Here is a 56600-nt window from a genome sequence, read left to right on the forward strand (position 1 = left end):
GCGACGACCTGCGCCTGCTGGCCGCCACCATCGAGTTCCTGCACACCGCCACCCTGCTGCACGACGACGTGGTCGACATGTCCGGTATGCGCCGTGGCCGCTCTACCGCCAATGCCCTGTGGGGCAACGCGCCAAGCGTACTGGTGGGCGACTTCCTTTATTCGCGCTCGTTCGAAATGATGGTCGAACTGGGCTCGATGCCGGTCATGCAGATCCTGTCCAAGGCCACCCGGGTGATTGCCGAAGGTGAAGTGCTGCAACTGTCGCGTGTACGCGACGCCAGCACCACCGAGGAAGTCTACATGGAGGTCATTCGCGGCAAGACGGCGATGCTGTTCGAAGCCTCTACCCACAGCGCTGCGGCGCTGGCCCAGGCCACCGACGAGCAGCGCGAAGCCCTGCGGACCTTTGGCGACCATCTGGGCGTGGCCTTCCAGCTGGTCGACGACCTGCTGGACTACAAGGGTGACTCGCAGACCCTGGGCAAGAACGTCGGTGACGACCTGGCCGAGGGCAAGCCTACCCTGCCGCTGATCTACACCATGCGCGAAGGCTCTGCCGAGCAGGCTGCACTGGTACGCCAGGCGATCCAGAAGGGTGGCCTGGAGGATCTGGAGCAGATTCGCGTTGCGGTCGAGGAATCGGGCGCACTGAAGTACACCGCCGAGCTGGCGCGCGATTACGTGAAACGCGCCATCGCCTGCCTCGAAGTGCTGCCTGCCAGTGAATACCGGGATGCGCTGGTTGAGCTGAGTGAGTTTGCGGTCGCGCGTACGCACTGACAGACCGAGTCGCATTCATTCGCGGGCAAGCCCGCTCCTACACCATCTGTGGGAGCAGGCTTGCCCGCGATGCTTTTGTCCGGACATAATCCCTTCCGGGAAAATACCTTTTACAATGTGGGCTTTTAACCGCCCGTCTGTTTGTTTGAGGAACCGAAGTGAGCACTCTGCCACCCTGCCCAAAATGCAACTCCGAATACACCTACGAGGATGGCACTCAGCTGATCTGCCCTGAATGCGCCCACGAGTGGTCGGCCAGCGGCGATGCCGAGGCGGCCAGCGACGAGGTGGTGAAAAAGGATTCGGTCGGCAACATCCTGCAGGACGGTGACACCGTTACCGTGATCAAGGACCTCAAGGTCAAAGGTTCGTCGCTGGTAGTCAAGGTCGGCACCAAGGTCAAGAACATCCGCCTGTGCGATGGCGACCACGACATCGACTGCAAAATCGACGGCATCGGGGCCATGAAACTGAAGTCCGAGTTCGTCCGCAAAGTCTGATCACAGAAAAATCCGGCAATTGGCGCTTGCCATTCTAGTAATAAGAATTATTCTCATTGGAACTGCTATCCAAGGAGAATCGCCATGACTTATCTGATCGACGCCTGGCTGGAACGCCCTCACCCCTACCTGCGCATTCTTCATCGGGAAACCGGCGAAGTGTGCGCGGTCCTTGAAGAAGCAGCCCTCGACGAACTGCGTGACCAGGGTGACCTGGACATGAGCGGGCTGAATTCGAGTGAGCCGGGGGTGCTCAAGGAACTGGTACGGAATCTGTTCCTGTTCTGCTATTCGCGGGCATTGCGCCCTGGGGGGACAGACTGGAATTGAGGCCGGCAGGGCCGGCCTCTTCGCGGGTGACCCCTACCCCTACAGGGAGGAGCGGGTTTACTCGCGAACGGGCCGCAAAGCGGCCCCAACGACCTTACAGAACGTCGAGCAGCTCGACGTCGAACACCAGTACGCTGTGCGGCGGGATGCTGCCAACGCCTTGGGCGCCGTAAGCCAGCTCGCTTGGCACGTACAGGCGCCATTTGCTGCCAGCGTTCATCAGCTGCAGGGCTTCGGTCCAGCCAGCGATCACGCCGCCTACCGGGAACTCAGCCGGCTGGCCACGCTCGTAGGAGCTGTCGAACACGGTGCCGTCGATCAGGGTGCCGTGGTAGTGGGTACGCACGTTGTCTTCGCGAGACGGCTTGGCGCCTTCGCCGGCGGTCAGCACTTCGAACTGCAGGCCCGAAGCCAGCGTGGTGATGCCTTCACGCTTGGCGTTCTCGACCAGGAATTCCTTGCCAGCGGCAGCGGCGGCTTCGGCCTTGGCTGCAGCTTCGGCTTGCATCACCTCGCGGATGACCTTGAAGCTGGCCGACAGGTCGGCTTCGCTGACGCGGCTGTCGGCACCGTTGAAGGCATCGGTCAGGCCGGCCAGGATGGCTTCCAGGCTGACGCCAGGTGGCGGGTTGTCGCGCAGCTGGCCGCCCAGCTGACGGCCGATACCGTAGCTGACGCGAGTTTCATCGGTAGACAGGTTGAGTTCGGACATTGTCGTGCTCCACTGCAGGGCGCAGTGCAGCCGCGCCCTTGATAAAAAGGGCGAGCAGCCTAGCACACTGGGGCGCTGCGAGCAGCTACCAGGCCGAACGCTGGGAAATCGGCACCTTCAGGTCTTCTTCCGGATGCGTCCCCATACCACACATTTCATCCTGCACCGACCAGTGCACCAGGTTCATCGAGACCATGGGGATGGTTTGCAGCAACTTGCGCGCATCTTCCACCGAGTGCACGCGCAAGCGTTCACCGCGGGTATCGGACAGGGGGTGAGGATGGCCTTTGACCCGGGCCTCGAGCAGGTAGTCACCGCCTTCGATGGCGATCAGGTTCAGTTCGTCGACATGGCCAGCCCTGGCCTCGGTATTGAGCTGATGCAGGTTCATGAGAGCACCTCGCGATGGGAACCACGCATGAGAGCTCATTTTTTGTACAGGAAGGGAGAATGCGCAAGGCATGACTGACGCCACTCGTCAGTTGAGCCTCGATCTCTGTGGGAGCGGGCGTGCCCGCGAAGCAGGCCACGCGGTGGCTGGCACCGGCTTTGCCGGTGTTCGCGGGCATGCCCGCTCCCACAGGAGTTGCAGTGAGGCCTGGCGGGACTCAGTGCTTGGTCAGCTTGTCCAGGTAGCCCATGCAAAACGCCGAGACCACGAAGGTCATGTGGATGATCACATACCACATCAGGTAATCGGTGGAGATGTTCTGCGCATCCATGAACACCCGCAGCAGGTGAATGGACGAAATCGCCACGATCGACGCGGCAACCTTCATCTTCAGCGACGAGGAGTCCATCTTGCCCAGCCAGTTGAGCTTTTCCTTACTCTCATCGATGTCCAGTTGCGAGACGAAGTTCTCGTAGCCGGAAATCATCACCATCACCAGCAAGCCACCGACCAGCGACATGTCGATCAGAGACAGGATCACCAGGATCAGGTCAGCTTCGCTCAGCGCGAAGACATTGGGCAGGACGTGGACCACTTCCTGGAAAAATTTCAGCGCCAGAGCCAGCAGGCCGAGGGACAAGCCGAAGTAGATCGGTGCGAGCAGCCAGCGCGAGGCATACATCGCGTTTTCGAGGATACGTTCCATGAAGTTCAGGACTCATCAGGTGACTAAAAAAGCGACGGCGAGTATAGCCAGCCACCTGTTACAGCAAAAGCCCGGGGCCGCTTTGCGGCCCCGACATTCTTCAGGTCTCAGGATGAAACTGGTAATCCCCAAGGTTCCGGCACCGCTCGCCATTGATCCGCCGCAACTGCGCCTGCAAATGCAGACACCAGATCTGCGGGTCTTCGGCCACCTGATAACCATGCGTGGTCAGGCTGTCGACAATGGCATTGAGCACCGATTCGGCCACCAGCGGCCCGTGAAACGGCCCCTGTGCCTTGATCGCGGAGGGTTGTTCACCGGCCATGCCGGCGGCGAACAGCAGGGTCCACATGCCGTTATCCCCGGCCAGTGGACGAATGCTGCATTCGATACGAGTCACCAGGCCCAGGCACTGGCGTGTGAGGCTGAGGTTGCGCATGGCCGCGTCCCCTCCAAAGAGCCTTGTTCAGCCTGAGTATCAGGCTGTTTCCATCCTGAACCTGATTCTGTCCTTAAGTTCCAGCATAGAGGAATCGTTCAGAAAGATGAAAAACTGGCGCTGAACGGTAGCACATCGCCGCTAGCGCCAGTTTATTGACTCAGGCTGGTTTGGCCTGGGCAATCACGTCTTCAAGGCGTTCCTTTTCTGCCTTCTCGATATCTTCCTCGCTGATCATCTCGGCAATTTCACGCAGGCGCTCCACCACCCGGGCATTGACGCTGCCCTCGGTGAAAAGCCCTTTGTCGTCGAGTACCCCGGCCTCCTCGCCCACCAGCAGGCTCAGCGCCTCATCAGCCTGGCTGACCGCGTAGACGTGGAACATGCCGTTCTCCACCGCCTGCAACACGCGCTCGTCAAGCATCAGGGTGGCGACGTTGGCACGCGGAATGATCACCCCCTGCTCGCCGGTCAGGCCACGGGCCTCGCAGAGGCGGAAGAAGCCCTCAATCTTCTCGTGGACCCCACCCACCGCCTGCACTTCACCAAACTGGTTGATCGAGCCTGTGATGGCAAAGCACTGCTTGAGCGGCGTGCGCGACAAGGCCGAGATCAGCGTGCAGGCTTCGCCCAGCGAGGCGCTGTCGCCGTCCACGTAGCCGTAGGATTGCTCCAGGGCGATGCTCGCGGAGATCGCAAGCGGGAATTCCTGGGCATAGCGGCTGCCCAGGTAACCGGTGAGGATCATCACCCCTTTGGAGTGGATCGGTTGGCCAAGGTTGACCTCACGCTCGATATCGACAATACCGCTGCCGCCCGGGTACACGGTGGCCGAAATACGCGCTGGCATGCCGAACGCCGAGTCGCCCACTTCCAGCACGGTCAGCCCGTTGCACTTGCCGATGGCCGCGCCTTCTGTGTCGATCAGGATGATGCCGGCGAGCATGTCGTCCAGCACCCGTTGCGACACACGGCCGGTACGGGTGGCCTTGGCCTTGAGCGCCCGCTCGATGTGGCCTGCGTCGGTCATTTCGTCACTGGCCAGTTGGCGAATGAAATCAGCCTCGCTGACCAGCTGGAACAGGTCGCCGATACGCGCCGACAGGCGCGACTGGTTCTCGGCCAGACGAGCACTGTAGGTGGCCAGACGCGCCACCGCGTCGCTGGTCAGCGGCGCCATGCCCTCTTCGTTGGTGCGAGTGCGCAACAGTTGGGCGAACTGCTCCAGGTTCTCGTCGACCATCGGCATGTCTTCATCGAAGTCCACCAGCACGCGGAACATCTCCTGGAAGTCCGGGTCGTGGTCCTGCAGTGCGTAGTACAGCTGGCGCGAGCCGATGATCACCAGTTTGACGTTCAGCGGAATCACCTGCGGCTGCAGGCTGACGGAGGCAACACGGCCCAGCTCACCGATTGGCGACTCCATCTTCAGCTTGCGCGACTGCAACGCACGCTTGAGCGCATCCCATACGAACGGCTCGCCCAGCATCTTCTCGGCTTCGAGAATCAGGAAGCCGCCGTTGGCCCGGTGCAGCGCGCCTGGGCGCAGTTGGCGATAGGAGGTATACAGCGCACCTTGGTCGGTGCTGTATTCGATACGGCCAAACAAATTGTCGTAGGTCGGGTGCGGCTCGAACACCACCGGCGCGCCACCGTCAGCGTGGTGGCCCACCACCAGGCTGGGCGCATACTGCTCTTCGAGCAGCTTGCGGGCCACGGCGTCGGACTTGGTGTCATCGACCAGTTGCTCGACCAAGGTACGCAACAGGTTCATTTGCACCGATTGCAGGTAGGCGCAAACCGCCGCGTTTTCGGCGTACTTTTCCGACAGCGGCGCCAGCAACGGCTGCAGCGTCAGCGTGATGGTTTCTTCGTTGAGCTGGCGCAGCTGGTTGTTCGATTCGCGCTTCCATTGCGGCAGGCTGGCCAGTTCTTCGTTAAGGCGCTCCTCAAGCAGGGCAATGTCCTCGTGGAACTGCTCGCGCACCTCTTCCGGCAATTGGGCAAATTCCGCTTCATCCAGCGCCTTGCCATCAGCCATCGGCGTGAAGGCGACGTTGCTGGCATCGCGGTACAAGGCCACGTCCTTTTCCAGCGACGCGCGCTCGATCACATCCAGCGCGCGGTCATAACGCTGGTTGAAAGCGCGGTCGATGGCGCCCTTCTTCTGCTGGTAGGACGGATGTTCGAACACCGCCGGGAACGTCGACAGCAGGTTGTCGATCAATCCGCCCATGTCGCTGATGAACTCGGCGGCGCTCCCGGACGGCAGCTCCAGTGCGCGTGGTTCACGGGTGTCGTCGAAGTGGTTGACGTAGACCCAGTCGGCCGGGGTCTGCTGGCGCTTGCCCTCGGCCTTGAGGTAGCGCTTGACGAACGAGAAGCGCCCGGTGCCGGGCTCGCCCATCACGTACACATTGTAACCGGGGCGCGGCATGGCCACGCCGAACTGCAGGGCCTCGACAGCACGTTCCTGGCCCAGGACTCCGCGAAACGGCTCCAGATCGTCGGTATGGGTAAAAGCAAACTGCTCGGGGGAGAAACGCCGGGTCAGGGCTTCAGGCGCAAGACGCAGGCGCGCAGCGACAGGATCGGGCATTGGGTTTCCTTACTTCGGCGGGGCAGATAAGCAGCATTCTGGCGCTGCCCGCGCGCGCCTTGCAAGGCTCCACGGGACTTTATGTCGCAGCCGGTGCAGTCATGTGACAGCAAATTTTTCGCAATCAACAACGCAACCTTTAGATCATGCCTAAACTCCAAGCTGCGCGGGTGGGTGAAAAGCTTTCCCGACCTGGCAACCGAGTTGCCAGAAACCCTGACCCTTGGTTAAGACAAAGAGAACAAATGCTATGAAACGGATTCTTCTGGGTACTCTGTTCACCGTAGTCTCGCTGAACGCCATGGCCGAAGCGCCAGGCGGCCCGAACTGCGGCTGGGGCAACATGCTGTTCGAAGGCCAGCGCGGCACGCCGGCACACTTCCTGGCCTCTACCACCAACGGCACCTCCGGTAACGCCACCTTCGGCATGACCTCCGGTACCAACGGCTGCTCGACCAGGGCTTCGCTGACCTATGGCGGCAAGTCCTGGTTCGCCATGAACGGCATGATGAACGAGCTGTCCGAAGACATGGCCATGGGCCAGGGCGAAGCTCTGACCACCTATGCCGTCGTTCTCGGCGTAGCGCCGGAGGACCGCAGCTACTTCAACTCGGTCACCCACCAGCACTTCAACCAGATCTTCAGCAGCGCCGACGTCACTGCCGAAACTGTCCACAGCAACACCCTGGCCGTTCTGAAGAGCGACCCACGCCTGGCCAAATACGCTACCGAGGCCTAAGCACAGCTGCTCCCGCCCCACCTGGGGCGGGTTTCGCCTTTTTCGGCATCGTCAAGAAGTAGTTGCCCGATATGCTCAAACGCTTTGCTTGCCTGGCGCTGTGTGCCTGCGCCCCTGTTCATGCCGCCCCTGTGCTGGATCCAGGCCGTCTCCAGCAATTGGCCAATACCCCTTACTGGCTCGCCATTGGTCATTACGAAACCGCCAAGCTCGGCGGCTGGCGCAGCTATGTGGATGATGATGCGTTCTTCCTCGCCGCAGAGGGCGCGCACCATCCGGACCAGGAGCTCAAGGCTACGGTCGACGCGCTGTATGCCCCGGCCAGCCTCGGTGACAAGCACGCCCAGTGCGTATTCCCCGCGCGCACCCGCTGGCTGCGCGAACAGCTCGACCTGCAAGACTTGCCGCAACCGGATTGCCAGGAATTCAAGACCTGGTACCAGTCGATCGACCCGCACAGCGCCGCGTTGATCTTCCCGGCAGCCTACCTGAACAGCCCGTCGTCGATGTTCGGTCACACCCTGCTGCGCATCGACCAGTCCAACACCCGCAGCGACGACACCACGCTGCTGAGCTACGCGATCAACTTCGGTGCCTATATCGAAGGCAGCGACAACAGCATCCTGTATGCCTGGAAAGGCCTGATGGGTGGCTACCCAGGGCTGTTCGCGCTAATGCCCTACCAGGAAAAACTGTCCGAATACCGCAGCCTGGAAAACCGCGACCTGTGGGAATACCAGCTGGACCTGACCCCCGAAGAAACCGGACGCATGGTCGAGCACGTATGGGAGTTGAAGCAGATCCAGTTCGATTACTTCTTCTTCGACGAGAACTGCTCGTATCGTCTGCTGGAGCTGCTGCAAGTGGCCCGGCCGAGCCTGGACCTGACGTCTCAGTTCCCGCTGACCGCCATTCCCACCGACACGGTAAAAGCCGTGAAACAGTCTGGCCTGGTCGCCAGCGAAACTTACCGCCCCTCTCGCGAACGTGAATTGCTGGCCAGGGCCGAGCCACTCGAGCTCAACGAAAAGCGCCAGGTGCTGGCTGTAAGCGCCGACACTGCGCAATTGCAAAGCCCTGAATTCCAGGCGCTGCCTCGTGAACGCCAAGCATTGGTGCAAGATGCCGCGTATCGCCTTGAGCGGTATCGGGCCAATGGCCAGGAACGCGATCCAGGACAGGCCAAGCGCAGCTTCGAGTTGCTACGGGCGATCAACAGCAACCCACCGCCCCCCCTGCAGATCGAGCGCCCCGGGTTGCCCGAGGATGGCCATGACTCGCGCACCTGGCAGTTGGGCGTGGGCACCCGCGAAGACCGCGCCTACGCCGAATATGGCCTGCGCATGGCCTACCACGACCTGAATGACAACGCCTATGGCTTCCCGCTGGGCGCACAGATCGAAATCCTGCAATTGAAGCTGCGCCAGTATGAAGGCAATGATTGGCAGGTGCAGCGCCTGGACCTGGCCACCATCCGTTCACTGACACCCCGTAACGAGCTGCTCAAGCCTTGGTCATGGCAAGTGGCTGGCGGGCTGGAGCGGGTACCGGGCAAGCATGACGACGAAGTGCTGGTGAGCCATGTGAATGGCGGCGCTGGCGGCACCTGGCAGCTGGCCGACGGTTTGCTGGGATTTGCCTTGGGCACGGTGCGGGTCGAGCATCACAACGACTTCGCTCAATTCATTGCCCCGGCGGCAGGCTTCAATGGCGGCCTGCTCTGGCGCAACGCGCTGGGCAACATGACGCTGGAGGCCAAGGGCGATTACTTCACCAACGGCGAAGTGCGGCGCAGTGTAAGCCTGAACCAGCAGTGGGAAATCAGCCAGAACCTTGGGCTTCGGTTGAGCGCTTCGCGTGAGTTCAGCCACCTGGCCACGGCACAGAACGAGGTGATGCTCGAGCTGAAGTGGTATCACTACTGAGGCCGCTTTGCGGCCTTTCGCGGGCACGCCCGCTCCCACAGGGTCCCCACAGGATTCGAGGCCTGGCAAGTACCTGTGGGAACGGGCTTGCCCGCGAATTGGCCGGTTAGGCTAGCAAAGCAGTATGACCGAACCAACTCTTTGACACTGTTTTGACACCTACCCGACAAATAGCCACCTAGACTTTCCACCATCAACTGGAGGGTTTTGTGGCTATGTCGCGGTACTGGTTCGGCGTGTGCGTCGCGTTGTTGCTGTCAGGTTGCGAAACCACCCACGAGCAGATGGTCAACCACGGTTACCCTCCCGCCTATGCGGATGGCTTCCAGGACGGCTGCAGCAGTGGCCGCCAGGCGGCCGGGCTGATGGTAGGCAACTTCCGCAAAAACGTACCGCGCTACCTGCACGAGCGTCAGTACGAAACCGGCTGGGACGATGGCTTCCGCCAGTGTCATGCCATGCAGAACAGCGAAGAACAGCGCCAATACCACGAGCGTTTCTGGGACCAGCGTGACCGCGAGTGGGAGCAGGAAAAAGACCGCGGCGCAGCCAAGGCCTATCGCCACAACTGAGTCGCAAACGGACATTCCTTTAAACCGGCGGCCTGCCATGATGGTCTCACGCACAAGGAGGCCCTTCATGAGCCGAGCATTCGTCAACGAAGACCAAGCCGCCGCCCAGGCCGACCAACCGGTTGAGCGGCGCATCAGCGAACAACCCAACTACGTCACCGCCAGCGGCCTGCGCCAGCTGCAAACGCGTGTGGCCGAGCTGAATGCCTTGCGCAGCGAACTGCAGGCGCAGGGCGAACGGGGTGACAAGCAACGGCTGGCCGATACCGAGCGGGATCTGCGCTACTTCAGCGCGCGGGTGCAAAGCGCCCAGGTGGTACCCGCGGCGACTTCCCATAGCAAGGTACAGATTGGTAGCCGGGTGCGGTTTGTCGATGCGCAGGACCAGGAGCAGGTGGTGCAGCTGGTGGGCGAGGATGAGGCGGATGCCGGGCGGGGCTTGATCAACTGGGGTTCGCCATTGGGGCGGGCATTGCTCGGGGCTGGGCCGGGTGATGAGGTGGTCTGGCAGCGGCCGGTGGGGGAACAGGTGATAGAGGTGGTTGAGATTCTGGGTGAGGGTTGAGGGCCTGGGGCTGCTTTGCAGCCCATCGCGACGCAAGGCCGCTCCCACAGGCCCTTGACTGCCCCCAAGGGTTGGATGGGTGTCCAACTTCTCGGGTGCAGTCCAGCCTGTGGGAGCGGCCTTGCGTCGCGATGGGCCGCAAAGCGGCCCCCTACCGTCTCAGATCAGACCACGCCCTGAGCCAGCATCGCATCGGCCACTTTCACGAAGCCCGCGATGTTCGCACCCTTGACGTAGTTGATACGACCATCAGCCTCTTCACCGTAGTGCACGCATGCATGGTGAATTGACTGCATGATGCTGTGCAGCTTGCTGTCCACTTCACCGGCAGTCCACAGCAGGCGCATGGCGTTCTGCGACATTTCCAGGCCCGACACGGCGACGCCGCCGGCATTGGAGGCCTTGCCAGGGGCATACAGAATGCCGGCGTCCAGGAAGATATCCACAGCCTCGAGGGTAGTCGGCATGTTGGCGCCTTCGGCCACACAGATGCAGCCGTTTCGCAGCAAGGTGCGGGCATCTTCAGCGCCCAGCTCGTTCTGCGTGGCGCACGGCAAGGCGATGTCGCACGGCAGGCTCCAAGGGGTCTGGCCCTTGCGGAACTCCAGGCCGAACTGCCCGGCCAGCTCGCTGATACGGCCACGCTTGACGTTTTTCAGCTCCATCAAGGCGTCCCACTGGGCGTCGGTCAGCCCGGCTTCTGCATACAAGGTACCTTCAGAGTCAGACAGCGAGATCACCTTGCCGCCCAGGTCCATGACCTTGCGCGCAGCATACTGGGCGACGTTGCCCGAACCAGACACCGCCACGCGGCGGCCGTCGATACGCTTGTCCTGACGCTTGAGCATTTCTTCGGCGAAGTAAACGCAGCCATAGCCGGTGGCTTCCGGACGGATCAGGCTGCCGCCATAGGTCATGCCCTTGCCGGTCAGCACCGAGGTGAACTGGTTGGCCAGGCGCTTGTACTGGCCAAACATGAAGCCGATTTCGCGGGCACCCACGCCGATGTCACCGGCCGGTACGTCGCAGTCGGCGCCGATGTGGCGATACAGCTCGCTCATGAACGCCTGGCAGAAGCGCATCACTTCAGCGTCGCTCTTGCCTTTCGGGTCAAAGTCCGAGCCGCCCTTGCCGCCGCCCATGGGCAGCGAGGTCAGCGAGTTCTTGAACACCTGCTCGAAGGCCAGGAACTTCAGCACGCTGAGGTTCACCGACGGGTGGAAGCGCAGGCCACCCTTGTACGGGCCAATGGCACTGCTCATCTGAATGCGGTAACCGCGGTTGACCTGCACCTTGCCCTGGTCATCGACCCAGGAGACGCGGAACAGCAAGGCGCGCTCAGGCTCGACCATGCGCTCCAGGATACCGGACTGCAGGTAGTGGGGGTTGGCTTCAAGGAATGGCCACAGGGTGCGAAGCACCTCTTCTACGGCCTGGTGGAATTCTGGTTGACCAGGGTCACGCTGCTTTAGGCGTGCAAGGAAATCGTCGACAGATTCGATCATGGTAGACATCTCACCAAGAGGATTGGACTTATTGGTTTTTTCAGGAATGTACCAAGAAGCAATCGCACCGGAACAGGGCGAGATGTCGTTTTTATGAAATTATTTGGTGCGTTTTATGTAAGTGTATACAAAATCCATCGCGATTATCCCGCTCCCTGCCTTCCGCCAGGCACAAAAATGGGGCCCTTTGTGGCCCCATATTTGTGCACCAGTAAACCGGCTTACTGGGCCAGTTTCTTGTGCCGTACACGGTGCGGCTGGGCAGCAGCATCACCCAGACGCTTCTTGCGGTCGGCTTCGTACTCGGTGTAGTTACCCTCGAAGAAGACCACGTTCGAGTCGTCTTCGTACGCCAGGATGTGGGTAGCCACGCGGTCCAGGAACCAACGGTCGTGGGAAATCACGATCGCGGCGCCCGGGAAGTCCAGCAGGGCTTCTTCCAGCGAACGCAGGGTTTCGACGTCGAGGTCGTTGGACGGTTCGTCGAGCAGCAGAACGTTACCGCCTTCCTTCAGGGTCAGGGCCAGGTGCAGGCGGCCACGCTCACCACCGGACAGGTCCTTGACGAACTTCTGCTGATCGCCACCTTTGAAGTTGAAGCGGCCAACGTAGGTACGCGAAGGGATCTCGTAGTTGCCGATGCGGATCTGGTCGGAACCGTCGGAGATCTGCTGGAACACGGTCTTGGCGCCGTCCAGGTCCTCACGGCTCTGGTCCACACAGGCCAACTGCACGGTTTCACCGATCTCGATGCTGCCCGAGTCCGGCTGCTCCTTGCCCATCAACATGCGGAACAGGGTCGACTTACCGGCACCGTTACCACCGATCACGCCAACGATGGCGCCTTTGGGCATGGCGAACGACAGGTTGTCGATCAGCACACGGTCGCCATAACCCTTGGTGACGTTCTTGAACTCGATAACCTTGTCACCCAGGCGCGGACCGGCCGGGATGTAGATTTCGTTGGTTTCGCTGCGCTTCTGGAATTCCTGCGACTGCATTTCTTCAAAGCGCTGCAGACGGGCCTTGGACTTGGACTGGCGGGCTTTGGCGCCTTTGCGCACCCACTCCAGTTCCTCTTTCATGGCCTTCTCGTGGGCGCTCTGCTGCTTGGATTCCTGCGCCAGACGCTCCGACTTGGCTTCCAGCCAGCCCGAGTAGTTGCCTTCGTACGGGATGCCGGCGCCACGGTCCAGCTCCAGGATCCAGCCGGCGACGTTGTCGAGGAAGTAACGGTCGTGGGTAATGGCTACCACGGTGCCCGGGAAGTCGTGCAGGAAGCGCTCCAGCCAGGCCACCGAGTCGGCGTCCAGGTGGTTGGTCGGTTCGTCGAGCAGCAGCATGTCGGGGGCCGACAGCAGCAGGCGGCACAGGGCCACACGGCGCTTCTCGCCACCGGACAGGTGTTCGATGCGCGCGTCCCAGGCGGGCAGGCGCAGGGCGTCGGCAGCGACGTCCAGCTGGCGCTCCAGGTTATGGCCATCAGCGGCCTGCAGGATGGCTTCCAGCTTGGCCTGCTCGGCGGCCAGCTTGTCGAAGTCGGCATCCGGCTCGGCGTAGGCAGCGTAGACCTCGTCCAGGCGGGCCTGGGCGTCCTTGATGACGCTGACCGCTTCCTCGACCACTTCGCGCACGGTCTTGGTTGGGTCCAGTTGCGGTTCCTGTGGCAGGTAACCCACGTTGATGTCGGGCATCGGACGGGCTTCGCCGTCAAATTCCTTGTCGACGCCCGCCATGATCCGCAGCAGGGTCGATTTACCGGCGCCGTTCAGGCCAAGTACGCCAATTTTGGCGCCTGGGAAGAACGACAGGGAAATGTTCTTGAGAATTTCCCGCTTCGGCGGCACGACCTTGCTCAGCCGATGCATGGTGTAGACGTATTGAGCCAAAACCAAGCCCTCTAATCAGATAGGTAAAGACATCGCCGATCGCCCCGGCAGCGTGGCCAGAGAGATATGTATTGGGGTGTCATTGAACAAAGTCGACCATTCTACGCCAACGCGCGGCGTTGCATAGGAGGGGCCGATGGTGGGGTGTGATCGGGGTGATCCCTGGGGGGAATCTATTGCCTGTACCGGCCTCTTCGCGGCTAAAGCCGCTCCTACAGGGATCTGACTGCCTTCAAGGGCAATGCAGTACCTGTAGGAGCGGCTTTAGCCGCGAAAGGGCGGCACAGCAGCCGAAGAGGCTCAGACGTGACGCTGTTTGGCCTTGCCCCGCGGCAGGCGGCAACGGTCGCCCTGCTCGGCCAGGCGCGCGGCCCAGGCGGACTTCACGCTGAAGGCGCCGCTGCGGGCAGGTTGCTGCTCGGCCGCCTTGGCCGGTTTGCCAGGTGCAGGCGCAGTGCTGACCACCTTGGCTGCCGGCTTGACCGCCGGTACTGCAACAGCCGGCTTTACTGCCACCTTGGCAGTCTTGCGCAGTTCAGCCAGCGATGGGGCCTTGCTTTTGGCGGCAGCGGCCGCCTCGGGTTTGCCCAGCGAACGCTGGCAAGACTTGCAGGATACGTCCTCGGTCACGGCAGTGCTGACAAGGGTCTGACTGCTGCGCCCGCAGGCGGAATCGAGGCCATTGGAGGAAAAGTGAGTAACCAAAACCGAACATCTCCGATGCGTTGTCATGTGAAGCGGGCGCTATTCTCGCACAGGTTACAGGGGCTTGCCGAACCACCGGGCAGCCACCATCGGTCAGCATGGCTGGCACTTTGCCATAATCCGAGGCATGCTAGCCGGTTTCGGGTGTCCGGCCTTATAGTGCGCCACCGCGGTGCGCAAGCCCGGCGCCGGCACGCACCGTGTACGATCCTTCCCTGCCATCGCCAGCCCAATCGCAGGATCAACGCTTGACCAACCTTACTCATCCGTCGTCATTGCGTTCCGCACCACAAGCACCCGCTACTCTCCTGCGCGGGTCGATCAAGGGTGCGCTGGCGCTGCTGGCCCTGATCCTGCTGGGCCTGTTGCTGTGGCAGCTGTTCGCCCAGTTCAATCATACCCAGGCCGACTTGCGCAAACAGAGCCTGGACGCCTCCGCGGAACTGGCCGACCACCTGAGCCTGAACATGGCGCTCAAGGCGCAGCAGGCCGTGAACGTGGTACAACCCTACCTTGATGCACCAAGACCTGCCGCCCTGCCCAGTCTGATCGGCACCCTGCGCGAGCGCCTCCCCGCCCTGCAGAGCGTGGCCTGGCTGGACAACACCGGGCAGCTGCGCGCCGACAGCCTGGCCGGCAGCCCCGACCGCCCGTTGTTTGATGAGTTGCTCGCGCTGAGCCAGGGACGCCCGTACTTCTTCACCAATTCGGCCGACAACCACATCCTGTACCTGTTGCTGCACCAGGATGCCGCACAGGGTCGCGGCTACTGGCTACTGCGCCTGTCACCGGACTATTACCGCGAGCTCACCCTCCACCTCGAGGGCAGTGGCCACCCACTGTGGCTGCTGGAAAACAGCCGCAGCAGCGAGGTGCTGCTGCGCCATGCCGCAACCAACACCAGCAACGAACCGCTGCAAAGCGTGATGCTGGCGTTCATCGAAAACAGCACCTGGCAGCTGCGCGGTCTGTTCGACGCCAAACTGGCCCGGCAAACGTTATTGCCGGCGCTGTTCGGCAAATGCCTGCTGGTGCTGGTCTGCGCCCTGCTGCCGGTGCTGGCGCTGATCAACATGCGTCGCCGCCAGCGGGCGCTGCAGGAAGACCGCCGGCGTTATCAGGAAATTTTTGAAGGCACTGGCGTTGCCCTGTGCGTGCTCGACCTGTCCAGCCTGCCCGGCCAGCTCGATCGCTACCACCTGCGTAACCGGGCCGCGCTCAAGCACAGCCTGGCGCTGGACCCGAACCTGCGCCGCTCGCTGCTGCTGGAGCTGAAGATCACCGAGGTCAACCAAGTGGCGCGCCAACTGCTGAACATCGACTGCCACGAAGGTGCCTGGCAGCGGCTGATCGATGGCACTGGCGACAGTCGAGACAGCGTTGGCATGCAACTGATCGATGCACTGATCGAACAACGCCCGTTGCTGGAGCTGGAAGTGCGCCTGCCGACACCGCAGGGCACCGAGCTGCACCTGTGGCTGATGGCGCGCCTGCCGCTGCAGCGTCGTGATTACCAGGCGGTGATCCTCAGCATCAGCGATATCACCAGCCGCAAACAGGTGGAGCTGTCACTACTGGAACGCGAAGGCTTCTGGTCGGACGTGGTACGCACCGTACCCGACCAGTTGTATGTGCAGGATGTGCCCAGCCAACGGATGATCTTCAGCAACCGCCACCTCGGCCAGACTCTGGGCTACGACCGCACCGAGCTGACCCAGATGGGCGACCGCTTCTGGGAGCTGCTGTTGCACCCTGAGGACGCCGAACACTACCAGGCACTGCGCCGGCAACAGCGCGACAGCGGTCATGACCAACCGCTGCACTGCCAGCTGCGCTTCCGCCACCGCGACGGAAGCTGGCGCTGCTACGACATCCGCGAGCAGGTGCTGAGCCGCAACGCCGAAGGCCTGGTTACGCGCATCATCGGTGTGGGCAAGGATGTGACCGTTCAGATCGAGGCCAGCCAGTCGCTGCGTGACAGCGAGCAACGCTACCGCATGCTCGCCGAAAGCATCAGCGACGTGATCTTTTCCACCGACAACCAGCTCAAGCTCAATTATGTCAGCCCCTCGGTACAGAGCGTGCTGGGCTACCAGGCCGACTGGATCTTCGCCAACGGCTGGCAGTCGATCGTCGCCAACCCGGCCCAGCTCACCGGCATCTACAGCCTGATGGAGCGCGTCAGCAAGGCCATGGTCGATCCGGCGCAGATGGCGCAACTGTGCAGCCAGTTACCCACCCAACTGTTCCTGTTCGACTGCCTGCGCGCCGATGGCCGCAAGATCCCGATCGAGCTGCGCCTGGTGCTGGTGTGGGACGATGACCAGCGCTTCGAAGGCGTACTCGGGGTGGGCCGCGATATCAGCCAGCAACGCCGTGCCGAAAAAGACCTGCGCATGGCCGCGACCGTATTCGAACACTCCACGTCGGCGATCCTCATCACCGACCCGGCCGGCTATATCGTTCAGGCCAACGAAGCGTTCAGCCGCGTGAGCGGTTACGCCGTCAGTGAAGTGCTCGACCAATTGCCGGGCATGCTCACTGTCGACGAACAGCAGGAAGGCCACCTGCGCTATGTGGTCAAGCAACTGCATCAGCGCGGCAGCTGGGAAGGTGAGGTGTGGCTCAAGCGCCGTGACGGCGACCACTACCCGGCCTGGGTCGGCATCACCGCGGTACTGGACGACGAAGGCGACCTGGCCAGCTACGTATGCTTCTTCACCGACATCAGCGAGCGCAAGGCCAGCGAACAGCGCATCCACCGCCTGGCCTACTACGACGCCCTTACCCACCTGCCCAACCGCACACTGTTCCAGGACCGTTTGTACAACGCCCTGCAGCAGGCCGAGCGGCAGAAAGCCTGGGTGGTGCTGATGTTCCTCGACCTCGACCGCTTCAAACCGATCAACGACTCCCTCGGCCATGCGGCCGGCGACCGCATGCTCAAGGACATGGCCCTGCGCCTGCTGGCCTGCGTGGACGACGACGACACGGTGGCACGCATGGGCGGCGACGAGTTCACCCTGCTGCTGCAGCCGCGCCCCACCCGTGAAATGGCCCTGAACCGCGCCATCCACGTGGCCGAAAACATCCTCGGCAGCCTGGTGCGGCCGTTCGTACTGGAAAACCGCGAGTTCTTCGTCACCGCCAGCATCGGCATCGCCCTCAGCCCGCAGGATGGCAGTGAGCTGAGCCAGCTGATGAAGAACGCCGACACCGCCATGTACCACGCCAAGGAACGCGGCAAGAACAACTTCCAGTTCTACCAGGCCGAAATGAACGCCAGCGCCCTGGAGCGCCTGGAGCTGGAAAGCGACCTGCGCCATGCCATGGAGCAGAACGAGTTCATCCTCTATTACCAGCCGCAGTTCAGCGGCGACGGCAAGCGCCTGACCGGCGCCGAAGCGCTGCTGCGCTGGCGTCACCCGACCCGCGGCCTGGTGCCGCCGGGCGACTTCATCCCGGTGATCGAGGAACTGGGCCTGGTGGTGGACGTGGGCGACTGGGTGCTGCGCGAGGCCAGCCGCCAGCTCAAGGCCTGGCACAAGGCCAAGGTGCGGGTGCCAAAGGTGTCGGTGAATATTTCGGCGCGGCAGTTCTCCGACGGCCAGCTGGGCACGCGGATTGCCAACATCCTGGAAGAAAGCGGACTACCGCCGGCATGCCTGGAACTGGAGTTGACCGAAAGTATCCTGATGCGCGAGGTAAACGAGGCGCTGCAGATTCTTGCCAGCCTGAAGAACCTTGGCCTGAGCATTGCGGTAGACGACTTCGGCACCGGCTACTCGTCGCTCAACTACCTCAAGCAGTTCCCCATCGACGTCCTGAAGATCGACCGTACCTTCGTCGACGGCCTGCCCGAAGGCGAGCAGGACGCGCAGATTGCCCGGGCGATCATCGCCATGGCCCACAGCCTCAACCTGGCAGTCATCGCCGAGGGCGTGGAAACCCACGAACAGCTGGAGTTTCTGCGCGAGCATGGTTGCGACGAGGTGCAGGGCTATCTGTTCGGGCGGCCGATGCCGGCGCATCAGTTCGAGGCGCAATTCTCCAACGAGACCTTGTTCATGTTCCATTGACCCGCACGCTGCCTGTTCACAAGCCCCCCGTAGGAGCGGGTTTACCCGCGAACACCGGCGAAGCCGGTGCCATCCACCGCGCCGCCTTCTTCGCGGGTAAACCCGCTCCTACAAGTACGGTGCCGCGACTGAATTCTGCATAAAAAAGCGGACCTGCGAGTCAACTCCCGCCCCCCGCCCAGCCCAGAAACGGCGCGGGATGCAAGATGAAGCCCATTGGTCCGCGACTTGATGCCACTTCATATGCCAGCCGCGAATCAATCGGTTAGAATGCACACCCAAATTACCCCGATCCTTGAGGACCGCCATGTTCAGCCGTGATTTGACCATTGCCAAGTACGACGCCGAGCTCTTCGAAGCCATGCAGCAAGAAGCTCTGCGCCAGGAAGAGCATATCGAGCTGATCGCTTCGGAAAACTACACCAGCCCGGCAGTCATGGAAGCTCAGGGCTCGGTCCTGACCAACAAGTACGCCGAAGGCTACCCAGGCAAGCGCTACTACGGCGGTTGCGAGTACGTCGACGTCGTCGAGCAACTGGCCATCGACCGTGCCAAGGAGCTGTTCGGCGCCGACTACGCCAACGTACAGCCGCACGCTGGCTCCCAGGCCAACGCTGCCGTCTACCTGGCCCTGCTGTCGGCCGGTGACACCATCCTGGGCATGAGCCTGGCCCACGGTGGCCACCTGACCCACGGTGCTTCGGTAAGCTCCTCGGGCAAGCTGTACAACGCCATCCAGTACGGCATCGACGGCAATGGCCTGATCGACTACGACGAAGTCGAGCGCCTGGCTGTCGAGCACAAGCCCAAGATGATCGTTGCCGGCTTCTCGGCCTACTCGCAGGTTCTGGACTTCGCCCGCTTCCGCGCCATCGCCGACAAGGTCGGTGCCTACCTGTTCGTCGACATGGCCCACGTTGCCGGCCTGGTTGCCGCAGGCGTGTACCCGAACCCTGTTCCGTTCGCCGACGTGGTCACCACCACCACCCACAAGACCCTGCGCGGCCCGCGCGGCGGCCTGATCCTGGCCCGTGCCAACGCCGACATCGAGAAGAAGCTGAACTCCGCCGTCTTCCCGGGCGCCCAGGGCGGCCCGCTGGAGCACGTCATCGCGGCCAAGGCCATCTGCTTCAAGGAAGCCCTGCAGCCAGAGTTCAAGGCTTACCAGCAGCAGGTCGTGAAGAACGCCCAGGCCATGGCCAGCGTGTTCATCGAGCGCGGTTTCGACGTGGTTTCCGGTGGCACCCAGAACCACCTGTTCCTGCTGTCGCTGATCAAGCAGGAAATCTCCGGTAAGGACGCTGACGCCGCCCTGGGCAAAGCCTTCATCACCGTCAACAAGAACTCGGTACCGAACGACCCGCGTTCGCCGTTCGTCACTTCGGGCCTGCGTTTCGGCACCCCAGCCGTTACCACCCGTGGTTTCAAGGAAGCCGAGTGCAAGGAACTGGCAAGCTGGATCTGCGACATCCTGGCCGACCTGAACAACGAAGCGGTGATCGACGCCGTCCGTGAGAAGGTCAAGGCCATCTGCAAGAAGCTGCCGGTTTACGGCAACTGATTGGCGTTTGCCTGAAGTGAAAGAGCCCGGCCCAGTGCCGGGCTTTTTCGTGAACGGACCATGAAACACGTTCGCAGGCCTGATACACATCCTGTGGGAGCGGGCGTGCCCGCGAAGAAGGCTACGCGGTGGATGGCACCGGCTGCGCCGGTGTTCGCGGGCACGCCCGCTCTCATCAAACAAAATGCAACCCACTGTTTTCTAAGCACTCAAGCGGCCACCAGCTGATACCCCAGTTTCCGGGCTTTGCGGAGCAAAGCCCGGACCTGCCGGTCTTGGCTTCTGGTTTCGAACTCCTCAAGACCTTTTTCAACATAAGCCTGCTTCTTGGTTAAAAGGTTGTACACCAGACGTGCCAACTGATGCGCAGTGGCCTTGATGGCGCAGCTGGTATCCATTCGAGTCAGCCTGGCTCGGTGCGATGCACCAATGAAACCCTTGTCGTTACGGGCATTGGATGCAGCCTGCTTGAGTGCTTGAGCTGCTCGATTGACTATTTTTGGCCCGCCACCTGCCAGTCGATGACCGCCGGAAATTCGGGTAGGGGGAGACAGTCCCAACCAAGAGCAGAAGTGCTGTGAGGACGGGAAGCGTGATAGATCTGTACCGATCTCCCCTGCCAGCACTAATGCAGTGTCCACCCCAATGGTTGGAATTGCGGTTAGGTCCACGCCAAGAACCTTCCACAATGTCTGATGCAATTCAGTCTGTCGGGCACCGTTTCGGTGCGGGCTCCGTAAAGGCTTATTGGATGGCTCTGGCTTGTTTTGCAGCACCGGCAACTGCTCTAACGCGGCTTTTATGGCGTCGTCACAATCAGCAATTTGCTGCTCCAGGAAGTCATAGGCAGCCAATTCCTGAGTTAGCGCATGCAAATGCTCGCGCCGCCAATTGCCATGAAGACTCCGAGCGACAGCCTCCTTGCCTGCCTTGATGCGGCGGTCGGTCAGTTCAGCCAGTTGCACTGGGTCCCGTTCACCTGCGCAGATGGCTCGCAAAATCTTCATGCCAGTTACGCCGGAAATATCACTGATGACATTGGCCAGCTGGATGTTCATTTGGCTCATGGCCTTTTGCATCCGGTTCAGCGTCTGCGCCTGGTCTTTCACTTTGGAAGCACGCTGCCTGACCAATGACCGGACGCAGCAGGTCAGATCATCGGGGCGGAATGCGCCTCTGAGCAGTCCATGAGTCATCAGTTGCCAAATCCACTGGCAATCCAGCACATCTGATTTACGGCCCGTGATTTGTCGAGTTGCTCTGGCATTGACGAGATAAACCTCAAAACCGCGCTCGCTGAGAATCTCGTAAATTGGAATCCAATAAACTCCCGTAGATTCCATGGCAACGACCTTGATCCCCAGGCTTTCAAGCCAGTTAGCCATCTTGAGCAGGTCGTCAGTAAAGGACGTGAACGACTGGACGGGATTTTCGTGCCGGGGATCGACCGCCACGAAATGCTCTCGACCACCGACATCGATCGCCGCGCAATCGGGATGGACGACGGTAAAGCGTTGCTTGGAAGGCTTGCGCGCCATGATGAATCCTCGCAGGATAAAGGGCGCGCGGGGCACACGGTGGCGAAAGGGTTCACTCTCTCATACGTGGTCACAGCTGAATCAGCTGATGCCTACAGGGACTTCACGCCGATACCGTGCGGATCACTCTCCCACGCGGGTGTGCGCACACACACCAGTGCTGGCTACGATCTCTGTCCCGCGCACACGAACCCTAACAAAGCAAAAGGCGGCTGGCCCTACCGGGCCAACCGCCTTTTCTTTTTCAACATGTCAGCGTCGCTGCGGATCTAAAGCCGTACACCTCATGTTTGCTGCGCGACAGCGCAGCCCGGAAGGGCTGGGTGATCTCCCACAGGGAATGATTTCGAGCAGCCACGTGCCATCACGTATTACCCTGTTTGACACCACCAACCACAGGCCACACCTTGACCAGAGAGCAACTCGAAACCCGGCAGATCCCCATCTACTTCGCCGCCGTACTGGCCGCGATCGTTTTCGGCCTGCTGGCCAGCGACACTGCGCGCCAGCTTGAAGCCCTGATCACCCCCGCCATCGCCGTGCTGATGTACGCGATGTTCCTGCAAATACCCTTCCTCGACCTGCGCCAGGGCCTGGGTAACCGCCGCTTCATCACGGCCCTGCTACTGGCCAATTTCATTCTCGTTCCGCTGCTTGTCTGGGCCATCACCCGCGGGCTGGTGGAACACCCGGCGATCCTCGTCGGGGCCTTGCTGGTGCTGCTTACGCCCTGCATCGACTACGTGGTGGTGTTCACCCACATTGGCAAAGGCGACTCACGCCTGACCCTGGCCGCCACCCCCCTGTTATTGCTGGCGCAACTGGTGCTGCTGCCGGTGTACCTGGCCCTGATGCTGGGTGGCAGCAGCCAGGTGGCAATCTCCATCACTCCGTTCATGGAAGCTTTCGTGCTGTTGATCGTGGTGCCGATGGCCCTCGCGGTACTCACCAGCGCCGGTGCCCGGCGCTCGCGCGCCGTCGCGACCTGGAACGACGCTTGGGCGTGGTTGCCGGTGCCGGCCATGGCCTTGGTGCTGATGGTGGTGATCGCTTCGCAGATTGTCGTGGTACTGCGTGATTTCGACCGTTTGCTGCCGGTGGTTCCGGTATACATCGGCTTCATGCTGCTGGCGCCGGTGCTCGGCTTTATCTGTGCGCGCCTGCTGCGCCTGCCTGCCAGCGAGGCACGCTCGGTGACCTTCAGCGCAGCCACGCGCAACTCACTGGTGGTGCTGCCGCTGGCGCTGGCGTTGCCAGAAGAGATGCGCGGGTTGGCGGCAGCGGCGGTGATCACACAAACCTTGGTAGAGCTGGTGAGTGAACTGATCTATGTACGGGCGGTACCACGGTTTGTGCGCTGACCCGTGGCACTCGTCATAGAGAAAAAGACTATTCGGGGCACACAGCGAACACCTGCACCTCTACCAGGTAGCCATCCCCCAGGTCGGCGCCCACGCAGGCCCGCACCGGTTTTGCACAGCCTTGCAACCAGGCGTCGTAGACTTCGTTGACCAGGTCGAAGTGGCGGTAGTCGGCAAGCCACATCTGAACCCGCGTCAGCTGCGCCTTGCCGACGTTGGCCTGCACCATCAGGCCGTCGATCACGCTCAGCGCCTGACGCAACTGCCCCTGCACATCCTGTTGCAGGTCATCGGCCACGATGCCTGCCGTTTCGAACAGGCCCCTGTAACTGACCGCCAGTGACATCCGCGCGCTTGATCCGTAGCGAGTGATCATCGAGGTACCCTCCCCCTCAACCCATCTGGTTGAAACAGACGACTTTGGGTTGGGTCATGTCCTCGTAGGCGAACCGCACCCCCTCACGCCCAAGACTCCCATACTTGGCGCCACCAAATGGCATGGCATCGAAGCGGTAGTCGGAAGAGTCGTTGATCATTACACCGCCGGCCTCGATACGCCGGGCCAGGCTCAACGCCAGCGACAGGTCTCGGGTGAACACACCGGCATGCAAGCTGTACTCCGGGGCATTGGCCAGCGCTATCGCCTGCTCGACAGTCTCGAAGGGCGCCAGCATCACCACCGGCGCAAAAACCTCCTCAAGCCACAGCCGACTGACGGGGTCAACGCTTTCGAGCACTGTCGGCGCATAGATCGCCCCCTGACGCTGGTGGCCGCAGAGCAGGCGGGCACCGCCCTCAAGCGCCTGGTTGACGCGTTCTTCGATCTGTCGGGCAGCCGCTTCGGTGATCATCGGCCCCATATCCGTTTCGCGCCGGCCCGGATCGCCCCAGACCATCGCCTGGGTCAATGCCACGAAGCGTTCGCGGAACGCCTCATAGATCGAGGCATCTACGAGAATGCGCTGGGTGCCGATGCAGTTCTGCCCGGCCGCCCAGAACGCGCCCGACACACACGACTCGACCGTGGCCTCAAGGTCGCAGTCCTTGAGCACCAGCACCGGGGCATTGCCGCCAAGGTCCATGGCAAGCTTTTTCAAGCCAGCCCCGTGCGCAATCTGTTCGCCCGTAGCGAAACCGCCCGTAAAGGAAACCATGCGCACCTCACGCACAGCCACCAGCGCCTTGCCCAGTTCGGCGCCCCCCGTGGCTACGGTAACGACGGCCTCCGGCAGCCCTGCATCAACCAGGTACTGCACCAGTTTCAGGGCAGAAAGAGGGGCTAGTTCCGAGGGTTTCAGAATGACCGCATTGCCCCCTGCAAGTGCTGGCCCCAGCTTGTGCGCCACCAGGTTAAGCGGGTCGTTGTACGGAGTAATGGCCAGGATCAACCCCAACGGCTCGCGGGTGAACCAGCCCTGACGCGACTCGGAGCCTTCATAGGCATCGAAAGGCACCACCTCACCGGCGTTGCGCCGCGCCTCTTCGGCAGACAGCTTGAGCGTGTTGATGCAGCGTTTGACCTCTTTTTCGGCCTGGCGCAGGGTCTTGCCCGCTTCATCGACGATCAGGCCGGCAAAGTCTGCCGCATCCCGTTCAATGAGCTGAGCGGCGTGTTCAAGAATGTGCGCCCGGCGGTGCCGGGGCAGCGCCGCGCTTTCACGCACACCCTGACGGGCACGGGCGAGCAATGCAGGCACCGCTTCTGCGCCGAGGTTGTCGACGCTGCCAACCAGGCTGCCATCGAAGGGGTTGTACACATCGATCAAGGCGGGTTGCTGAACAAGCGCCCGCGATACGGAAGTCAGGCTCATGAACGTTGCTCCTCAGGCCGAATGGCCGGCCGCGTGAATGGCGACAATGTCCGACAGCAGGGCAAAAGCCGTTTCGATGCGCCCCGCCCCCGGGCCGGACACAGTTACAGCCCCCAGCAACTCGGTGTCGAACGCCAGCGCATTGGTGGCGCCTGAAATACCCGCCAGGGGGTGATGGCCAGGCAACAGCATCGCTTCGACGCTGGCTCGCACCGAACCACCGGCTTCACGGCGGGCACTGCCGATCAGCTTCCAGCGCTCGCCCGCCGCCCGTGCTTGCTCGATAGCGGCGCTGTCGATGGCACTGATACCGCTGCAGGCCACATCACCCACCTGCAGACAGGCGCCGAGCAACTCATTGGCGAGGATCACCACCTTCAGGCGTACGTCATGGCCTTCCACATCGGCGGTCGGGTCAGCCTCGGCAAAGCCAAGCGCTTGTGCCTGGGCCACCGCCTCGTTGAAGCCAAGCCCTTCCTCCATGCGCGTGAGCACATAGTTCGAAGTCCCGTTGAGAATGCCCTCGAAACCCACCAGGCCGGCGCCCGCCAGGGTCTGGCGCGCCATGCGCAGTACCGGCGTGCCGCTCATCACGGCGCCTTCATATTCGAACGACACATCGTTGGCCTTGGCCAAAGCCTTGAGCGCCTGGGCATGCAAGGCAATCGGCCCCTTGTTGGTGGTCACCACGTGCTTGCCCGCCTCCAGCGCCCAGCGGCAGAAGGTTGCTGCCGGCTCACCGTCCTTGGGGTTGGTGAATGTGGCCTCGGCGATGATGTCGGCGCCTGATTGCTTGATCACCGCCTCATTGAACGCCTCGGCCGAACCTTGAGGGAGTTGCGCCAGTGCGCCCTTCTGGGCCGGCAGTGCGGCCAGCATGGCGGCATCCAGGCCGTCGCGGTCGATCACCGACCCCAGGAACAAGTCGGTGACACCAACGATTTTCAGGCCAAAGCCCAACTCTTGCTGCCAGCGCGCATTGCGTTCGGCGATCAGTTGGGCAAGCGCGCGGTTAACGCCACCAAAGCCAACGAGTGCAATTTTGTATTCGGTCATGGTTTGCTGTCCTGTCCAGGCAGTGGGTCGATGAGGACAAGCGTAAGAGCCGAGCACTGCCAGTTGAATATGGCAATTCGCTGTATTTATTGGCCAATCTGGCCAGTGCAAAACGCACGCTTGCGCCAGGGCAGAACGCACAACGCCGCCTGGGCGCGAACCCAGGCGGCGTTGTGCTAGCCAATGCAAAGACGCGGTTCAGACCACCGCGGCCAGGACGAACGAAGTCACCGTGTTCTCCACCCCGGGCATGGCAGCGATTTCCTTCCACACATGGTGCACCCGCTCCGGGCTGGAGGCCTCGACGCGCAACATCAGGTCGAACTCGCCGCTGAGCACTTCACACTGGATCACCTCGGGGATCTGGCGCAGCGCATCGAGTACCGCCTCACCGCGCATGCGGTCATAGCGGTAGACGAAGATCACCGCGTTGATCAACGACGCCGGCCGCCTGCCCTCACCGATGCGCAGGGTATAACCCTGAATGGCGCCGTCGCGCTCCAGGCGCTCGATGCGCTGGCGTACCGCATTGCGCGACAGGTTCACCTTCAACCCCAACTCGGCGTGGGCGATACGCGCATTGGCGGTGAGCTCGGCGAGAATGCGCTCGTCCAGTGGGTCGAGGATGCGCTTCATCGCCCAGCCTGCAACCGGGCCAACAAGGCATGAACACCGGCCAGATCGTCAGGTGCCAACAGCGGCCCATCGCCCGCTGTGCCGACCGCGCCGGCGGGCACCTCACCGTGCCAGGCCCCCAGCTCCGCCAGCAGCCCGGCAGACTTTTCGGGGGCAAACTGCCCCAGCGTGACGATGGGCGCACCGATGTTGCGCCGGTGCAGGCGCCCGGCGAATACCCCGGTTGCGGCATGGGGGTCTACTGCGCTGCCCGTTTCGTGGAACAGCGTGACAATTTCTTCGCGAATCAGCACGTCGTCCACGGCATAGGAGTCGAACAGCATGCGCGCATGCAACCACTGGCGGTTGCCGATGCTCAGCTCGCCACACGCCTCGAAGTGCTCCATCAGCGCCCGGGTCGCCCCACCATCGCGGTCATACAGTTCCCAAACGAAGCGCTCCAGGTTGGAGAACAGCGAAAAGTCCATGACCGGTGACAAGGTCTGGCTGGGTGAACCACGGCTGTAGCGGTTGCAGTGGATGAACCGATGCAAGGCATCGTTGCGGTTGGTGGAGACGATGATCTGGTTGATCGGCAAGCCCATTTTCTGGGCAAGGAACCCCGCGTAAATCTCGGCAAAACTGGCCGTGGGGATGCTGAACCCGACCGGGCGTATCCCGCCACCGAGCTGCAGCGCCGCGTGGAAATAGAACACGATCTGCGCCAGCACGCCGACCCAGTTGGTGGAGTTGAAGCTGACCGGAATCAGCCCGGGGCATGGCCAGTCACGCAGCAGCGCCGACACCAGCGACTGGCAATCGTCAAAGCTGCCATCCACGGCCACGCAGCTCACGCTGTCGGACGCGGCGCTACGCATCACTGCCGCTCGGTCAGCGGGCGTGCCTGCACTGGGGTATAGCGCCAGCAAGCCTGCTGCAGGGCAATGCCGCAACGCTTCGATAGCCGCTACTGCGGTATCGCCGTTGCTGGCACCGACCAGCATGACCCGCTCGCACTCCGCCCCCAGAAAGTGCCGGATAAAGCGCGCCTGCAACTGCGCGGCAAAGTCCTTGGAGGACCGGGTAGGCCCATGGAAAAGCTGCAGGATCCATTCGTTATGGCCAAGCTGCTGCAACGGCGCAATGCCGCGGTGGCGGAACCCGCGATAGCTGTCGCTGACCAGCGCCCTGAGCGTAGGCTCGTCGAGGGTATCGCCGACAAACGGTGCCATTACCCGCCAGGCCAGTTCGTCGAAGGGCAACCACGACCAGCTGGCAATTTCCTGTGGGCTGAACACCGGCACCGAGGTGGGCACATAAAGCCCGCCATCGTCGGCCAGGCCAGAAAGCAATGCCGTGCGGAAATCGACCCGTGTCTCGTTGCCGCGCGTGGATGTGTACTGCATCGGTGCTCCAGATAGCTACATAAGTTAACGATGCGCCATGGCCACCAGCCAATGGCTGAACGCCTGGGCATCCGGGGACAACGCTTCACCCAGGCCGCGTACCAGGAAAAACGACTCGCTTGCCTCGATACGCTGGGTAAAAGGAGCGACCAGCCGTCCCTCCTGCAGCAGGTCCTCTACCAGCGACGAGCGTGCCAGCGCCACCCCCAGCCCCAGCTCAGCCATGCGCAGGGTCGACACCAGCGTGTCGAACTGCAGGCCGCTGGAAGAATCGACCTGATCGGCACCGACCCGCTCCAGCCAGTAGCCCCACCCCTCCTCGTAACCCAGCACATGCAGCAACGGCACACGCGCCAGGTCGCGCGGATCGCGCAGCGGGCAACCGGCAAGCAGCGCGGGTGCGCACACCGGCACCAGCACGTCGCGGGTCAGGCGCTGCGCCTCCACCCCGGCCCACTGCCCGCTGCCCCAGCGGATTTCCAGATCATCTTCGGCATCCAGCTCCTTGACCCACAGGTTGCTGATGTAGCGGATGTCCACCTGCGGGTGCGAACGCCGAAAGTCGGCCAGCCGCGGGGCCAGCCAGAAGTGCAGGAACGACAGGCTGCCCCGCACCTTCAGGGGCCGACGCTGGCGTTGCCCGAAGATTTCATTGGTGCCGACGGCAAGGCGGCTGATGGCGTCCTGCACCACCGGCAGGTAGGACTGCCCTTCTTCGGTCAGCCCCAACCCGCGCGGCAGGCGCTTGAACAGCGCCACACCCAATTGGCTTTCCAGGTGGCGAATCTGCTGGCTCACGGCCCCTTGGGTAAGGTGCAGCTCTTCTGCCGCATGGGTGAAGTTCAAGTAACGCGCCGACACTTCGAAGGCTCTCAGCCAGTTCAGGGGAGGCAGGGTTTTCTGAGTCATCGGCGGCTTCTCGTGGCTAGGTTCCGGTGGCCTAGTATCACCTGCTCAGGCGGCCTCGGAACCTGGGGCGACAATTTCCACCGGGCCCGTACGGCGGCTGCGATACTTGCACGTCAGCCAATAGGCCAGGTAGCACCAGGCAATGAAGGGCAAGCCGAAGTACAAGGCAACACGCTGAGCAGGGTCGAAGGCAATGCCGACGCAGGCCAGTACGCAGCAGAAAATGGCCCCCAGTGGTACGAACGGGTAGCCACGCACCCGGAACTTGAGGTCCTCGAGCTTGCCGCCGCTGGCGATGTAATGACGGCGGAATGCGATCTGGCTGGCCGCGATGCTGATCCACACCACCACCACGGCCAACCCTGAAATCGACACCAGCGCCAGGTAGATAGTGTCGGGGGCGAACACACTGCTCAACAGCGAAGCCATGCCGCCAGCCATGCTCAGCACGATCGCATTGAAGGGGGTGCCGCGGCGCGACAGCGTGGCGTAACGGCGGGGCATGTTGCCTTGGTCGCTAAGGGTCCAGAGCATGCGCGAAGCGGCGTAGAGGCCCGAGTTGGCGGCAGACAGCAGCGCGGTGATGATGACGAAGTTCATGATATCAGCCGCATACGGGATACCAATCATCGCAAAGACCATCACGAACGGGCTTTCAATAACCCCGGCCTGTTCACGCGGCAGCAAGGTGGCCAGTACAAAGATGGTGCCGATGAAGAACAGCGCCAGGCGCAGGACCGTGGTGCGAATGGCCTTGGGCACGTTTTTTTCCGGGTCTTTGGTTTCACCGGCAGCGATGCCGATCAGCTCGGTACCCGAGAACGCGAAGGCCACTGCCAGCAGGGTCATGGCAATTGACCAGAAACCGGTGGGGAACAACCCTTCACGGGTGAAATTGCCCAGCCCTGCACTGTGCGCCTGCTGGATCTCGAAGCCACCCAGAATGGCCCCGCCGCCCACCACCAAAAAGGCAATGACGGCCAACACCTTGACCAGCGACAACCAGAATTCGGTTTCGGCGAACGATCGCACCGAAATGATATTGCTGATGAACACCGCGGCACCGAACAGCGCACTCCACATCCATACCGGCGTGTCGGGGAACCAGCGCACCATCAGGATGCCAGCGGCGGTGAATTCGGAGCCGATGGCCACCGTCCAGGTCAGCCAGTACATCCAGGCCACCATGTAACCGGTGCCCGGGCCGAGGTAACGCGTGGCATAGCTGCTGAACGAGCCGACTTCCGGCATGTGTACCGCCAGTTCGCCCAGGCACATCATGACCAGGTACACCATGATTGCGCCGAGTATGTAGGCGATGACCGCGCCCAATGGGCCGGCCTGGTTAACGGTGTAGCCCGAGGTGAGAAACAGGCCGGTCCCTATCACACCGCCCAGTGCCAGCATGACGATGTGGCGGGTTTGCATATCCTGCTTGAAGGTATGCGCCGAGGCATTTCTAGTTGTGGTTGTTTGCACGGACATTGTGGGTTACTCATGAAAGTTGGCGGGCAAGGACGTAGCAACGACCTCGTCTTGGCAGAGCGAATCGAGTTGCCTTGCATATTGTTTTTGTTCGACTTCATGAAGTGGCACCCACCGCATGGGTGAGTGCTACGCGCCAGCCTCAGGCCTGCACTTGGCTCTGGCAGGCATACGCGTCAGTGTGCAATTCCTTTGCTGCGGCCAGTTCCTGACGCACCGATGCACAGGCCTGTGCCAGGTCCGCCAGCAGGTCATCGGTTTCCTCGATACCCACTGAAATGCGCACCAGCCCTTCGGAAATGCCCAGCGCCAGACGCTCTTCCAACGTGTTCTCGACATGGCTGGTCGTGCGCGCCGGGCCATAGATGGTTTCTACCGCGCCGAGGTTGCCGGCCCGATGGGCATACTTCAGTTGCGGTAGCAAACGAGCCACGGTTGGCATGCCGCCCTTCAGCACAAAGCTGACAATGGCGCCAAAACCGCGCATTTGCGCCTTGGCAATGGCATGCCCGGCATGCGCCGGCAAACCTGGGTAGTTCACCGCCTCGACCAGCGGCTCGGTGCTCAGGTAAAGGGCCAGCGCCATGGCACTGGCTTGCTGCTGGCGCAGGCGCACTGCCAGGGTCTTGATACCGCGGATGATCAGGTAGGCTGAGAACGGGTCCAGCGCCGCACCGTTGATTTCCCGGTAGTGACGCACTTGGGCCATCAACGACTCCGCGCCGCAGACGACACCACCCAACACGTCACCATGCCCGGACAGAAACTTGGTCGCGCTGTGCACCACCACATCCACGCCCAGCGCCAGCGGGTTCTGGTTCAGTGGCGTGGCAAAGGTGTTGTCGGCCACCACCAGCGCCCCCACCTTGTGCGCAGCGGCGCTCAGCCGACGAATGTCCAGCACCTTCAGCGTCGGATTGGTGGGCGTTTCCAGGTACAGCAGGTCGCAACCGGCGGCAATCTCGCGCTCCAGCACTTCAGTGTCCAAGGTATCGCACAGGCACACTTGCACGCCCATGCGCGGCAGGAACTCTTCGAAGATCTTGTTGGTGCCGCCATAGCTGTCGCGGGTCGACACCACGCGTTTGCCGTTGGACAGGAAGGTGTGCAGCACGGCACTGATGGCCGCCATGCCGCTGCTGAACGCGACTGCCGACTCGGCTTGCTCCAGTTCGGCCAGTTTTGCTTCCAGCGTGGCGACCGTGGGGTTGCTCATGCGGCTGTAGATGAAGCCAGGCTGCTTGCCCTGCGCCACGTCGTACCAGGCATCGATATCGTTGTAGCCATAAGCGGCGCTGACCACGATCGGGGTCTGCGTGGCGTTGTACGGGTGCTGCACCTGCTCCCCGCTCCACACGACCCGCGTCCCCACACCGGCCGCAGCATTGCCCTCGAATTTTTCGTTGTTGTTCATATCCGGTTCCCGCCCAGCTGAGTTGTGTACACCGATGCAGCATCGGCCTTCAGCGGACTATAGGGAGATGGCGGGGGCCTGAAAAACGATGGAATCCGGGTCTGAGTGGCGTTTTTTTTAATGGCTGCGGGCCGGGCGCTGAAAAAGCCGCCCGGCCACGTAGGCGCTTAGGCGAGGTTGCGCTTCAGCTCGGCGATGTGCTCCGGGCCGATGCCACAGCAACCGCCGACCATGCTGGCACCACGCGCACGCCAGTCCTTGGCCCATGCCAGATAACCCGGCGGATCGAGGTCTTCGCGCAGTTCGTCCAGGCCATCGTTGGCAGTGGCTTCTTTGGGCTGCGGCGGGAAGGCGTTGGCATAGGCGCCGATGGCAATCTCGGCGTTGTGTCGCTCGATGACCGAGCGCGCGACATCAATGGCGGTGCCGATCACCTCCGGCTGGCTGCAGTTGAACAACACCGCAGCCACCCCCAGGCTGGCTGCGGCCTCGATGGCTTCGGCCACCGGTTCACCGGAGCGCAGGCGCGGAACGTCGTCGACGTCCTCGTCCTGCAGGGTGAAGGACACCCAGAACGGCCTGCCGTCTGCCGGCAAATGGCTATGTATGGCCCGCACTTCGGCCACGGAACTCTGGGTTTCGGCCAGCCACAGGTCGACATGCGGGGCCAGGCCCTGAAGCAGCGGGGACAGCACCTCTGCCACACGCTCGGGCTGGAACAGGTCGGGCCGGTAGGACCCGAACAGCGGCGGCAGCGAACCTGCCACCCTGACCGGGTGCGCGCCGCTATCTGCCGCGTGCCGCGCGAGCTGGCCTGCGATATGGGCCAGCTGTCGCCCTTCGGCGGCAAAGCGTTCTTCACCGATGTGGAACGGCACTACCGCATAGCTGTTGCTGGTGATGACCTGCGCACCCGCATCGATGAAGGCTGCATGCACGCCCACGACCGCCTCCGGCGCCTCGCTCAGCGCCAGCGCCGACCACTCGGGCTGGCGAAACGGTGCACCGCTGCGCTGCAGCTCTCGGCCCATGCCACCGTCCAGAATTACCATCGTTCGCTCTGCCATATAACTTCTCTGAAGGTTCTTATGAATAAAATTCATTATGGGGATTGGGGTTATAACTATTAAATACCCTATCACCCATTTGCCCAACATATCAGGTATGTACATGCGATTTTCTTCTCTGCTGGGTGCGGGCCTTGTACTGCTCGCAACTGCCACCCAAGCCTTTGCTGGCGCCACATTGGAGCGGGTTGAATCGCGCAAGGAAATGGTCAATGTGCTGATGGAAAGCTACCCGCCGTTTTCCTTCCTCAATGACCATAACCAGCTCGACGGTTACGACGTGGACGTGGCCAAGGCAGTGGCCGACAAGCTCGGCGTCAAACTGCGCCTGGAAACACCGTCCTGGGACGTGATTGCCGCTGGCCGCTGGAGCGGGCGCTACGACATCTGCATTTGCTCGATGACCCCGAGCAAGGCGCGCGCCGAGGTGTTCGACTTCCCCGTGGAGTATTACGCATCGCCCGCCGTGATCGTGGTCAATGCCTCGGATGAGCGCATCCATGGTGCCAAAGACCTGGAAGGCCGTAAGGTGGGTTCGATCAGTGCATCGAGCTACGAAAGCTACCTGAACAAGAACCTGGTCATTGAAGGCAAGGAAGACCAGAAGATCGATTACCCGTTCGACTTCGTGCAGGCTGCGCCCTACGACACTGAAAACGTCGCCTTCCAGGACTTGGGCCTGGGCACTGGCGTGCGCCTGGACGCCATCATTACCAACCTGGTGACCGCGCAGCCGCGCCTGCAGCAGGACAAGCGCTTCAATCTGGCCGGCGCGCCGCTGTATGAAGAGCCCAACGCAGTGGCCATCGAAAAAGGCGACCCCGAGTGGGATGCCAAGGTACGCCAGGTGTTCGCCGAGCTGAAGGCTGATGGCACCCTGGCCAAGCTGTCGCAGAAATGGATTGGCGCCGACATCAGCAAATGAGCACCTTCCCTCCCTCCCCCAAGCCCGTGGCAAAGCCTGCGGGCGCCGGCCTGTTCGGATTTCGCACCCGGTTACTGCTGACCTGGCTGGCGCTGTTCGGGCTGTTTGTCGCCTTCTTCCTCAGCTTTGACCTGAAGTTCGCCATCATTCTGGAGAAGTTTCCCAACCTGGCCGGTTTCAAGCTGGGGCCCAATGGTTTTCTGCAAGGCGCCGCACTGACCCTGTTCCTGTGCCTGTGCTCGATGGTGGTATCCGTGCTGCTCGGCTTTGCCGCCGCGCTGGCACGGTTATCCAACAGCGCGGTGCTGGTGGGTGTGGCCAGCTTCTACACCTCGTTCTTCCGTGGCACACCGCTGCTGATCCAGATTCTGCTGATCTACCTGGGGCTGCCGCAGGTGGGCCTGGTACCCGGCGCCATCAGCGCCGGCATCATTGCCTTGTCGCTGAACTACGGCGCCTACCTGAGCGAGATCTTCCGCGCCGGCATCCTCGGCGTGGCCCGCGGGCAACGTGAAGCAGCATTGGCGCTGGGCATGCGCACGCCGCAGATCTTCTGCCACATCATCCTGCCCCAGGCCATGCGGGTGATCATTCCGCCCACCGCCAACCAGTTCATTTCGATGCTCAAGGACTCGTCGCTGATTTCCGTGATGGGGGTTTGGGAGGTGATGTTTCTGGCGCAGTCGTATGGGCGTTCGAGCTATCGCTACCTGGAAATGCTGACCACCGCCGCCGTGATCTACTGGGTGCTGTCGATACTGCTGGAACTGCTGCAGGCGCGCCTGGAACGGCATTTTGGCAAGGCTTATCAGCGCTGAGGGCTGCACGGCTCGTGCAAAACCGACAGGCCTGACCGCGCCCCATGCAGGAGCGGCCAGGCTACGCGTAAGTGAAAATAATCAGCGCGGTTGCCAGCAGGATGTGAATGACCAACAGACTCACCAGCAGTCGTCTCATGCTTGAGGGGAAACGTTTGACTTCATCGAAGTCAATCAACCCCCTGCGCACGAAGAGGCTCGGTATAGCCAGCACCATGGAGATCAAACCCGTACGCATAACCTTGCCCAGAAGGCCTGCATGTTGAAACGTGATTTTATTGCCGGTCACGAAGCTACAGCGCGTTAGCAACGACTCGTAGTACTCAGTGTATTTATGTGCGATGAAACACTGTACGACCATCGCCAGCATCATGGGTGCAAGAATCAGAATCGCAATTAGCCCAGGCTCAACTTCATTCACTCCGATACCTCGCCATACAAAAAGTCACCAAATATCTCGCCCCCCTTGCCCCCGGCATCTCCGAGGACTTTACCGCCCACTGCTCCTCCGACGACAGCACAAGCAAGTGCACCGGGGCCGCCTGTAGTGACCCCCAGAACGACGGCACAAATACCGGTGCCTGCCATACCCCCCAAATAGCCCCCGGCGCTGCCGCCCGCCAGGCTACCCATCAACGTCGAGGTTTCGACATACTTGGCGCGCCGACACTGATCCTCCCGGCCCGTGGTGCAGGCCTTATGAATTGAGAGGCCGGTGGACGCCACATCCAGCGCAGTACCGATATAAGTGCCCCTTTTCACCAAGTTCGACGCCCTGGCAACGCCAGATACCTTTTCGGCATAACCGGAAATCTCGCCGGTATGCAGATAACTGCGGGTCGAGATGCCCAATGCCTGCTTGATCTTGCCCTGACGGCGTAAACCAGAACCATACGCAGCAACGTTGCCCAATTGCTTTTCAAGCTTCATGAAAAGTGCAGAGCGCTTGGCGTAGAAGGCATCACGGGCAGCGAGAGTGCCAGAACTGAGGTAGTCGCGGTGCAGTTTCTCGATTTCTACAAGGGTGGTCTTGATATTGGTCAGGTGCTTGCTCCAGCCCTCGCTAGCGGCGCCCGCCCCAATCGAGGCGTTAGCCAGCAAGCTCTGCAGCAAGTCGAAGTGCTCGAGAAAAAAATCATCCGCGTCTACGCCGCTAGTTAGCAGGCCAGCGTGCACCTCGACAGCTTTGGCCATCAGTAATGCTTCGTGGCTGGTGCAGGAAGGAGTACCAGCGTCACCCAGGATGACCAACTCCCCGGCCATGACCACGCTGTTGGCAATGTGGGCATTCAACACATCGAACTTGCTCTTGGCATACCCCGACAACGGTGTGCTGGCTTTAAGCGACTGATAAGACTGGGTTCTGGGGTTGATGAAGCTGCGTGCTTCGGACATGGCCCTACCTCACGCGTACTTCTTGTTGTTGATCCGGTCCCAACCGCCGGCGACATTCCCGCCACCGCTGCCGTCGGAACGTTTCTGGCGGGTATAGGTGGTCTTGATACGCCCATAGTTCAACTGGACGATTTCGATGGGAACGCCCGAGCTTGCATTCTGCGAGTAGTCGGCGATGATGACCTCTTCCAGCACGATCTCGTAATATTTGAGTTTGTCGGTGCCTGCCCGGCAAAGCGCAAGTTTTACTTCCTTGAGATGCTGGCCCGAGCAGCTGGCTTCCAGCAGCTTGCAGCTCGCGCTGTCGAGAAACTTGGTGAACGTAAAGTTGGTCAAGGTGGTACGCCCCGACGTTGCACCGCCGGAAGAGCTTGCGGTAGCGGACGTGCTTTGATTGACACCGAAGTTATAGCCGTTGATCTCGATCCAGTTGGTGTACTGCTCATCCAGCGCTTCGCCAGCGATGTCGTCGATTTGGATAAAAGCGTCGAAAGCCATGCCTACCTCTCCTTGGTAATGGTGGGTCTGAATCCCAATGAACGGGTGTGACAGGTACGGAGGCAAAATGTTCCCCCACTGCCCGAGCCGCCACACCCGATGCATGACGCTTCAAGCCCTACAACGCCTTCATCTCTGCAATATCCCGCGCCACCTGGTCTGCCGAGTGGTCGAACATCGCCTGTTCCTGCGCATCCAGCGGCAACTCGATAATCCGCTCAAGCCCCTTCTCTGCCAGTACGCAGGGCACACCCATGGCGATATCCGTTCGCCCATACTCGCCCTCAAGAATCGCCACCGCCGGCAAAATACGGTTCCTCCTATTGGCGATCGCATCAACCATCTGTGCAATAGCCACGCCCGGCGCATCGCAGGCGCTCCCCGTCTTCTTCAACCCCAGAATCTCGCCGCCGCCCTTACGGGTGCGCTCGACAATCTGTTCGATCTGCTCGCTGGACAGGAAGTGCGACAGCGGCACCGAGCCGACTTGGCAGTAGCGCATCAGCGGTACCATGCTGTCGCCATGCCCGCCCAGCACCAGCGCCGTGATATCCCGTGCAGAAAACCCGGTTTGCTCGGCGATGAAGCACTTCATGCGCGCGGTATCCAGCACCCCCGCCTGCCCGAACACCTTGTCGCGCCCCTGCCCGCTGACGCTCCAGGCGCGGTAGGTGAGCACATCGACCGGGTTGGACACCACCAGCACCGTCGCTGTCGGCGCGTGGTGCTTGATATCCGCCATGATGCTGTCGATGATTGGCAGGTTGGTACTCAATACATCCTGACGCGACTGGCCGGGCTTGCGCGGCACGCCCGCCGTGATCACCACCAGTTCGGAGCCCTCCAGCATCTCGGCTTTGGCCCCGCCGTGAACGTGGGTATCGGAACCTGAATCCACAGCCGCCTGCCAAACGTCCAGCGCCTTGCCCTGCGCCAGTTCACCCTGCACGTCCATCAACACCAGCTCACGGCACAACTCATCCCGGGCGATGATCTGCGCCGCCGCCTCGCCGACCAGGCCGGCACCCACAATCGTTAATTTGTTCACCAGACACCTCCCAGCGGCGCGCGCCACCAGGAACACGCCTGCGTATAGAGAGAAGTATTGACCGCCCCTGCGAAAAGGCCACCCGAAGGCTGATGGCTGGTAGCTGAGAGGACGCTGGGGCTTCTGAGGCTAGCGCCGGCTTGGAAAGATTCCAGCCCCGCGTTTTTCCGGGGCTCGGGGGTTGTGGAATGGTCTCAGTACCAGGACTTGCCATTGGCCTTGCGAGAGCAACTGTCATGCACAAAACTCAAAAGCTAGCGCCATCACCATGGGCGACGGGCTTGCCCCGCGAACACGGGCAAAGCCCTTTCCATCCGCCACGCAGCCAGCTTCACAGGCAAAAAGGACCAGATCGCTGTCAGTTGAGGGCCAGCCTCACTGTTGCTATCTGGCCCCACCCTTGATCGACGATCTGGCCTAACGCTCCAGACCCTGCTCGCTTCGTTCCATTACCTTCCCACACTGCTCACTGGCCAACCGGCTGATGATCCGGATCGCCTGATGGATACCGGCCGTGTTGCGAAAACTCAGACGCGGGTTGTGTTCGCACTCGAGCATTTCGTCGTGCTGGACCAGGGCTTCGCCCAGCAGTTCGAGGGTCCAGGCGTAGCTTTGGATGGTGGAGAGGCGTTCTTGGTCAGACATGGCGGGCCTCCGGTTGGGTGGCGACGAAGCGGGGTTGGCTGAGGGTGAAATAGCTGGGGGCCGTTGAAGAACGGCGGAGGAGAACGGATGCGAGGATCCTGCTTGGACTTGAGATGAGCATGCATGAGGCTCCAAGTTTTAGTTGGAGCTGCCACGATCCTTCCTACGGGATTGGGTGGCAGCTGTGTGCGGGGTAGGAATACCGGGAAACTTGGAAACCCGGCCAGGCCGAAGCCTGCCCACACACAGCCGCCATGACACAGCACAGCAGACGCAAAAAAAGCGCCAGCTGTGGTGCAGGGGCGCCTAGTGCGTGCGCCAAGTTTACCAACGGGTTCCTACGCCCGGTCACGGGTTTTACCGTGACGGAGAAATTTAGCCTCACATTGTTTAATCGGGCAATAGGGTAACTTGTAGGAAATGCCTACAAATAATGCATGAATCGCGCCGAATAGGATGACAACCTTCGATTTCTAGGCCTATAGCGATCTGCTAGGGGTTAATCGCTAATCTGCGTGAGAGCTACGACCGCCGTGGCATCAACGTTCACGCCTTGATGAATCCATAGGTCACCCACATCCAAGCGAAGCCAAAGGCCGTCAGCCACGTGGATACCTGTAGAGCCAACTTAAGTTTTGCAGGGAAGTTTTCTAGTTCTTCGATGTCCAGATGCCCTCGGCGCATATGTACGCCAGGCCAAATGAGTATTCCACAAAGAAACGTTATCAGCAGCCACCGAGCGCCAAAGCGCCGCGTGCCCAAAAACAGTTTCATTTGCTCCAGGCCGGGATGACTTTGGATAGCCGAGGTTGCAACAGTGAAATTTCTTGTACCCGCGATGAATGCACTGACCGCACAACCGGCCAACGCGATCACGAACGGACACGCCAGCATTATCCACTTCAGCCACACGGGCCAACTCTCGAACTCAGTCATAATGTGATTCATAGATCAGCTCGCCCATTTGCTCACCGCCCTCCGCACCGGCGATACTCCCAGCAAAAGCCCCTCCCCCGACCAGCGCAATGCCACATACCGGCGCCCCGAAACCCGCGGTACCAGCAGAGAACACCCCACATACAGCGAGCGCAGTGATCCCAGCAATCTTGCCACCCACGATCCCTCCCGCCAGCCCCCCAGCGAAAGCACCTGCCTCAGACAAACGAATTTTTTTGCAGCCTTCGGTTTCCCCTGCACGGCAGGCCTCTTGGACTTTCAGATAGGAAGATGTACCACCTAAGCCAATTCCGGCATGCCCACCATACCGAAGGTACTTACTAAGCTTCGCCACTTTGTCCAAGTATGTGGCGTACCCAGGAATCTGCCCTGGCCCACCGGCTTTCGACCAATGATGCACAAGGCTCTTGGTCGAGATATTCAAGCTTTTCTTCAGCCGCTCGTAGGCCCCTAGATTCAGATGTTTATTTAGAAAAGTCGCCTTCAGCTGACCATCTAGCTGTTCCAATAACAGCCGTCGTTCGGCGAAGAACGATGGACTATTCAGATGGCCATGGCGCAGAAATTCTTGCTGATGCAAACGCTCGATGTTGCCAAGTGTGCTGCGAAGCTGCCGGAGGCCGTGGTCCATCATGTCCTTACCCACACCCATGGAGAGACTGGCGTCACTAAGCAGTCCGGCAATTTCAGCCTGATACTCCATCATGAAATCTGACTCGGCAAAATCGAGTACAGCCAAGGAACGTCGCGCGCGCTCGGCGGCCGCCATAAGTTGGCCCTCCTCCTGGGTGCAGGCATAACCGTTATCCGGATCGCCGATGACGAAGATTTCCCCTGCCTTGAACCCCTGCTCGAAAGTAGGGTTCAGGCGTTGCAGGTACGAAATGGGCAAGGTCGAATCATGGCTAGCCAGCTCCAACAGAATCTGCGGGAACGACATGCTCCGGGGCACCACATAGAATCCCGGCTGCATCTGCCCAGGCAACCCGCCAACCATGGCGGGCGAAGCCCCTGCCAAAGCGCTAGAGCTCCCTGGGCCAGCGGGTTTGAGGCTAATGCGTACGGCAACCGGCAGCCGCGGCGGGGGCATTTCCCCTAAAGGCGCCACCACCCGGTTGCTACCCTCTGGGCAACCGCAATCAACTAACGCGCCATCCATCGCGACTGGCTGGCCATCCGAGATGAAGTGCCAAACCCCTTCGACGACCTTTCCTTCCAGCCCGCAAAGTGGACAAGGTGTGGTGGGATCCCCCATCCTCAGGACCATTCGTCCCTCGTCGAGGTAACCTTCCCCGGTGGCGATGCAAATCGCACCTGTGGTGGTTACATCACCGTCTACTGCTTGGCCAAGCCCATCCAGACTGACGCGCATTTCAGAGTCCCTTGCGAACTGTAGGAGCGAAAGAACCTAACAGCTAAGAAGGGGCAAATGAGGCCTCGAGCAGCTAGCGAGACGATTCCTACGAGCAACGCGGATTTAGGACTAGGCACGACGTAGCGGTTTGGGAACTAGAGCCCTCCCCCTTTTTGTTCACTCCCGAAAATAAAAAAAGGGGGACAGGCCCGAATGGCACTTACTTAACGTGCTTCGGGTGCCCATTTTTTCTGACCATCTGCCCCCCACTCACTGAAACGAGCGATGGCACTGCTGGCCGCAAAATAGGCAGCAGTGAATGATCTAGTCGTCCAATCAAGCAATCGTGTCGGCACCCCGTGATGCTGCGGCGCCATGGCCATGAAATCTATGATCTCAGGATTAGGCCATAGTGAAGGATCTTTGTAGAAACGGTCTGCGGTTTGGGTGTCTAGGATGGTCTTTCTGAAGGCCTGGGAATCGTTGGGGATGGGAATACCCACATCGTCACAGTGCTTAGCGAATCGCTGGAGAATCGCTAGCTCGTAAAAAACCATGTCTGAGGCGTCAACCATCTCTGTGTACGACACAATTGCCGGGGCCGCGTTGCGGCCCTTTCGCGACACAAGGCCGCTCCCACACAGGGCGTGGAATATTCGAGCATCGTGATCACATTCGGGCCTTAATGTTCACGAAAGGAGACGAATTCAAGCTGAATTAGTGCCGATCTTGCAGTTATTCACGGCCTGTCAAGTGGCTCTGGAATGAACCCCTGCTCCTTCAGTGCCTTGATGACCCCACGCACCAGGTAATTGTTGGAGAAGCCAATGGTGTATTGCCTCGAACCTGGGTTGATTGGCAGAAGCATGCCTTGCTCTACCAGGTTCTTGATCTGATAAGTCCGTTGGTTAGCCGTGAGCGCGGGGAGTGCCTGAGCGATGTCACTCGATCTCACAACCTTCATCTTTATGACGCTGACCAGAATCTGTTCCTCGGTCTCGGTAATCCACTCCCGACTGCGGGCAAAACTCACCGCCGGCAAAAGAATGCACTTCGTGAGGTAGCCATAGTCGGTGAGCTTGTCCACCTTCTCCAATTCGTCGCGGATGCCTTGCAGCACATAGGTACACCATGCCTCCAGCCCTGCTGGGTGCCAGTATCGACAAGCCCCAGCATGGTGTAGTACTTGTCCCGGTCATTGCAGAACACCGCAGTAGGGTTGAGCACCCGACCACCCGTGTTCACGATGAAACCGTACTTCATCAACAGCGCATAGGTCAGCAGCCTTACCACCCGCCCATTGCCATTGCCGAATGGGTGAATCCAACCGAAACGGTGGTGCGCCAGGGCGACCTTCATCAGCGCGTATTTAGGGGAATCGTCGCGATTGATGAAGCTGACCAACTCCTGCATGTACTGCGGCACCAGCACACCTTCTGTAGGCAGATGCTCCGCCTGTGCGATCCTGACCGCCCCTTCCCGGTAGGCGCCTGGCGTTTTATCGCCTTCACGCCGTAACCCCATTACGGTCATGGCGTGCAATTCTCGGATCGTATGCTCTGTCAGGTCTGCACCGAGCTTGATCACCTCTTCGATGTAATCCATCGCCTTTTCGATGTTGGCAATTTCCAGCAACTGATCGGTGCTCTCGGCCTTCCCTTCGACCTTGCTGTCGATGTAGTCGGCCAGTGTGGTGTGGTTGCCCTCGATTCGAGCAGACCCCAAGCTCTCCAGCGTGTGGAACAGCGCCTTCAACTGAAAGAACACCTGAGGTGGAGTGTCCCCTTCCAGCCTCAGCCTACGCAGAAACTCGAGCTTGGCCAGAACGTCAACCAGCGGCGAGTCGAAGGACGGGGTCAGTAGCTTGCAGGTCGTGGTCAGAAAACTGGGCCATCTCAGAATTATCTCTAAACGGAAAAATCATTATCTAGAAAAATTTCGGTTCTCACCCCGTAAACACTGGCCAAAACCTGATCGACAGCTAACCATTATCTAAAAATACGTCCAACTCTAAGTGGAAAACTGCGAACCGTTAAGTCAAAAACACGCAGATCCGTGGGGAAAAAAGCGGGAATCGAGTAGGAGGCGGATTCACACCCGCCGTCCTCTCACACCACCGTGCGTACGGTTCCGTACACGGCGGTTCAGGTTACGCGGCTAAGCCGGTTAATCGTATCCAGTATCGAGACCAGCCCGAGCCGGTCCCACAGTTTCTTTGGCAGCGCGTAGTTCATATGTTGCGCTCCCGAATTCCACCATGGACCTCGGCCATTGAAGGCTGACTTGTTGGCACGCTCCTCGCTCAACCCCAGGCGCATCAAGTTTCTCAGCCTCGTGGGAGGCTGCTTCCATTGACGCCAGATGACGCAGCGGAGTTTGTGCCTGACCCAACCATCCAGTTCCTCAAGCGGCCGCTTGCTCTGGCTGAGCTTGAAGTAGCTAGCCCAGCCTCTCAGGACGGGGTTGATCCGCTCGATGACAGTCGCCATTTTGCGAGCCCGTACGCTGCGCAGCAGCATTCTGAGCCGGTCGCGTAAGCGGTCTAGGCTCATCCTTGCCACGCGCAGCCTTGGCTGCTGGTGCCAGCTCATCCCATAGCCTAGGTAGTCGCACTTCCACGCCCTTGCCACTTGGCTTTTCTTCCTGTTCACCGTCAGCTTCAGACGTTCTCTCAGGAAGCGCTCGACGCTGACCAACACCCGTTCGCCGGCCCGGGGACTGCGTACATAGATGTTCGCATCATCGGCATAACGTACGAAGCGATGGCCCCGTCGCTCCAGCTCGCGGTCGAGTTCGTCGAGCAGGATGTTCGACAGCAACGGCGAAAGCGGGCCGCCTTGCGGCGTCCCCTCCTGCCGTGGGCTGACGACACCGCCCGACATGATCCCGGCTTCAAGGTAGCGGCGGATAAGCCTGAGTACGCACTTGTCTTTGATCCGACGTTCGATGCAGGCCATGAGGATGTCGTGATTGACCCGATCGAAAAACTTCTCCAGATCGAGTTCCACGCACCAGCGGTGTCCCGCTGTCACATGAGCACGAGCCATCTCGATGGCTTGATGCGTACTTCTGCCCGGACGAAAACCATAGCTGTAGTCCGAGAACAGTGGGTCGAAGATAGGTGTGAGCTGCTGCTGCAGTGCTTGCTGGATCAGGCGATCCACGACGCTGGGGATTCCCAGTTGCCGTGTGCCGCCCTGCGGCTTGGGAATTTCAACCGCTCGCACTGCTTGGGGCTGGTATTCACCGGCCAGTAACCTGGCCTTGAGGGTTGGCCAATACTGTCTCACGTAGCCCGCCAAGTCAGCGACCGTCATGCCATCGGCACCCGGTGCTCCCTTGTTGCTGACCACGCGTTGATACGCACGTCTGAGGTTGGCCGGTGCAAGCACCCGCTCCATCAGCGTGTCCGGCTCCGCGTTCGTCCACGTCACGGACGCCGTCGATACCTTTGCACTGTCAGGCGTCACCCTCGGCTTCTGGCCGGAACTCGGGATGACAGTTTCCGCTGTGGGAAATTTCTGCATTACGGTTACCAACGAGACGGCGACGCCTACTGGCGGCATAACCTGTTCGGCCCTTGGTGGCGCGGTTAACCGCCACTTACTACGGCTTCGGCTGACTTCTGCACGCTCATCCCGTCGCCTTTCGACGCGCGGTAGCACAATGGCAAACGTACAGATCTCCCAGGGTAATTCGCGCGACCTTCCTGCTTATGCCTGTCGGATCTACGTCACAGCGTTCCGTGCAAGTATTGGGCTTTGGCGATTTGTGCCACCTCACCCCGCTGTGCCGCCTCTATCCGCTTCCTGTTCGTCAGGCCAGCATTTTGCCTCGGGCTTCCTTCAGATTCGCGGTCACCCGCGACACCCTTGCCTCCGGCTAACACTTCCCCTTGCCGGGTGTGTAGAGGACTTCCACCTCCAAGTCACCCGCTTGGCCACCACAGCCAAGCGGGTTGCGCTTACGCGCAACGCGCCATGCCTGGCGCACACAAAAAAGCCCGCACAAGGCGGGCTTCTATTGGTGCCAGGTAGCGAGAAATCGCCATAGGCCAACTGATTCTGGTGCCGGAGACAGGAATCGAACCTGCGACCTTCGCGTTACGAGTGCGCTGCTCTACCGACTGAGCTACACCGGCGTGTAGCGCAACGTACCACTGCTCACACCCGTAACGCAAACCCCTGTTTCCACTGGTTTATTGCCCTGCCCTCAAGCCCCCTTGCACCCTTTGGGCGCCAGGTCTTCCTCGATGTCGGTCGTGCACGCCCAGCCGCTGGCCGAACGCGTCAGGGTCAGGGCCTTGCCCAGCACGTTGGCCGGCGCATCCACCAGGGTGCAGACAATGCTGCCGCTGCCATCCGCGGCCTTACCGCTCGCCGTGATCGCACAATGCGCCGTCGCCGGCTGGCCACCCAGCGCGGCTACATCCGCTACATCCTTTCCATCATTCAGCCGCAGATCCATCGCCGTCTTCAGCGCGCTGATCTCCAGCAACCCGGCCGCGGCCTTGGAGCGTGCCTGGTGGTTGGTGTACATCGGTAAGGCGATGGTCGCCAGAATGCCGATGATCGCGACGACGATCATCAGTTCGATCAGGGTGATACCGCGTTGCCCTTTCATGAACGTAGTTCCTTTTTGATTCGCTTACACATTGAGGTCAGTTGCGCCCCAACCGGCAGCGGCGCAGTAGGCCTGAACAGACACCTTTTGTCACCCCTGCCCGCACGGGCGTCATCTTCGCTGAACTACTCTAGTGAGCATCACGGACGCGCGCCCTTGCAGGGACGCGGCAAGCTGTTTCCAGGCTTGTCGCCGGGGCTGAACAAGGACCTTTGCATGACTTCATCTTCACTTCTGTACCGCTGGCACGGCACCGACGCCAATGGCGCGCCGGTCAGCGGCCAAACACCCGGGCGCAGCCCGGCTTATGTGCGCGCCGGGCTGATTCGCCAGGGCATCACGGTGGCAAGTTTGCGGCCGGCCAGCGGGCTGGCGTTCAGCTTGCCGAAGCGGCGCCAAAAGGCTGACCCGGCGGGGTTCAGCCGGCAGTTGGCGACGTTGCTCAAGGCCGGGGTGCCGCTGCTGCAGGCGTTCGAGGTGATGGGCCGCAGTGGTTGCGATGCGGCGCAGGCGGCGTTGCTGGAAAGATTGAAACAGGATGTGGCCTCGGGCCTGGGGCTGGCGGATGCGTTGCAGCGTCACCCGGCATGGTTCGATGCGCTGTATTGCAACCTGGTACGGGTGGGCGAGCAGTCCGGTACGCTCGACCGCCAGCTGGAGCAGCTGGCCGGCATGCTGGAACAGCGTCGGGTGCTGCACAAGAAGGTGCGTAAGGCGATGATCTACCCGCTGCTGCTGCTGCTGACCGGGCTGGGGGTGTCGGCAATCTTGTTGCTGGAGGTTATTCCCAAATTCGAGAGCATGTTCTCGGGCATGGGTGCGGCGTTGCCGGCATTTACCCAATGGGTGATCAACTTGTCCACAGGGCTGAGCCGGTTTGCGCCGCTGCTGCTGGTGATGGGCTTGGTGTTGGGTGTTGCCGTGCGCCAGCTTTACCGGCAGCACGCGCCAGCGCGCCTGTGGATATCTTGGCGGGTGCTGGGCTTGCCCGTGTTTGGCAAGTTACTGGGGCAGGCCGCGCTGGCGCGGTTTGCGCGCAGCCTGGCAACGTCCTACGGCGCCGGGGTGCCGTTGCTGGATGCGCTGGGGACGGTGGCGCGGGTAACGGGTGGCGACCTGCACGAGCAGGCGGTGTTGCGGCTGCGCCAAGGCATGGCCAATGGGCAAGGGCTGAACCAGGCGATGGCCGGTGAACCGCTGTTTCCCCCGTTGCTGGTGCAGTTGACGGCCATCGGTGAATCCAGCGGCACGCTGGACCAGATGCTGGAAAAAGCCGCCAGCCATTACGAGGAACAGGTCAGCCAGGCGCTGGACCAGTTGACCAGCCTGCTGGAGCCGGCCATCGTGCTGATCCTGGGCTTGCTGGTGGGTGGCCTGGTGGTGGCGATGTACCTGCCGATCTTCCAGTTGGGTAGTTTGATCTGAACATGACTTTATGGGCTTTGCTGGCTGAACAACCAGCGTACTTCCTTACTTTCGCCACGGTGCTCGGCCTGCTGGTGGGCAGCTTTCTCAACGTGCTGGTGTATCGCCTGCCGATCATGCTGGAGCGGCAATGGCAGCGTGAGGCGCAAGAGGTATTGGGGCTGCCGACCACGCAGCACGCGCGCTTCGACCTGTGCCTGCCCGCCTCCCGGTGCCCACACTGCGCGCACCGGATTCGTGCGTGGGAGAACATTCCAGTCATCAGCTACCTGGCCTTGGGCGGGCGCTGTTCGTCCTGCAAAAACCGCATCAGCCTGCGTTACCCGGTAGTGGAAGTGGCCAGCGCGCTGCTGTCGCTGGTAGTGGCCTGGCGCTTTGGCGCTTCGGTAGAGGCGTTGCTGGCGTTGCCGCTGACCTGGTGCCTGCTGGCGCTGAGCCTGATCGATGCGGACCACCAGCTGCTGCCGGATGTGCTGGTGCTGCCGACCATGTGGCTAGGGCTGATCGTCAATGCCTTTGGTATCCATGTGGCCCTGGCCGACGCACTGTGGGGCGCAGTGGCCGGGTACCTCAGCCTGTGGACGGTGTACTGGGTGTTCAGGCTGTTCACCGGCAAGGAAGGCATGGGCTATGGCGATTTCAAGCTGATGGCGCTGATCGGGGCGTGGGGGGGTTGGCAGGTGCTGCCGTTGACGCTGCTGTTGTCGTCGGTGGTGGGGGCGCTGTTTGGCCTGTGCCTGCTGCGTTTTCGCCGGGATGCCATGGGCACGGCAATCCCGTTTGGCCCTTATCTGGCAATTGCGGGGTGGATTGCCGTGCTCTGGGGTGATGAAATATACGCCTCATACATGCAACTGCTTGGATACTGATGACCACTGCGGCCTTTACCCCCTGGATTCTCGGCCTGACCGGCGGCATTGGTAGCGGCAAAAGCGCCGCTGCCGAGCGCTTTGTCGAGCTTGGCGTGCACCTGGTCGATGCCGACCAGGCGGCGCGCTGGGTTGTCGAACCTGGTCGTCCGGCTCTGGCCAGCATCGTCGAGCGCTTCGGCCCGGGCGTGCTGCAGGGCGACGGCCAGCTCGATCGCGCCGCCCTGCGCCAGCTGATTTTCGCCGATCCGGCGCAGCGCAAATGGCTGGAGCAACTGCTGCACCCGCTGATCGGTCAGGAGATTTTCAGCTATCTGGCCAAGGCGCAGTCGCCCTATGCGGTCTATGTGTCGCCGCTGCTGATCGAATCGGGCCAGCATCACAAGACCCAACGTGTGCTGGTGATCGATGCGCCACAGGACCTGCAAATAGCCCGTACCCTGGCGCGGGACAACACCAGTGCCGAGCACGTGCAGGCCATTTTGCAGGCGCAGCTGGCCCGTGAGGATCGCCTGCGCCATGCCGATGATGTGGTGGTCAACGACGGCGGCCTGGCCGCGCTGCATGAGCAGATTGACCGCCTGCACCACTTTTACCTGACTTTGAAAGGAGGCCAGCCATGAGCCAGCCATTGACCGTCGATTGCCCGACTTGCGGCGCGCCTGTGGAATGGAGCGAAAAAAACGCGTTCCGACCGTTTTGTTCGGACCGTTGCAAGCTGATCGACCTGGGGGCCTGGGCAGCCGAAGAGCACAAGATTGCGGGGTCGGAAGAGTCCGAAGATGAGCTGTATTCGGGGGACCTGGAGCCGCGGCATTGAGCTGATCCACAAATACAACGCGGGCCCACAACCCGCGCGGTACCTGTGGGAGCGGGCAAGCCCGCGAAGCAGGCGGCGCAGTGGATGGCACGGGCTTCGCCGGTGTTCGCGGGCATGCCCGCTCCCACAATGAGAGTGCAACCTCTGAGTGCTGTGCATTACCCCCGAAGAGGCCGGCACAGCCACCACACATTCACCGCTCATCTTCCTTCCAGGGCGCCTGCAGGTACCGCGTCCGGTTGAAGGTTTCAAGCCACTCGGGGCAAAACACCACCAGCGCACTGATCACCATGCCGTTGATGAACGCCTCGGGGAACATCATCAGCCACAGGTAGCCCACAAAGTCGCTGAGCCACTCCGGCAGGGCAAACCGCCCGTCCAGCCACAACACCCCTAGCGCTGCGGGGACGCAAACCAGCACGGTCAGCGCTGCCGGAAAAAAACCCGAACAAAAGATGTAAACGAACAGGTTGCGGGGCTGGGCACGCTCCACCAATACCGCGCACACCTCGGTAATCAGCACCGGCAAGCCAACCAGCAACAAACCATTCAACCCCAGCGCCGCCAGGTCCTGACGCCCCAGCGCCAGCAAGCCGAGCTGGGCCATGAACCCACCCAGCACTGCCAGCGGCCAGTCCAGCAACAGGGTGACCGCCGTCATGCCAATAAAGTGGTACGACACCCCGGTATCAAAGTCGCGCCGCACCAGCCACAGCGCAAACAGGCAGAACACCGTGCCAAACAGCAAATGCTGGCGGCGCCGGTCGGTAAACAGTTCAACCCAGCGAACCTGGCTGACCGCCCAGATCAGCAACGGCACATAACCCAGCCAGCCAAGGGTAAGGGTGGTGCCGGATAACACCTGCGCGCTGATCACCTGAACAATACCCTTTGCAGCCATGTGGATAAAACCGAGTCTACACCCATTCTCCCCTGCCTTCGGCTGCGGTAGGCTGACGCTTCCATTCGATGCAGGAAGCATTGGTCATGCTGGAAGGAACCAACCCCGCCCTGCTACTGGCAGCGGCACTCAACGCCATCATCGGCGTAATTCACCTGGCCATCATCGCCGTGGGGCCGCGTTGGTACCGTTTGTTCGGGGCCGGCGAGCGCATGGCGGTGGCCGCCGAAAAGGGCCGCTGCTACCCGGCGCTGATCACCGCCGCCATCGCCTGCGTGTTGCTGGCCTGGTCGGCCTATGCGCTGTCGGCTGCCGGGGCGATCGGGCGGCTGCCCTTGCTGCTGCCAGTCATTTGCCTGATCACCCTGGTGTATTTGCTACGCGGTCTGCTGGGGCCAGTATTGCTGGCGGGCACCGGGCGTTCGCAGCGTTTTATCGTGGTCAGTTCGCTGATCTGCCTGGGCTTTGGCCTGGTGCATCTGGTCGGGCTGGTGCAGCAGTGGACGGTGCTGGGCTGATTCTCACGCTTAAACAGCATCTTACCGTCATCGATTAGCGGCTAAGCTTGTCTGCATGGATGACTCAGACTACCTGCGCCTGCTTACCATCCAGGCCGAACAAGCCAATGCCTTTCTCTCCAACGCCCGTAAGTGGGAGCGGGAGCGATGGGTGTGCCAGCGCCTGTTGCAGGGGCTGAACATTCCCTACCGCAGCGAGGACTTCACCCCGGCCGGGCAGGAGCCACCAGACGTGCTGTTCCGTGACGCCGCCTTCGAGGTGTTTTTCGTGCTCGACGAGGGCCGCCGGCTGAACGATGAATGGCGCGAGGAGCTGCAGCGGCGGCGCAGTGCGTTTTCCTTGGCGCAGTTGGTACGCCGCGAAGCACGCCCACGGCGCATCAGTGCCACCGAACTGCTGGGGCGCCTGGCGCCCACCTTGCGCAAGAAGGCGCACAATTACCGGGAACGCGGGCTGGAGCTGAACGAGCTGGACATCATCGCGTTCTCCAGCCTCAAGCGCGAAGTGCTCGACCTCAACACCCACTTCCCGCCGCCTACCGAATACCTGCGCCAAGGCTGGCGCTCGCTGTCGCTGGTCGGGCCAACCTTTGCCCGGGTACTGTTTGCCCACCCCGATGCGCCAGATTTCCTGCGCGGCAACCTGGGCCGCAGCATCGTCTTCGACGTAGGCATCAGTCTTTGATCCAGTGCAGCGACTGTTTGCGATGGCGTACACTCGGCGCCAGGGATAGAAAGCATTATCATTTGTTTCAAGCGCCTGCGCGAACGCTGTAGCGTTTGCACAGTCACAAACGTCTACCTGACGAGGCCCACCATGACCAGCCGCCTGAACCCGGAAGATCAGCGTCGTGTCGATGAGTATCTGCGAGCCCCCCAGCACCAAGTCGAGCGCAGGCCCTTCCGGCCGTGGCTGCTCCTTGTGCTGGTGCTGGCCGTGACCATCGGGTTGGGTCTCCTCAGCCGCCTGCTGAGTGGACTGGTGCTATGAGCTGCTTCGCGCTCGCCCTCCCCTCGTGCAGTTTGCGGCCGGCCCCCAGGGCCACGAATTCCGTAAACCTTATGAGATATTCCCATGACTCATCGCATCGTGATTGTCGGCGGCGGCGCCGGCGGCCTGGAACTGGCGACCCGCCTGGGTAAAAGCCTGGGCAAGCGCAAGCAGGCCGAAATCACCCTGGTCGACACCAACCTCACGCACATCTGGAAGCCACTGTTGCACGAAGTGGCCGCCGGCTCGCTGAACTCCTCGGAAGACGAACTGAACTACGTGGCTCAGGCCAAGTGGAACCACTTCAATTTCCAGCTGGGGCGCATGAGCGGCCTGGACCGTGAAGGCAAGCAGATTCAACTGGCAGCCACCCTCGACGAAGAGGGCCGCGAGCTGCTGCCCGCGCGCACCCTGGGCTACGACACCCTGGTCATGGCCGTGGGCTCCAACACCAACGACTTCGGCACCCTGGGCGCAGCGCAGCACTGCCTGTTCCTGGATACCCGCAAGCAGGCCGAGCGTTTCCACCAGCAACTGCTCAACCACTACCTGCGTGCCCACGCCGGCGACGTGGCCAGCGAGAAAATCAGCGTTGCCATTGTCGGCGCCGGTGCCACCGGTGTAGAGCTGGCTGCCGAGCTGCACCACGCGGCCCACGAGCTGGCGGCCTATGGCCTGGACCGCATCCAGCCCAAGGACATGCACATCACCCTTATCGAGGCGGGCCCGCGCGTTCTGCCGGCGCTGCCGGAGCGCATCAGCGTCCCGGTTCACAAGACCCTGGAAAAACTCGGGGTGAAGGTGATGACCAACGCCGCAGTCAGTGAAGTGACCGAGGACGGCCTGAAAACCAAGGACGGTGAAGTGATCCAGGCCAGCCTGAAAGTGTGGGCAGCCGGTATCCGCGCGCCAGGTTTCCTCAAGGACATCGATGGCCTGGAAACCAACCGCATCAACCAGCTGGTCGTGCGCCCTACCCTGCAGACCACCCGCGACGACAACATCTTCGCCTTCGGTGACTGCGCCGCTTGCCCGCAACCAGGCAGCGACCGCAACGTGCCGCCGCGTGCACAGGCGGCGCACCAGCAGGCTTCGATGCTGGCGCAAAGTTTGAAGGCGCGGCTGGAGAACAAGACGCTACCCACTTACGAGTACAAGGATTACGGCTCGCTGGTGTCGCTGTCGCGATTCTCGGCGGTGGGCAACCTGATGGGTAACCTGATGGGCAGCGTGAAGCTGGAAGGCTGGTTGGCGCGGATGTTCTATGTGTCGCTGTACCGCATGCACCAAATGGCGCTGTACGGGTTCTTCCGCACGGCGTTGATGATGCTGGGCAGCAAGATTGGCCGGGGCACTGAGCCGCGCCTGAAGCTGCACTAGCAGGCGCCCCCATGCCCTGTAGGAGCGGGTTTACCCGCGAATGCGGCAGTGCAGCCACCATCGCATTCGCGGGTGAACCCGCTCCTACAAAGGGGCGGTGTGGCAAACAGGTGGGATTTGCACCGATGGGCGCATTTATTCAGGGCAAATGAAAAAGGGCATCTCATGCGAGATGCCCTTTGTTCATGGTGGGTCGTGTAGGATTCGAACCTACGACCAATTGGTTAAAAGCCAACTGCTCTACCAACTGAGCTAACGACCCAAAAATGGTCGGGGTGAGGGGATTCGAACTCCTGACATCCTGCTCCCAAAGCAGGCGCGCTACCGGACTGCGCTACACCCCGAGTGTTTCAAAAAAAAGGGCATCTCTTTGGAGATGCCCTTTTCTACATGGTGGGTCGTGTAGGATTCGAACCTACGACCAATTGGTTAAAAGCCAACTGCTCTACCAACTGAGCTAACGACCCGGAAAATGGTCGGGGTGAGGGGATTCGAACTCCTGACATCCTGCTCCCAAAGCAGGCGCGCTACCGGACTGCGCTACACCCCGAGATTGGCTCCGCGACCTGGACTCGAACCAGGGACCCAATGATTAACAGTCATTTGCTCTACCGACTGAGCTATCGCGGAACTGAACTTCGGTACAACTCCGAAGACTGTGTTCGCTTCGGACTCTTTAGCTTCTTCGCTTTCGCGTTGTCGCTGCTGAGGCCGGCTATTCTACATTCTTCGTTTTGCTTGTCAACCACTTTTTTTCATTCAACTTACTGATTTGTAAGTTGTTTTGCGATCACTGATGTTGCTGGTGATTCGCTTAGTGCCTGACAACGCGGCGTATATTAGGGGCACTCTAAATTTGATGCAAGCAAAAATTTCAAAAATTTCAGTCGGTTATCCGGGGTTGGCGCAAAGGCCCGAAATAGCTGGGCTGGGCCGGCATTGGCAACAGGCAAAAAAAGCCCCGCAAACGCGGGGCTCATGGTGCAACACAATCAGCCAAAGACGATTTCGTCGCCTTCCACCTTGGCGGTGATCGCCGTACCGGGCAGGAACTTGCCGGCCAGGATCAGTTGCGCCAGCGGGTTTTCGATCCAGCGCTGGATCGCCCGCTTCAGCGGCCGTGCGCCGTAGACCGGGTCGTAACCCACAGCAATCAGCTTGTCCAACGCCTCTGGGCTCAGGCTCAGCGACAGTTCGCGCTCCAGCAGGCGGCTGCGCAGGCGGCCGAGCTGGATTTCGGTAATACCGGCAATCTGCTCGCGGCCCAATGGCTCGAACACCACCACTTCGTCGATGCGGTTGATGAACTCCGGACGGAAGTGCGCCCCCACTGCATCCATCACTGCCGCACGCTGTGCCTCGCGGTCACCCACCAGTTCCTGGATCTGCGCCGAGCCCAGGTTGGAGGTCATCACGATCACGGTGTTGCGGAAGTCCACGGTGCGCCCGTGGCTGTCGGTCAGGCGGCCGTCTTCCAGCACCTGCAGCAGCACGTTGAACACATCCGGGTGGGCTTTTTCCACCTCATCCAGCAGCACCACCGAGTAAGGCTTGCGCCGCACGGCCTCGGTCAGGTAACCGCCCTCTTCGTACCCTACATAGCCTGGTGGTGCACCGATCAGGCGTGCCACGGAGTGCTTCTCCATGAACTCGGACATGTCGATGCGCACCATCGCCTCTTCGGTGTCGAACAGGAACTCGGCCAGCGCCTTGCACAGTTCGGTCTTGCCCACACCGGTCGGGCCGAGGAACAGGAACGAACCACTTGGCCGGTTCGGGTCGGACAGCCCGGCACGCGAGCGGCGTACGGCGTTGGCTACGGCGGTTACCGCTTCGCCCTGGCCAATCACGCGCTGGTGCAGCAACTCTTCCATCTTCAGCAGCTTCTCGCGCTCGCCTTCAAGCATCTTGGCCACAGGAATGCCAGTCCACTTCGACACCACTTCGGCAATTTCTTCCTCGGTGACCTTGTTGCGCAGCAACTGGTTGTCGGTCTTGCCGTGCTGGTCGACCATCTGCAGGCTGCGCTCCAGGTCCGGGATCACCCCGTACTGCAGTTCGGCCATGCGGTTCAGGTCGCCTTTGCGACGGGCGGCTTCCAGCTCCTGGCGAGACTGCTCGATCTTTTGCTGGATCTGCGCCGAGCCCTGCACTTCAGCTTTCTCCGAAGCCCAGATTTCTTCCAGGTCGGAATACTCACGCTCCAGCCGCTCGATTTCCTCGGTCAGCTTCTCCAGGCGCTTTTTCGCCGCTTCGTCTTCTTCTTTCTTCAGCGCCTGCGACTCCACCTTCAGCTGGATCAGGCGACGATCAAGACGGTCGAGCACTTCCGGCTTGGAGTCGATCTCCATGCGGATGCGGCTGGCCGCTTCGTCGATCAGGTCAATGGCCTTGTCCGGCAGCTGGCGGTCAGTGATGTAGCGGTGGCTGAGCTTGGCCGCAGCGATGATTGCACCGTCGGTGATGGCCACCTTGTGGTGCACTTCATAGCGCTCTTTCAGGCCACGCAGGATGGCGATGGTGTCTTCCTCGCTCGGCTCCTCGACCAGCACCTTCTGGAAGCGGCGCTCCAGGGCGGCGTCCTTCTCGATGAACTGGCGGTACTCGTTCAGCGTGGTAGCACCTACGCAATGCAGCTCGCCGCGGGCCAGGGCCGGCTTGAGCATGTTGCCGGCGTCCATGGCGCCCTCGCCTTTGCCGGCGCCGACCATGGTGTGCAGTTCGTCGATGAACAGGATGATCTGGCCTTCCTGCTTGGACAGTTCGTTCAGCAGGCTTTTCAAACGCTCTTCGAACTCGCCGCGGTACTTGGCACCAGCAATCAGCGCGCCCATGTCCAGCGCCAGCAGGCGCTTGCCTTTGAGGCCGTCCGGCACTTCACCATTGATGATGCGCTGGGCCAGGCCTTCGGCGATGGCGGTTTTACCCACGCCAGGCTCACCGATCAGCACCGGGTTGTTCTTGGTACGGCGTTGCAGCACCTGCACGGTACGGCGGATTTCATCGTCACGGCCAATGACCGGGTCCAGCTTGCCCTCTTCGGCACGCTTGGTCAGGTCGACGGTGTACTTGTCCAGCGCCTGGCGCGATTCCTCGGCGTTGGCGTCATTCACTGCGGCGCCGCCACGCAGGTTGTTGATGGCATTTTCCAGCGCTTTTTTGCTCACGCCCTGGCTCAGCAGCAGCTTGCCGAGCTTGCTGTTTTCGTCCATGGCGGCCAACAGCACAAGCTCGCTGGAAATGAACTGGTCGCCCTTCTGCTGTGCCAGACGGTCTGCCTGGTTAAGCAGGCGTGCCAAGTCCTGCGACATGTTCACGTCGCCGGTAGGGTTCTGGATTTTTGGCAGTTGGTCGAGCTCTTTCACCAGCCCCTGGCGCAGGCTATTGATGTCGAAGCCTACCTGCATCAGCAGCGGTTTGATGGAGCCGCCCTGCTGTTCGAGCAGCGCCTGTAACAGGTGCACGGGCTCGATGGCAGGGTGGTCCATGCCAACGGCCAACGACTGGGCATCGGATATTGCAAGTTGCAGCTTGCTGGTCAAACGGTCTATTCGCATGGTGTACCTTCCTTTAAAGGGCAGGTCGGAGCGATGGACAGCGCCTGTTTATGAAGAAACCTGCCTGAGATGACCTTATAGATAAGGCTGATTCTGGAAGATTCAAGCTTAGCGGGGTTGACCGAAGTCAACCTGTTGGATTAATGGGGCCATTCGCGGGCATGCCCGCTTCCACAGGTACACCACCGGTTTCAACGTTTGTGGAATCTCTGTGGGAGCGGGCATGCCCGCGAAGAGGCCGGTACCGGCTAGCGCGGGTCCAGCCAGACCAACGATGCAAAACGCCCACCCTGCGGGGTACGGCGATAGGAGAAGAACCGTGCATCACTGACCGTGCACAAGCCACCGCCATAAACAGCAGTCACGCCACGGGCAGCCAGGCGAATACGCGCCAGCTCATAGATATCCGCCAACAGCTTGCCTGGCCGTTCGCCGTCGGCGAATGCCCGAGCTGCTTGCGGGTGCACGGCGGTAAAGGCATCACGCACTTCCAGCCCCACTTCGAACGCTTGCGGGCCGATGGCAGGCCCCAGCCACACCAGCACCTCTTCTGGCGACAGCGCCAGCCGGTCCAGCGTGGCTTCCAGCACGCCACCCGCCAGCCCGCGCCAGCCCGCATGTGCCGCCGCCACGCGGGTGCCCGCGCGGTCGCAGAACAGCGCAGGCAGGCAATCGGCGGTCATCACGGTGCAAGCAATGCCTGGCTGGCGGGTCCAGCTGGCATCGGCCTCGGCCACCACGGCCGGGTCGGCATCCGCCACCACCAGGCCATGCACCTGCTTGAGCCAGGCCGGTTGGATGGCGAACTGTTCGCTCAGGCGGCGGCGGTTCTCGGCGACTGCGGCAGGGTCATCCCCAACATGGTCGCCGAGGTTGAAGGTTTCATAGGGCGGCAGGCTGACGCCGCCCTGACGGGTGGTGACACAGGCGCGAACCGAGGCCGGGGCCGGCCAGTCGGGGAATAGCAACGCCTGCGTCAGGTCACTCATCCGATGAAACTCTCGCGGTCCTGGTTCAACAGCGACAGCAACCAGACGAAGTCATCCGGCAGTGGCGATTCCCACTTCATGACTTCACCGGTAATCGGGTGGGCCAAGGCGAGGAAACGCGCATGCAGCGCCTGGCGCGGGAAGGTCTTGACCGCCTCGACCATGGTCGGGCTGGCAGCGGGCGGAATACGGAAGCGCCCGCCGTACGTCTGGTCGCCAACCAGCG

52 protein-coding genes, 6 tRNA genes and 1 pseudogene (2 of these 59 running past the window's edge) are annotated in these 56600 nt (G+C 61.3%); 20 read left to right on the forward strand and 39 right to left on the reverse strand.

Features of this window, described 5'->3' with window-relative positions:
• From J3A98_RS20665 to J3A98_RS20675, 3 genes are all read left to right on the forward strand, one after another.
• On the forward strand, window positions 1-782 hold the 3' portion of the coding sequence (locus tag J3A98_RS20665; protein WP_209968080.1) for a polyprenyl synthetase family protein. The gene continues 187 nt to the left of window position 1, outside the view; 782 of the gene's 969 nt are visible here — the last part of the coding sequence; the start codon falls outside the window, past its left edge; the stop codon is at window positions 780-782.
• A gap of 158 nt (window positions 783-940) precedes the next feature.
• Window positions 941-1282, forward strand: a complete 342-nt coding sequence (locus tag J3A98_RS20670) for a zinc ribbon domain-containing protein YjdM (protein WP_009686103.1) — start codon at window positions 941-943, stop codon at window positions 1280-1282.
• Between the two features lie 84 nt (window positions 1283-1366).
• Entirely contained in the window at window positions 1367-1612 is a 246-nt protein-coding gene (locus J3A98_RS20675) for a hypothetical protein (RefSeq protein WP_209968083.1), read from the forward strand.
• Between the two features lie 94 nt (window positions 1613-1706).
• Here J3A98_RS20675 and J3A98_RS20680 read toward each other — a convergent pair whose 3' ends face one another.
• From J3A98_RS20680 to J3A98_RS20700, 5 genes are all read right to left on the reverse strand, one after another.
• The gene (locus J3A98_RS20680; protein ID WP_176685622.1) at window positions 1707-2324 is read right to left on the reverse strand and encodes an FKBP-type peptidyl-prolyl cis-trans isomerase; all 618 of its coding nucleotides are present in this window, start codon (window positions 2322-2324) and stop codon (window positions 1707-1709) included.
• Between the two features lie 85 nt (window positions 2325-2409).
• Entirely contained in the window at window positions 2410-2715 is a 306-nt protein-coding gene (locus J3A98_RS20685; protein WP_014589631.1) for a DUF6482 family protein, read from the reverse strand.
• 217 nt (window positions 2716-2932) lie between these two features.
• A complete protein-coding gene (locus J3A98_RS20690) occupies window positions 2933-3421 on the reverse strand; it encodes a TIGR00645 family protein (protein WP_003247486.1) in 489 nt (162 codons plus the stop codon).
• 100 nt (window positions 3422-3521) lie between these two features.
• Window positions 3522-3860: a hypothetical protein gene (locus tag J3A98_RS20695; RefSeq protein WP_176685621.1), complete on the reverse strand. Its 339-nt coding sequence runs from the start codon at window positions 3858-3860 to the stop codon at window positions 3522-3524.
• A gap of 160 nt (window positions 3861-4020) precedes the next feature.
• The gene (locus tag J3A98_RS20700) at window positions 4021-6459 is read right to left on the reverse strand and encodes an ATP-binding protein (protein WP_209968085.1); all 2439 of its coding nucleotides are present in this window, start codon (window positions 6457-6459) and stop codon (window positions 4021-4023) included.
• Window positions 6460-6709: 250 nt separating this feature from the next.
• Between J3A98_RS20700 and J3A98_RS20705 the strand changes: the two genes are divergently transcribed.
• From J3A98_RS20705 to J3A98_RS20720, 4 genes are all read left to right on the forward strand, one after another.
• Entirely contained in the window at window positions 6710-7198 is a 489-nt protein-coding gene (locus tag J3A98_RS20705) for a DUF3015 domain-containing protein (RefSeq protein ID WP_021784170.1), read from the forward strand.
• A gap of 71 nt (window positions 7199-7269) precedes the next feature.
• Window positions 7270-9123: a DUF4105 domain-containing protein gene (locus tag J3A98_RS20710; RefSeq protein WP_176685619.1), complete on the forward strand. Its 1854-nt coding sequence runs from the start codon at window positions 7270-7272 to the stop codon at window positions 9121-9123.
• A gap of 215 nt (window positions 9124-9338) precedes the next feature.
• Entirely contained in the window at window positions 9339-9695 is a 357-nt protein-coding gene (locus tag J3A98_RS20715; protein WP_176685629.1) for a hypothetical protein, read from the forward strand.
• Window positions 9696-9762: 67 nt separating this feature from the next.
• A complete protein-coding gene (locus J3A98_RS20720) occupies window positions 9763-10260 on the forward strand; it encodes a GreA/GreB family elongation factor (protein ID WP_176685618.1) in 498 nt (165 codons plus the stop codon).
• 164 nt (window positions 10261-10424) lie between these two features.
• Here the strand turns inward: J3A98_RS20720 and gdhA are convergent, their stop codons facing one another.
• From gdhA to J3A98_RS20735, 3 genes are all read right to left on the reverse strand, one after another.
• Window positions 10425-11765 (reverse strand): NADP-specific glutamate dehydrogenase, encoded by a 1341-nt coding sequence (gene gdhA / locus J3A98_RS20725; protein WP_176685617.1) that lies wholly within the window; start codon window positions 11763-11765, stop codon window positions 10425-10427.
• A 221-nt stretch (window positions 11766-11986) separates the two neighbouring features.
• Window positions 11987-13654 (reverse strand): energy-dependent translational throttle protein EttA, encoded by a 1668-nt coding sequence (gene ettA, locus J3A98_RS20730; protein WP_003247499.1) that lies wholly within the window; start codon window positions 13652-13654, stop codon window positions 11987-11989.
• A 300-nt stretch (window positions 13655-13954) separates the two neighbouring features.
• Window positions 13955-14359: a hypothetical protein gene (locus J3A98_RS20735; protein ID WP_209968087.1), complete on the reverse strand. Its 405-nt coding sequence runs from the start codon at window positions 14357-14359 to the stop codon at window positions 13955-13957.
• A gap of 248 nt (window positions 14360-14607) precedes the next feature.
• Here J3A98_RS20735 and J3A98_RS20740 point away from each other — a divergent pair, with 248 nt between their 5' ends.
• Together J3A98_RS20740 and glyA are read left to right on the forward strand one after the other, a co-directional pair.
• Entirely contained in the window at window positions 14608-18438 is a 3831-nt protein-coding gene (locus J3A98_RS20740) for an EAL domain-containing protein (protein WP_209968090.1), read from the forward strand.
• Between the two features lie 307 nt (window positions 18439-18745).
• On the forward strand, window positions 18746-19999 hold the full coding sequence (gene glyA / locus J3A98_RS20745) for a serine hydroxymethyltransferase (protein WP_014589625.1): 1254 nt from the start codon (window positions 18746-18748) through the stop codon (window positions 19997-19999).
• Window positions 20000-20208: 209 nt separating this feature from the next.
• Here the strand turns inward: glyA and J3A98_RS20750 are convergent, their stop codons facing one another.
• Window positions 20209-21537 carry an IS110-like element ISPpu9 family transposase gene (locus J3A98_RS20750; RefSeq protein ID WP_209963902.1) on the reverse strand — a complete coding sequence of 443 codons (1329 nt, stop codon included), beginning with the start codon at window positions 21535-21537 and terminating at the stop codon, window positions 20209-20211.
• 407 nt (window positions 21538-21944) lie between these two features.
• Between J3A98_RS20750 and J3A98_RS20755 the strand changes: the two genes are divergently transcribed.
• A complete protein-coding gene (locus J3A98_RS20755; RefSeq protein WP_209968092.1) occupies window positions 21945-22898 on the forward strand; it encodes a bile acid:sodium symporter in 954 nt (317 codons plus the stop codon).
• 28 nt (window positions 22899-22926) lie between these two features.
• On the opposite strand, the gene J3A98_RS20760 is transcribed toward J3A98_RS20755, so the two are convergent.
• The 9 genes from J3A98_RS20760 to J3A98_RS20800 form a co-directional block, all read right to left on the reverse strand.
• The gene (locus J3A98_RS20760; protein WP_256122407.1) at window positions 22927-23274 is read right to left on the reverse strand and encodes a RidA family protein; all 348 of its coding nucleotides are present in this window, start codon (window positions 23272-23274) and stop codon (window positions 22927-22929) included.
• Between the two features lie 16 nt (window positions 23275-23290).
• The gene (locus J3A98_RS20765; RefSeq protein ID WP_176685613.1) at window positions 23291-24709 is read right to left on the reverse strand and encodes an aldehyde dehydrogenase family protein; all 1419 of its coding nucleotides are present in this window, start codon (window positions 24707-24709) and stop codon (window positions 23291-23293) included.
• A 12-nt stretch (window positions 24710-24721) separates the two neighbouring features.
• Window positions 24722-25765 carry a homoserine dehydrogenase gene (locus tag J3A98_RS20770; RefSeq protein WP_209968095.1) on the reverse strand — a complete coding sequence of 348 codons (1044 nt, stop codon included), beginning with the start codon at window positions 25763-25765 and terminating at the stop codon, window positions 24722-24724.
• 198 nt (window positions 25766-25963) lie between these two features.
• On the reverse strand, window positions 25964-26401 hold the full coding sequence (locus J3A98_RS20775; RefSeq protein WP_010951921.1) for an Lrp/AsnC family transcriptional regulator: 438 nt from the start codon (window positions 26399-26401) through the stop codon (window positions 25964-25966).
• Window positions 26398-27786 carry a threonine synthase gene (locus J3A98_RS20780; RefSeq protein ID WP_176685611.1) on the reverse strand — a complete coding sequence of 463 codons (1389 nt, stop codon included), beginning with the start codon at window positions 27784-27786 and terminating at the stop codon, window positions 26398-26400. The genes J3A98_RS20775 and J3A98_RS20780 overlap by 4 nt, the downstream gene beginning before the upstream one ends.
• A gap of 24 nt (window positions 27787-27810) precedes the next feature.
• Window positions 27811-28695, reverse strand: a complete 885-nt coding sequence (locus J3A98_RS20785; protein ID WP_209968098.1) for a LysR substrate-binding domain-containing protein — start codon at window positions 28693-28695, stop codon at window positions 27811-27813.
• Between the two features lie 45 nt (window positions 28696-28740).
• Window positions 28741-30180, reverse strand: coding sequence for an amino acid permease (locus J3A98_RS20790; RefSeq protein WP_014589617.1), 1440 nt, complete (start codon window positions 30178-30180; stop codon window positions 28741-28743).
• A 142-nt stretch (window positions 30181-30322) separates the two neighbouring features.
• Entirely contained in the window at window positions 30323-31594 is a 1272-nt protein-coding gene (locus J3A98_RS20795; protein WP_209968101.1) for a cystathionine gamma-synthase family protein, read from the reverse strand.
• 167 nt (window positions 31595-31761) lie between these two features.
• Entirely contained in the window at window positions 31762-32646 is an 885-nt protein-coding gene (locus J3A98_RS20800; protein ID WP_209968104.1) for a homocysteine S-methyltransferase family protein, read from the reverse strand.
• Window positions 32647-32764: 118 nt separating this feature from the next.
• On the opposite strand from J3A98_RS20800, the gene J3A98_RS20805 reads away from it, so the two are divergent.
• Together J3A98_RS20805 and J3A98_RS20810 are read left to right on the forward strand one after the other, a co-directional pair.
• Window positions 32765-33586 carry an ABC transporter substrate-binding protein gene (locus J3A98_RS20805; RefSeq protein ID WP_209968107.1) on the forward strand — a complete coding sequence of 274 codons (822 nt, stop codon included), beginning with the start codon at window positions 32765-32767 and terminating at the stop codon, window positions 33584-33586.
• Window positions 33583-34404, forward strand: a complete 822-nt coding sequence (locus J3A98_RS20810; RefSeq protein WP_003247513.1) for an amino acid ABC transporter permease — start codon at window positions 33583-33585, stop codon at window positions 34402-34404. Before J3A98_RS20805 ends, J3A98_RS20810 begins: the two co-directional genes overlap by 4 nt.
• A 61-nt stretch (window positions 34405-34465) precedes the next feature.
• Here J3A98_RS20810 and J3A98_RS20815 read toward each other — a convergent pair whose 3' ends face one another.
• The 12 genes and pseudogenes from J3A98_RS20815 to J3A98_RS20870 form a co-directional block, all read right to left on the reverse strand.
• Window positions 34466-34825 (reverse strand): hypothetical protein, encoded by a 360-nt coding sequence (locus J3A98_RS20815; RefSeq protein WP_020191670.1) that lies wholly within the window; start codon window positions 34823-34825, stop codon window positions 34466-34468.
• Complete coding sequence (locus J3A98_RS20820) at window positions 34822-35799, reverse strand: hypothetical protein (protein ID WP_209968109.1); 978 nt, start codon at window positions 35797-35799, stop codon at window positions 34822-34824. Before J3A98_RS20820 ends, J3A98_RS20815 begins: the two co-directional genes overlap by 4 nt.
• 9 nt (window positions 35800-35808) lie before the next feature.
• Complete coding sequence (locus J3A98_RS20825) at window positions 35809-36297, reverse strand: type VI secretion system tube protein Hcp (RefSeq protein WP_047605116.1); 489 nt, start codon at window positions 36295-36297, stop codon at window positions 35809-35811.
• A 118-nt stretch (window positions 36298-36415) separates the two neighbouring features.
• Window positions 36416-37345 (reverse strand): malate dehydrogenase, encoded by a 930-nt coding sequence (locus tag J3A98_RS20830; RefSeq protein WP_209968111.1) that lies wholly within the window; start codon window positions 37343-37345, stop codon window positions 36416-36418.
• Between the two features lie 417 nt (window positions 37346-37762).
• On the reverse strand, window positions 37763-37990 hold the full coding sequence (locus J3A98_RS20835; RefSeq protein ID WP_209968113.1) for a hypothetical protein: 228 nt from the start codon (window positions 37988-37990) through the stop codon (window positions 37763-37765).
• Between the two features lie 546 nt (window positions 37991-38536).
• On the reverse strand, window positions 38537-38926 hold the full coding sequence (locus tag J3A98_RS20840; protein ID WP_003247529.1) for a hypothetical protein: 390 nt from the start codon (window positions 38924-38926) through the stop codon (window positions 38537-38539).
• Window positions 38919-40319: a PAAR domain-containing protein gene (locus tag J3A98_RS20845; protein WP_209968115.1), complete on the reverse strand. Its 1401-nt coding sequence runs from the start codon at window positions 40317-40319 to the stop codon at window positions 38919-38921. Before J3A98_RS20845 ends, J3A98_RS20840 begins: the two co-directional genes overlap by 8 nt.
• Before the next feature lie 206 nt (window positions 40320-40525).
• Window positions 40526-40876 (reverse strand): FRG domain-containing protein, encoded by a 351-nt coding sequence (locus tag J3A98_RS27135; RefSeq protein ID WP_348635638.1) that lies wholly within the window; start codon window positions 40874-40876, stop codon window positions 40526-40528.
• A gap of 164 nt (window positions 40877-41040) precedes the next feature.
• Window positions 41041-42182: pseudogene (locus tag J3A98_RS20855) on the reverse strand (Fic family protein).
• A gap of 263 nt (window positions 42183-42445) precedes the next feature.
• Window positions 42446-43867: a group II intron reverse transcriptase/maturase gene (gene ltrA, locus J3A98_RS20860; RefSeq protein WP_051096403.1), complete on the reverse strand. Its 1422-nt coding sequence runs from the start codon at window positions 43865-43867 to the stop codon at window positions 42446-42448.
• 499 nt (window positions 43868-44366) lie between these two features.
• Window positions 44367-44442: transfer RNA gene (locus tag J3A98_RS20865), tRNA-Thr, on the reverse strand.
• 71 nt (window positions 44443-44513) lie between these two features.
• Entirely contained in the window at window positions 44514-44924 is a 411-nt protein-coding gene (locus J3A98_RS20870) for a pilin (RefSeq protein WP_176685551.1), read from the reverse strand.
• Window positions 44925-45140: 216 nt separating this feature from the next.
• On the opposite strand from J3A98_RS20870, the gene J3A98_RS20875 reads away from it, so the two are divergent.
• From J3A98_RS20875 to yacG, 4 genes are read left to right on the forward strand one after another with little or no spacing between them, the layout of a single operon-like run.
• Complete coding sequence (locus J3A98_RS20875; protein ID WP_209968118.1) at window positions 45141-46349, forward strand: type II secretion system F family protein; 1209 nt, start codon at window positions 45141-45143, stop codon at window positions 46347-46349.
• 2 nt (window positions 46350-46351) lie between these two features.
• Window positions 46352-47218 carry an A24 family peptidase gene (locus tag J3A98_RS20880; RefSeq protein WP_209968120.1) on the forward strand — a complete coding sequence of 289 codons (867 nt, stop codon included), beginning with the start codon at window positions 46352-46354 and terminating at the stop codon, window positions 47216-47218.
• Complete coding sequence (gene coaE, locus J3A98_RS20885; protein WP_004575721.1) at window positions 47218-47841, forward strand: dephospho-CoA kinase; 624 nt, start codon at window positions 47218-47220, stop codon at window positions 47839-47841. Before J3A98_RS20880 ends, coaE begins: the two co-directional genes overlap by 1 nt.
• Window positions 47838-48038: a DNA gyrase inhibitor YacG gene (gene yacG / locus J3A98_RS20890; RefSeq protein WP_010951889.1), complete on the forward strand. Its 201-nt coding sequence runs from the start codon at window positions 47838-47840 to the stop codon at window positions 48036-48038. Before coaE ends, yacG begins: the two co-directional genes overlap by 4 nt.
• Before the next feature lie 193 nt (window positions 48039-48231).
• Here yacG and J3A98_RS20895 read toward each other — a convergent pair whose 3' ends face one another.
• Window positions 48232-48939: an energy-coupling factor ABC transporter permease gene (locus J3A98_RS20895; protein ID WP_021784188.1), complete on the reverse strand. Its 708-nt coding sequence runs from the start codon at window positions 48937-48939 to the stop codon at window positions 48232-48234.
• Window positions 48940-49025: 86 nt separating this feature from the next.
• Here J3A98_RS20895 and J3A98_RS20900 point away from each other — a divergent pair, with 86 nt between their 5' ends.
• The 4 genes from J3A98_RS20900 (at window position 49026) to J3A98_RS20915 (ending at window position 51828) form a co-directional block, all read left to right on the forward strand.
• Entirely contained in the window at window positions 49026-49457 is a 432-nt protein-coding gene (locus tag J3A98_RS20900) for a hypothetical protein (RefSeq protein ID WP_209968122.1), read from the forward strand.
• Between the two features lie 55 nt (window positions 49458-49512).
• Window positions 49513-50142: a DUF1780 domain-containing protein gene (locus J3A98_RS20905; protein ID WP_003247546.1), complete on the forward strand. Its 630-nt coding sequence runs from the start codon at window positions 49513-49515 to the stop codon at window positions 50140-50142.
• Window positions 50143-50274: 132 nt separating this feature from the next.
• A complete protein-coding gene (locus J3A98_RS20910) occupies window positions 50275-50448 on the forward strand; it encodes a DUF3094 family protein (protein WP_176685547.1) in 174 nt (57 codons plus the stop codon).
• An 84-nt stretch (window positions 50449-50532) separates the two neighbouring features.
• Window positions 50533-51828, forward strand: a complete 1296-nt coding sequence (locus J3A98_RS20915) for an NAD(P)/FAD-dependent oxidoreductase (protein ID WP_209968124.1) — start codon at window positions 50533-50535, stop codon at window positions 51826-51828.
• 186 nt (window positions 51829-52014) lie between these two features.
• Here J3A98_RS20915 and J3A98_RS20920 read toward each other — a convergent pair.
• The 8 genes from J3A98_RS20920 to rluD form a co-directional block, all read right to left on the reverse strand.
• Window positions 52015-52090, reverse strand: a tRNA-Lys gene (locus J3A98_RS20920).
• A gap of 5 nt (window positions 52091-52095) precedes the next feature.
• A tRNA-Pro gene (locus J3A98_RS20925) sits at window positions 52096-52172 on the reverse strand.
• A 47-nt stretch (window positions 52173-52219) separates the two neighbouring features.
• Window positions 52220-52295, reverse strand: a tRNA-Lys gene (locus J3A98_RS20930).
• 6 nt (window positions 52296-52301) lie between these two features.
• Window positions 52302-52378, reverse strand: a tRNA-Pro gene (locus J3A98_RS20935).
• A 4-nt stretch (window positions 52379-52382) separates the two neighbouring features.
• A tRNA-Asn gene (locus tag J3A98_RS20940) sits at window positions 52383-52458 on the reverse strand.
• 362 nt (window positions 52459-52820) lie between these two features.
• Window positions 52821-55385: an ATP-dependent chaperone ClpB gene (gene clpB / locus J3A98_RS20945; protein ID WP_176685545.1), complete on the reverse strand. Its 2565-nt coding sequence runs from the start codon at window positions 55383-55385 to the stop codon at window positions 52821-52823.
• A 248-nt stretch (window positions 55386-55633) separates the two neighbouring features.
• Window positions 55634-56374 carry a peptidoglycan editing factor PgeF gene (gene pgeF / locus J3A98_RS20950; protein ID WP_209968127.1) on the reverse strand — a complete coding sequence of 247 codons (741 nt, stop codon included), beginning with the start codon at window positions 56372-56374 and terminating at the stop codon, window positions 55634-55636.
• Window positions 56371-56600, reverse strand: partial view of a 23S rRNA pseudouridine(1911/1915/1917) synthase RluD gene (gene rluD, locus J3A98_RS20955; protein WP_003247554.1) — the 3' end only. The gene runs 733 nt beyond the window's last position; the window shows 230 of its 963 coding nt (coding positions 734-963); its start codon lies off the right edge, out of view; its stop codon occupies window positions 56371-56373. The genes pgeF and rluD overlap by 4 nt, the downstream gene beginning before the upstream one ends.

It is taken from the genome of Pseudomonas sp. BP6 (assembly GCF_017875935.1).
Lineage (GTDB): Bacteria > Pseudomonadota > Gammaproteobacteria > Pseudomonadales > Pseudomonadaceae > Aquipseudomonas > Aquipseudomonas putida_Y.

Excerpts from the sequence above, each read along its gene's own strand:
- J3A98_RS20675 (WP_209968083.1), top strand. The coding sequence starts at position 1,367 with ATGACTTATCTGATCGACGCCTGGCTGGAACGCCCTCACCCCTACCTG.
- J3A98_RS20680 (WP_176685622.1), bottom strand. The coding sequence starts at position 2,324 with ATGTCCGAACTCAACCTGTCTACCGATGAAACTCGCGTCAGCTACGGT.
- J3A98_RS20685 (WP_014589631.1), bottom strand. The coding sequence starts at position 2,715 with ATGAACCTGCATCAGCTCAATACCGAGGCCAGGGCTGGCCATGTCGAC.
- J3A98_RS20690 (WP_003247486.1), bottom strand. The coding sequence starts at position 3,421 with ATGGAACGTATCCTCGAAAACGCGATGTATGCCTCGCGCTGGCTGCTC.
- J3A98_RS20695 (WP_176685621.1), bottom strand. The coding sequence starts at position 3,860 with ATGCGCAACCTCAGCCTCACACGCCAGTGCCTGGGCCTGGTGACTCGT.
- J3A98_RS20700 (WP_209968085.1), bottom strand. The coding sequence starts at position 6,459 with ATGCCCGATCCTGTCGCTGCGCGCCTGCGTCTTGCGCCTGAAGCCCTG.
- J3A98_RS20705 (WP_021784170.1), top strand. The coding sequence starts at position 6,710 with ATGAAACGGATTCTTCTGGGTACTCTGTTCACCGTAGTCTCGCTGAAC.
- J3A98_RS20710 (WP_176685619.1), top strand. The coding sequence starts at position 7,270 with ATGCTCAAACGCTTTGCTTGCCTGGCGCTGTGTGCCTGCGCCCCTGTT.
- J3A98_RS20715 (WP_176685629.1), top strand. The coding sequence starts at position 9,339 with ATGTCGCGGTACTGGTTCGGCGTGTGCGTCGCGTTGTTGCTGTCAGGT.
- J3A98_RS20720 (WP_176685618.1), top strand. The coding sequence starts at position 9,763 with ATGAGCCGAGCATTCGTCAACGAAGACCAAGCCGCCGCCCAGGCCGAC.
- gdhA (WP_176685617.1), bottom strand. The coding sequence starts at position 11,765 with ATGATCGAATCTGTCGACGATTTCCTTGCACGCCTAAAGCAGCGTGAC.
- glyA (WP_014589625.1), top strand. The coding sequence starts at position 18,746 with ATGTTCAGCCGTGATTTGACCATTGCCAAGTACGACGCCGAGCTCTTC.
- J3A98_RS20750 (WP_209963902.1), bottom strand. The coding sequence starts at position 21,537 with ATGGCGCGCAAGCCTTCCAAGCAACGCTTTACCGTCGTCCATCCCGAT.
- J3A98_RS20760 (WP_256122407.1), bottom strand. The coding sequence starts at position 23,274 with ATGATCACTCGCTACGGATCAAGCGCGCGGATGTCACTGGCGGTCAGT.
- J3A98_RS20765 (WP_176685613.1), bottom strand. The coding sequence starts at position 24,709 with ATGAGCCTGACTTCCGTATCGCGGGCGCTTGTTCAGCAACCCGCCTTG.
- J3A98_RS20770 (WP_209968095.1), bottom strand. The coding sequence starts at position 25,765 with ATGACCGAATACAAAATTGCACTCGTTGGCTTTGGTGGCGTTAACCGC.
- J3A98_RS20775 (WP_010951921.1), bottom strand. The coding sequence starts at position 26,401 with ATGAAGCGCATCCTCGACCCACTGGACGAGCGCATTCTCGCCGAGCTC.
- J3A98_RS20780 (WP_176685611.1), bottom strand. The coding sequence starts at position 27,786 with ATGCAGTACACATCCACGCGCGGCAACGAGACACGGGTCGATTTCCGC.
- J3A98_RS20785 (WP_209968098.1), bottom strand. The coding sequence starts at position 28,695 with ATGACTCAGAAAACCCTGCCTCCCCTGAACTGGCTGAGAGCCTTCGAA.
- J3A98_RS20790 (WP_014589617.1), bottom strand. The coding sequence starts at position 30,180 with ATGTCCGTGCAAACAACCACAACTAGAAATGCCTCGGCGCATACCTTC.
- J3A98_RS20795 (WP_209968101.1), bottom strand. The coding sequence starts at position 31,594 with ATGAACAACAACGAAAAATTCGAGGGCAATGCTGCGGCCGGTGTGGGG.
- J3A98_RS20800 (WP_209968104.1), bottom strand. The coding sequence starts at position 32,646 with ATGGTAATTCTGGACGGTGGCATGGGCCGAGAGCTGCAGCGCAGCGGT.
- J3A98_RS20805 (WP_209968107.1), top strand. The coding sequence starts at position 32,765 with ATGCGATTTTCTTCTCTGCTGGGTGCGGGCCTTGTACTGCTCGCAACT.
- J3A98_RS20810 (WP_003247513.1), top strand. The coding sequence starts at position 33,583 with ATGAGCACCTTCCCTCCCTCCCCCAAGCCCGTGGCAAAGCCTGCGGGC.
- J3A98_RS20820 (WP_209968109.1), bottom strand. The coding sequence starts at position 35,799 with ATGTCCGAAGCACGCAGCTTCATCAACCCCAGAACCCAGTCTTATCAG.
- J3A98_RS20825 (WP_047605116.1), bottom strand. The coding sequence starts at position 36,297 with ATGGCTTTCGACGCTTTTATCCAAATCGACGACATCGCTGGCGAAGCG.
- J3A98_RS20835 (WP_209968113.1), bottom strand. The coding sequence starts at position 37,990 with ATGTCTGACCAAGAACGCCTCTCCACCATCCAAAGCTACGCCTGGACC.
- J3A98_RS20840 (WP_003247529.1), bottom strand. The coding sequence starts at position 38,926 with ATGACTGAGTTCGAGAGTTGGCCCGTGTGGCTGAAGTGGATAATGCTG.
- J3A98_RS20845 (WP_209968115.1), bottom strand. The coding sequence starts at position 40,319 with ATGCGCGTCAGTCTGGATGGGCTTGGCCAAGCAGTAGACGGTGATGTA.
- J3A98_RS27135 (WP_348635638.1), bottom strand. The coding sequence starts at position 40,876 with ATGGTTGACGCCTCAGACATGGTTTTTTACGAGCTAGCGATTCTCCAG.
- ltrA (WP_051096403.1), bottom strand. The coding sequence starts at position 43,867 with ATGCCGCCAGTAGGCGTCGCCGTCTCGTTGGTAACCGTAATGCAGAAA.
- J3A98_RS20870 (WP_176685551.1), bottom strand. The coding sequence starts at position 44,924 with ATGAAAGGGCAACGCGGTATCACCCTGATCGAACTGATGATCGTCGTC.
- J3A98_RS20875 (WP_209968118.1), top strand. The coding sequence starts at position 45,141 with ATGACTTCATCTTCACTTCTGTACCGCTGGCACGGCACCGACGCCAAT.
- J3A98_RS20880 (WP_209968120.1), top strand. The coding sequence starts at position 46,352 with ATGACTTTATGGGCTTTGCTGGCTGAACAACCAGCGTACTTCCTTACT.
- coaE (WP_004575721.1), top strand. The coding sequence starts at position 47,218 with ATGACCACTGCGGCCTTTACCCCCTGGATTCTCGGCCTGACCGGCGGC.
- yacG (WP_010951889.1), top strand. The coding sequence starts at position 47,838 with ATGAGCCAGCCATTGACCGTCGATTGCCCGACTTGCGGCGCGCCTGTG.
- J3A98_RS20895 (WP_021784188.1), bottom strand. The coding sequence starts at position 48,939 with ATGGCTGCAAAGGGTATTGTTCAGGTGATCAGCGCGCAGGTGTTATCC.
- J3A98_RS20900 (WP_209968122.1), top strand. The coding sequence starts at position 49,026 with ATGCTGGAAGGAACCAACCCCGCCCTGCTACTGGCAGCGGCACTCAAC.
- J3A98_RS20905 (WP_003247546.1), top strand. The coding sequence starts at position 49,513 with ATGGATGACTCAGACTACCTGCGCCTGCTTACCATCCAGGCCGAACAA.
- J3A98_RS20910 (WP_176685547.1), top strand. The coding sequence starts at position 50,275 with ATGACCAGCCGCCTGAACCCGGAAGATCAGCGTCGTGTCGATGAGTAT.
- J3A98_RS20915 (WP_209968124.1), top strand. The coding sequence starts at position 50,533 with ATGACTCATCGCATCGTGATTGTCGGCGGCGGCGCCGGCGGCCTGGAA.
- clpB (WP_176685545.1), bottom strand. The coding sequence starts at position 55,385 with ATGCGAATAGACCGTTTGACCAGCAAGCTGCAACTTGCAATATCCGAT.
- pgeF (WP_209968127.1), bottom strand. The coding sequence starts at position 56,374 with ATGAGTGACCTGACGCAGGCGTTGCTATTCCCCGACTGGCCGGCCCCG.